This is a genomic window from Acinetobacter sp. RF14B (genome assembly GCF_006864105.1).
In the GTDB taxonomy this organism is placed as follows: domain Bacteria; phylum Pseudomonadota; class Gammaproteobacteria; order Pseudomonadales; family Moraxellaceae; genus Acinetobacter; species Acinetobacter lwoffii_C.
Genome location: NZ_SMTB01000004.1, coordinates 1 through 57,671 on the forward strand (window position 1 = coordinate 1; position 57,671 = coordinate 57,671).

At 42.4% G+C, this 57,671-nt stretch carries 55 protein-coding genes and 2 pseudogenes (1 of these 57 running past the window's edge); 25 read left to right on the forward strand and 32 right to left on the reverse strand.

Annotated features, from left to right (window positions below):
* From E2K52_RS01355 to E2K52_RS01385, 7 genes and pseudogenes are all read left to right on the forward strand, one after another.
* Positions 1-105 (forward strand): annotated as a pseudogene (locus E2K52_RS01355) (IS982 family transposase); the annotation flags it as partial.
* A 618-nt stretch (positions 106-723) separates the two neighbouring features.
* Complete coding sequence (locus E2K52_RS01360) at positions 724-1,782, forward strand: porin (protein WP_151203212.1); 1,059 nt, start codon at positions 724-726, stop codon at positions 1,780-1,782.
* Between the two features lie 489 nt (positions 1,783-2,271).
* Positions 2,272-2,463, forward strand: coding sequence for a cytochrome oxidase putative small subunit CydP (cydP, locus tag E2K52_RS01365; protein WP_151203213.1), 192 nt, complete (start codon positions 2,272-2,274; stop codon positions 2,461-2,463).
* Positions 2,463-4,049 carry a cytochrome ubiquinol oxidase subunit I gene (locus tag E2K52_RS01370; protein WP_151203214.1) on the forward strand — a complete coding sequence of 529 codons (1,587 nt, stop codon included), beginning with the start codon at positions 2,463-2,465 and terminating at the stop codon, positions 4,047-4,049. The genes cydP and E2K52_RS01370 overlap by 1 nt, the downstream gene beginning before the upstream one ends.
* A complete protein-coding gene (gene cydB, locus E2K52_RS01375) occupies positions 4,046-5,191 on the forward strand; it encodes a cytochrome d ubiquinol oxidase subunit II (RefSeq protein ID WP_151203215.1) in 1,146 nt (381 codons plus the stop codon). The genes E2K52_RS01370 and cydB overlap by 4 nt, the downstream gene beginning before the upstream one ends.
* A 25-nt stretch (positions 5,192-5,216) precedes the next feature.
* Positions 5,217-5,318, forward strand: a complete 102-nt coding sequence (cydX, locus tag E2K52_RS01380) for a cytochrome bd-I oxidase subunit CydX (protein WP_002120988.1) — start codon at positions 5,217-5,219, stop codon at positions 5,316-5,318.
* 3 nt (positions 5,319-5,321) lie between these two features.
* Positions 5,322-5,621 carry a cyd operon YbgE family protein gene (locus E2K52_RS01385; RefSeq protein ID WP_151203216.1) on the forward strand — a complete coding sequence of 100 codons (300 nt, stop codon included), beginning with the start codon at positions 5,322-5,324 and terminating at the stop codon, positions 5,619-5,621.
* Between the two features lie 95 nt (positions 5,622-5,716).
* Here the strand turns inward: E2K52_RS01385 and rodA are convergent, their stop codons facing one another.
* The 6 genes from rodA to E2K52_RS01415 form a co-directional block, all read right to left on the reverse strand.
* Positions 5,717-6,856 carry a rod shape-determining protein RodA gene (gene rodA / locus E2K52_RS01390; RefSeq protein ID WP_151203217.1) on the reverse strand — a complete coding sequence of 380 codons (1,140 nt, stop codon included), beginning with the start codon at positions 6,854-6,856 and terminating at the stop codon, positions 5,717-5,719.
* A gap of 117 nt (positions 6,857-6,973) precedes the next feature.
* Entirely contained in the window at positions 6,974-7,684 is a 711-nt protein-coding gene (gene ispD, locus E2K52_RS01395; protein ID WP_151203218.1) for a 2-C-methyl-D-erythritol 4-phosphate cytidylyltransferase, read from the reverse strand.
* Positions 7,656-8,039, reverse strand: coding sequence for a septum formation initiator family protein (locus E2K52_RS01400; protein ID WP_151203219.1), 384 nt, complete (start codon positions 8,037-8,039; stop codon positions 7,656-7,658). Before E2K52_RS01400 ends, ispD begins: the two co-directional genes overlap by 29 nt.
* Positions 8,040-8,056: 17 nt before the next feature.
* Positions 8,057-9,346: a phosphopyruvate hydratase gene (eno, locus tag E2K52_RS01405; RefSeq protein ID WP_151203220.1), complete on the reverse strand. Its 1,290-nt coding sequence runs from the start codon at positions 9,344-9,346 to the stop codon at positions 8,057-8,059.
* A gap of 60 nt (positions 9,347-9,406) precedes the next feature.
* Positions 9,407-10,264 (reverse strand): 3-deoxy-8-phosphooctulonate synthase, encoded by an 858-nt coding sequence (kdsA, locus tag E2K52_RS01410; RefSeq protein WP_151203221.1) that lies wholly within the window; start codon positions 10,262-10,264, stop codon positions 9,407-9,409.
* A gap of 31 nt (positions 10,265-10,295) precedes the next feature.
* Positions 10,296-11,936 (reverse strand): CTP synthase, encoded by a 1,641-nt coding sequence (locus E2K52_RS01415; protein WP_151203222.1) that lies wholly within the window; start codon positions 11,934-11,936, stop codon positions 10,296-10,298.
* A 226-nt stretch (positions 11,937-12,162) separates the two neighbouring features.
* On the opposite strand from E2K52_RS01415, the gene E2K52_RS01420 reads away from it, so the two are divergent.
* A complete protein-coding gene (locus E2K52_RS01420) occupies positions 12,163-12,600 on the forward strand; it encodes a hypothetical protein (RefSeq protein WP_201798507.1) in 438 nt (145 codons plus the stop codon).
* Between the two features lie 60 nt (positions 12,601-12,660).
* Here the strand turns inward: E2K52_RS01420 and E2K52_RS01425 are convergent, their stop codons facing one another.
* From E2K52_RS01425 to E2K52_RS01435, 3 genes are all read right to left on the reverse strand, one after another.
* The gene (locus tag E2K52_RS01425; RefSeq protein ID WP_151203224.1) at positions 12,661-13,761 is read right to left on the reverse strand and encodes a YheT family hydrolase; all 1,101 of its coding nucleotides are present in this window, start codon (positions 13,759-13,761) and stop codon (positions 12,661-12,663) included.
* Between the two features lie 69 nt (positions 13,762-13,830).
* Positions 13,831-14,241 (reverse strand): nuclear transport factor 2 family protein, encoded by a 411-nt coding sequence (locus E2K52_RS01430; RefSeq protein WP_151203225.1) that lies wholly within the window; start codon positions 14,239-14,241, stop codon positions 13,831-13,833.
* 219 nt (positions 14,242-14,460) lie between these two features.
* Positions 14,461-16,485: an NADPH-dependent 2,4-dienoyl-CoA reductase gene (locus E2K52_RS01435; RefSeq protein ID WP_151203226.1), complete on the reverse strand. Its 2,025-nt coding sequence runs from the start codon at positions 16,483-16,485 to the stop codon at positions 14,461-14,463.
* Positions 16,486-16,649: 164 nt separating this feature from the next.
* Between E2K52_RS01435 and E2K52_RS01440 the strand changes: the two genes are divergently transcribed.
* The 4 genes from E2K52_RS01440 to E2K52_RS01455 all read left to right on the forward strand — a co-directional run bounded on the left by E2K52_RS01440 (position 16,650) and on the right by E2K52_RS01455 (position 20,735).
* Complete coding sequence (locus E2K52_RS01440; protein ID WP_151203227.1) at positions 16,650-17,183, forward strand: PadR family transcriptional regulator; 534 nt, start codon at positions 16,650-16,652, stop codon at positions 17,181-17,183.
* Between the two features lie 35 nt (positions 17,184-17,218).
* Entirely contained in the window at positions 17,219-18,169 is a 951-nt protein-coding gene (locus tag E2K52_RS01445) for an alpha/beta fold hydrolase (protein ID WP_151203228.1), read from the forward strand.
* A 15-nt stretch (positions 18,170-18,184) separates the two neighbouring features.
* Positions 18,185-18,883: an SIR2 family NAD-dependent protein deacylase gene (locus tag E2K52_RS01450; protein WP_151203229.1), complete on the forward strand. Its 699-nt coding sequence runs from the start codon at positions 18,185-18,187 to the stop codon at positions 18,881-18,883.
* A gap of 955 nt (positions 18,884-19,838) precedes the next feature.
* Positions 19,839-20,735, forward strand: coding sequence for a LysR substrate-binding domain-containing protein (locus E2K52_RS01455; RefSeq protein ID WP_151203266.1), 897 nt, complete (start codon positions 19,839-19,841; stop codon positions 20,733-20,735).
* Between the two features lie 265 nt (positions 20,736-21,000).
* Here the strand turns inward: E2K52_RS01455 and map are convergent, their stop codons facing one another.
* A complete protein-coding gene (gene map, locus E2K52_RS01460) occupies positions 21,001-21,795 on the reverse strand; it encodes a type I methionyl aminopeptidase (RefSeq protein ID WP_151203230.1) in 795 nt (264 codons plus the stop codon).
* Between the two features lie 346 nt (positions 21,796-22,141).
* On the opposite strand from map, the gene brnQ reads away from it, so the two are divergent.
* Together brnQ and E2K52_RS01470 are read left to right on the forward strand one after the other, a co-directional pair.
* A complete protein-coding gene (gene brnQ / locus E2K52_RS01465) occupies positions 22,142-23,428 on the forward strand; it encodes a branched-chain amino acid transport system II carrier protein (RefSeq protein WP_151203231.1) in 1,287 nt (428 codons plus the stop codon).
* Between the two features lie 597 nt (positions 23,429-24,025).
* Positions 24,026-24,241 (forward strand): hypothetical protein, encoded by a 216-nt coding sequence (locus E2K52_RS01470; protein WP_151203232.1) that lies wholly within the window; start codon positions 24,026-24,028, stop codon positions 24,239-24,241.
* A gap of 102 nt (positions 24,242-24,343) precedes the next feature.
* Here E2K52_RS01470 and E2K52_RS01475 read toward each other — a convergent pair whose 3' ends face one another.
* The gene (locus tag E2K52_RS01475) at positions 24,344-24,802 is read right to left on the reverse strand and encodes a hypothetical protein (RefSeq protein WP_151203233.1); all 459 of its coding nucleotides are present in this window, start codon (positions 24,800-24,802) and stop codon (positions 24,344-24,346) included.
* Positions 24,803-24,917: 115 nt separating this feature from the next.
* On the opposite strand from E2K52_RS01475, the gene E2K52_RS01480 reads away from it, so the two are divergent.
* Together E2K52_RS01480 and E2K52_RS01485 are read left to right on the forward strand one after the other, a co-directional pair.
* Positions 24,918-25,784, forward strand: a complete 867-nt coding sequence (locus E2K52_RS01480; protein WP_151203234.1) for an alpha/beta fold hydrolase — start codon at positions 24,918-24,920, stop codon at positions 25,782-25,784.
* Between the two features lie 383 nt (positions 25,785-26,167).
* Positions 26,168-26,653, forward strand: a complete 486-nt coding sequence (locus E2K52_RS01485) for an Lrp/AsnC family transcriptional regulator (RefSeq protein WP_151203235.1) — start codon at positions 26,168-26,170, stop codon at positions 26,651-26,653.
* Between the two features lie 149 nt (positions 26,654-26,802).
* Here the strand turns inward: E2K52_RS01485 and E2K52_RS01490 are convergent, their stop codons facing one another.
* The 8 genes from E2K52_RS01490 to E2K52_RS01525 form a co-directional block, all read right to left on the reverse strand.
* Positions 26,803-27,006 (reverse strand): hypothetical protein, encoded by a 204-nt coding sequence (locus tag E2K52_RS01490; RefSeq protein ID WP_151203236.1) that lies wholly within the window; start codon positions 27,004-27,006, stop codon positions 26,803-26,805.
* A 134-nt stretch (positions 27,007-27,140) separates the two neighbouring features.
* A complete protein-coding gene (locus E2K52_RS01495) occupies positions 27,141-28,193 on the reverse strand; it encodes a hypothetical protein (protein WP_151203237.1) in 1,053 nt (350 codons plus the stop codon).
* Positions 28,194-28,254: 61 nt separating this feature from the next.
* On the reverse strand, positions 28,255-30,894 hold the full coding sequence (locus E2K52_RS01500) for a bifunctional aconitate hydratase 2/2-methylisocitrate dehydratase (RefSeq protein ID WP_151203238.1): 2,640 nt from the start codon (positions 30,892-30,894) through the stop codon (positions 28,255-28,257).
* Positions 30,895-31,190: 296 nt separating this feature from the next.
* Positions 31,191-31,460, reverse strand: coding sequence for a hypothetical protein (locus E2K52_RS01505; protein WP_151203239.1), 270 nt, complete (start codon positions 31,458-31,460; stop codon positions 31,191-31,193).
* Between the two features lie 200 nt (positions 31,461-31,660).
* Entirely contained in the window at positions 31,661-32,020 is a 360-nt protein-coding gene (locus E2K52_RS01510; protein ID WP_151203240.1) for a hypothetical protein, read from the reverse strand.
* A gap of 122 nt (positions 32,021-32,142) precedes the next feature.
* Positions 32,143-32,589, reverse strand: coding sequence for an I78 family peptidase inhibitor (locus E2K52_RS01515; protein ID WP_151203241.1), 447 nt, complete (start codon positions 32,587-32,589; stop codon positions 32,143-32,145).
* 222 nt (positions 32,590-32,811) lie between these two features.
* Positions 32,812-33,906, reverse strand: a complete 1,095-nt coding sequence (locus E2K52_RS01520) for a fatty acid desaturase family protein (protein WP_151203242.1) — start codon at positions 33,904-33,906, stop codon at positions 32,812-32,814.
* 14 nt (positions 33,907-33,920) lie between these two features.
* Positions 33,921-34,985, reverse strand: a complete 1,065-nt coding sequence (locus E2K52_RS01525; protein WP_151203243.1) for a flavin reductase family protein — start codon at positions 34,983-34,985, stop codon at positions 33,921-33,923.
* 153 nt (positions 34,986-35,138) lie between these two features.
* Here E2K52_RS01525 and fabR point away from each other — a divergent pair, with 153 nt between their 5' ends.
* Positions 35,139-35,816, forward strand: a complete 678-nt coding sequence (gene fabR / locus E2K52_RS01530; protein WP_151203244.1) for an HTH-type transcriptional repressor FabR — start codon at positions 35,139-35,141, stop codon at positions 35,814-35,816.
* A 53-nt stretch (positions 35,817-35,869) separates the two neighbouring features.
* On the opposite strand, the gene E2K52_RS01535 is transcribed toward fabR, so the two are convergent.
* The 7 genes from E2K52_RS01535 to arsC form a co-directional block, all read right to left on the reverse strand.
* Positions 35,870-36,667: an alpha/beta fold hydrolase gene (locus E2K52_RS01535; RefSeq protein WP_151203245.1), complete on the reverse strand. Its 798-nt coding sequence runs from the start codon at positions 36,665-36,667 to the stop codon at positions 35,870-35,872.
* 137 nt (positions 36,668-36,804) lie between these two features.
* Positions 36,805-37,071, reverse strand: a complete 267-nt coding sequence (locus tag E2K52_RS01540; RefSeq protein WP_151203246.1) for a PAAR domain-containing protein — start codon at positions 37,069-37,071, stop codon at positions 36,805-36,807.
* Between the two features lie 156 nt (positions 37,072-37,227).
* Complete coding sequence (gene rapA / locus E2K52_RS01545) at positions 37,228-40,065, reverse strand: RNA polymerase-associated protein RapA (RefSeq protein WP_151203267.1); 2,838 nt, start codon at positions 40,063-40,065, stop codon at positions 37,228-37,230.
* Positions 40,066-40,208: 143 nt separating this feature from the next.
* A complete protein-coding gene (locus tag E2K52_RS01550) occupies positions 40,209-40,853 on the reverse strand; it encodes an RluA family pseudouridine synthase (RefSeq protein WP_151203247.1) in 645 nt (214 codons plus the stop codon).
* Positions 40,854-40,983: 130 nt separating this feature from the next.
* Positions 40,984-41,694 (reverse strand): phosphopantetheine-binding protein, encoded by a 711-nt coding sequence (locus E2K52_RS01555; protein ID WP_151203248.1) that lies wholly within the window; start codon positions 41,692-41,694, stop codon positions 40,984-40,986.
* A gap of 338 nt (positions 41,695-42,032) precedes the next feature.
* A complete protein-coding gene (locus tag E2K52_RS01560) occupies positions 42,033-42,941 on the reverse strand; it encodes a polysaccharide deacetylase family protein (protein ID WP_151203249.1) in 909 nt (302 codons plus the stop codon).
* Between the two features lie 168 nt (positions 42,942-43,109).
* Positions 43,110-43,538: an arsenate reductase (glutaredoxin) gene (gene arsC, locus E2K52_RS01565; protein ID WP_151203250.1), complete on the reverse strand. Its 429-nt coding sequence runs from the start codon at positions 43,536-43,538 to the stop codon at positions 43,110-43,112.
* Between the two features lie 82 nt (positions 43,539-43,620).
* Between arsC and E2K52_RS01570 the strand changes: the two genes are divergently transcribed.
* The 3 genes and pseudogenes from E2K52_RS01570 (at position 43,621) to arsH (ending at position 45,697) form a co-directional block, all read left to right on the forward strand.
* Complete coding sequence (locus E2K52_RS01570) at positions 43,621-43,935, forward strand: ArsR/SmtB family transcription factor (RefSeq protein ID WP_151203251.1); 315 nt, start codon at positions 43,621-43,623, stop codon at positions 43,933-43,935.
* A gap of 4 nt (positions 43,936-43,939) precedes the next feature.
* The gene (gene arsB / locus E2K52_RS01575; protein ID WP_151203252.1) at positions 43,940-44,980 is read left to right on the forward strand and encodes an ACR3 family arsenite efflux transporter; all 1,041 of its coding nucleotides are present in this window, start codon (positions 43,940-43,942) and stop codon (positions 44,978-44,980) included.
* A 5-nt stretch (positions 44,981-44,985) separates the two neighbouring features.
* Positions 44,986-45,697, forward strand: a pseudogene (gene arsH, locus E2K52_RS01580) (arsenical resistance protein ArsH).
* Between the two features lie 100 nt (positions 45,698-45,797).
* Here arsH and E2K52_RS01585 read toward each other — a convergent pair.
* The 3 genes from E2K52_RS01585 to E2K52_RS01595 form a co-directional block, all read right to left on the reverse strand.
* Positions 45,798-47,057, reverse strand: coding sequence for a serine hydrolase domain-containing protein (locus E2K52_RS01585; RefSeq protein WP_151203253.1), 1,260 nt, complete (start codon positions 47,055-47,057; stop codon positions 45,798-45,800).
* 56 nt (positions 47,058-47,113) lie between these two features.
* Positions 47,114-47,968, reverse strand: a complete 855-nt coding sequence (locus E2K52_RS01590; RefSeq protein WP_151203254.1) for a MaoC family dehydratase — start codon at positions 47,966-47,968, stop codon at positions 47,114-47,116.
* Positions 47,969-48,119: 151 nt separating this feature from the next.
* A complete protein-coding gene (locus E2K52_RS01595) occupies positions 48,120-49,511 on the reverse strand; it encodes a 3-oxoacyl-ACP reductase (protein WP_151203255.1) in 1,392 nt (463 codons plus the stop codon).
* Between the two features lie 246 nt (positions 49,512-49,757).
* On the opposite strand from E2K52_RS01595, the gene E2K52_RS01600 reads away from it, so the two are divergent.
* Entirely contained in the window at positions 49,758-51,275 is a 1,518-nt protein-coding gene (locus E2K52_RS01600; protein ID WP_151203256.1) for an acetyl-CoA C-acetyltransferase, read from the forward strand.
* A gap of 63 nt (positions 51,276-51,338) precedes the next feature.
* Here the strand turns inward: E2K52_RS01600 and E2K52_RS01605 are convergent, their stop codons facing one another.
* A complete protein-coding gene (locus E2K52_RS01605; RefSeq protein ID WP_151203257.1) occupies positions 51,339-52,442 on the reverse strand; it encodes an OmpW/AlkL family protein in 1,104 nt (367 codons plus the stop codon).
* 203 nt (positions 52,443-52,645) lie between these two features.
* Positions 52,646-53,071, reverse strand: a complete 426-nt coding sequence (aceI, locus tag E2K52_RS01610; protein WP_151203268.1) for a chlorhexidine efflux PACE transporter AceI — start codon at positions 53,069-53,071, stop codon at positions 52,646-52,648.
* A gap of 100 nt (positions 53,072-53,171) precedes the next feature.
* Between aceI and E2K52_RS01615 the strand changes: the two genes are divergently transcribed.
* The 4 genes from E2K52_RS01615 (at position 53,172) to E2K52_RS01630 (ending at position 57,153) form a co-directional block, all read left to right on the forward strand.
* The gene (locus E2K52_RS01615) at positions 53,172-54,065 is read left to right on the forward strand and encodes a LysR family transcriptional regulator (RefSeq protein WP_151203258.1); all 894 of its coding nucleotides are present in this window, start codon (positions 53,172-53,174) and stop codon (positions 54,063-54,065) included.
* An 86-nt stretch (positions 54,066-54,151) separates the two neighbouring features.
* Positions 54,152-55,129 (forward strand): transaldolase, encoded by a 978-nt coding sequence (tal, locus tag E2K52_RS01620; RefSeq protein ID WP_151203259.1) that lies wholly within the window; start codon positions 54,152-54,154, stop codon positions 55,127-55,129.
* Positions 55,130-55,200: 71 nt separating this feature from the next.
* Positions 55,201-55,860, forward strand: coding sequence for a leucine efflux protein LeuE (leuE, locus tag E2K52_RS01625; protein ID WP_151203260.1), 660 nt, complete (start codon positions 55,201-55,203; stop codon positions 55,858-55,860).
* 117 nt (positions 55,861-55,977) lie between these two features.
* Entirely contained in the window at positions 55,978-57,153 is a 1,176-nt protein-coding gene (locus E2K52_RS01630; RefSeq protein WP_151203261.1) for a benzoate/H(+) symporter BenE family transporter, read from the forward strand.
* Between the two features lie 90 nt (positions 57,154-57,243).
* Here E2K52_RS01630 and E2K52_RS01635 read toward each other — a convergent pair whose 3' ends face one another.
* Positions 57,244-57,671 carry the 3' portion of an alpha/beta hydrolase gene (locus tag E2K52_RS01635; RefSeq protein ID WP_413772979.1) on the reverse strand. The gene runs 571 nt beyond the window's last position, so only the last 428 of its 999 coding nucleotides appear in the window; its start codon lies beyond the right edge, outside the window; its stop codon occupies positions 57,244-57,246.

Here is a 57,671-nt window from a genome sequence, read left to right on the forward strand (position 1 = left end):
AGTAGAGTACGTAGTGTTTGTGGATTTCTAGGAGGGATTTATGCTTCATTGTGCGCATATCAATTGAGCCACAGAAATAAGCCAACCATTCGAGTAATCGAATAGTTGGCTTAAACAGGATTCAGGTAAAGATAATAAAAAGTTGATCATGGCTGCCAGTATGTAAATAGCACCGTTCTGAATCTGCAGGCAAAGAATGGCAACTTTCTTACTTTTTTCCATTTGTATTGATCATTCGATTAATGCTCAGATTTGAATGCTTTAACCATCTTCCCCTTCTAAAAGTTACAGCCGATCAGACACTATGTAAGCTTCTTGTTCTAAAATAAATGCCTAGCCGAATAAAAACCGTTATTAAAGACAGTTTCTCAATGATCAACGATGTATCTTTCAATGAAATTCTATAGTTCAAACTAATGTATCTCATAACCAGGTTTTTTTGTTTCTTTTGTGGACTTTTAATAAAAAACCCCTGTCTCATCCAAAAAACCTGCTTATAAACAATTCATTTTTAATAGATTAAAATAAACAAAGAGATTATTTTTCCAAGATATGTCAATAAAAATAAGTGGCTGATTGGCTTTCATATTTCTGCAATATTTCCTTAATCATACTGACTTATTTGTAATGAATACTTAGCACCAATACAGGACGGTAGCAAAAATTAACAAAGCTACTACAACCACCTTGTTAAGACACCAAAAAGTCTTATTGGAGCTATATATGAAAAAAACACTTTGCGCATTAGCAATTGGGGCAACTATTTTTACTCCTATCATGGCAGCCGCTGCTGATGTTAAGGTGTATGGCCGTGCACATGTTTCTTTAGACTACCTAGATGACGGCAAAGATTATAATGAAGTGGGGCTCTCTTCTAACTCTTCTCGCTTAGGCTTTAAAGCTGAACAAAAATTAGAAAATGGCATGACTGTTTTCGGTCAAATTGAACAGGAAATCAACTTCGCCAGCGGTGCAGCTAACGACGATGTTGAGTTTGCTACACGTGATACTTTTGTCGGTTTAAAAGGTGATTTTGGTCAGGTACGTGCAGGTCGTTTTGACAGTCCATTTAAAGTCGCTCGTGGTCCAGTTAACTTCTTTGGTGACATGGTTGGTGACATCCGTAACTTAACACGCGCTGGTGAACTTCGTTTCGATGAGCGTAATGCCAATACCATTGAATATAAATCCCCAAAACTTGGTGGTGGTTTCAATGTACTGGGCGCACTTTCCCTGCATGAAGCGAACAGCCCAGATACCGAAAAAGATGGCAAGAATAAAGACAAAGCTTATGATCTGGCTTTGACTTATAAAGAAGGTCCGGTAGATTTCGCTGCTGCTTATGAGCATTATGAAGAAGATGCTAGCAAAGGCGAACGTGATGGCTTCCGTGTAGCTGCTGCTTATAAAATTACACCTGAATTTAACTTGGGCGCACTTTATCAATACCTCACCCATGATCTAGAAGGTACCGCGGATAAATATGCAGATGCACAAGTACTGGGTGTAGCAGCAGACTATAAAATTGCGCCAAAAACTTCTGTACGCGGTCAAGTGTTCCACCGTGATGTAGATGCTGATGATGCAAATGCCACTTTATTAGCCTTGGGTGTTGAACACCGCCTGGACAAAACGGTACGTATTTACGCTAACCTGGCAACAGTACTAAATGATGATAACTCAAGTCTGACGCCTTGGTCTCAAGCTCGCACCAATAACATTGGCGGTGTAAAAGGTAAAGATGCAACTGGCTTATCTTTGGGCTTCCGTTACGACTTCTAAGCCCTTCTATAAAGTTATTCGAAAAACACGCTTAGGCGTGTTTTTTTTATTTGTGAACATGCGCTTTAAAGCTCTTTTCGCTCAAGACTGCACCCGACTGATGCCAATAGCGCAATAAAAGGTTTTTTATCAGCTAAACCAATGAATATACTGAAAATTCATAAAATTCTGGCAAAATTTCATATTATTTTATAAATACAAAACCAAGCATTTTAATCTGCTTTAACTCATTATTTAAGAAACTCTAAACCAAGTAAAATAATATACTTTAAAAAAATAAATATAAGCATTTTAGTCGGGTTTAAAAAATAGCTTAAATTACACAAAATAATCAAAAAAATTTAGAATACCGTGCAATCCACTGTTTTTATATTACATTAAAAAACAATAACTTGTAAAACATATATTTATTAAAACTGTTTGGACTATTTATTTTTCACTTACAATGTATTAATAATATACCTTAAGTTTTATAACGGGCTTGTGCGCATGAGCTTAGTTCCTAAAAATCTCAACCAGAAAACAGTAAGAGAGCTTTCTTTTATTTTAATTATCAAAATTATTTTATTAATGATAATTAAAAATATCTGGTTTGATGCACCTACTATTCCCAAAGATTTTGACAATCAAGTCGCCGAGCGTATTGCCGGCAATCCTTCCCAAATCAAGGAGACACGTTGATGATATCTGAAAGCGTGGTCGATCTTTCGCGGTTCCAGTTCGCTATGACCGCGATGTATCACTTTATTTTTGTTCCACTTACCTTAGGCTTGGCTTTTCTTCTTGCCATCATGGAAACCACATATGTGATTTCTGGCAAAGAAATCTATAAGGACATGACTAAATTTTGGGGAAAACTGTTTGGTATTAACTTTGCCCTAGGGGTAACCACCGGTCTGACAATGGAGTTCCAGTTCGGGACCAACTGGGCTTACTATTCGCACTATGTAGGTGATATTTTTGGTGCTCCACTGGCCATTGAAGGACTAATGGCATTCTTCCTCGAATCAACCTTTATCGGTTTATTCTTCTTTGGCTGGGATCGACTTTCCAAAATCCAGCACTTATGCGTCACCTGGCTGGTTGCCTTAGGCTCGAATATGTCAGCCTTGTGGATTCTGGTGGCCAATGGATGGATGCAAAACCCGGTCGGTTCTACATTCAATTACGAAACCATGCGTATGGAGCTGATTGATTTTAGCGCACTGATTTTTAACCCGGTCGCTCAGGTTAAATTTGTCCATACTGTTTCCGCAGGTTATGTAACCGGGGCAATCTTTGTCCTCGCGATTTCAAGTTATTACATGCTGAAAAAACGCGACCTGCCATTTGCACGCCGTTCTTTTGCCATTGCAGCTATTTTCGGCCTGGCCTCTACGCTTTCAGTAATCTTACTGGGGGATGAATCGGGTTATGAACTGGGTGATGTGCAAAAAACCAAACTTGCAGCGATTGAAGCAGAATGGGATACCCACCCTGCGCCTGCCGCATTTACCCTGTTTGGTATTCCAAACAAAGAAACCATGACTACCGATTATGCGGTAAAAATCCCGTATGTCATGGGCCTGATTGCAACACGCTCAACCACTGAACAGGTGACCGGTATTAAAGACCTGCTGGTACAGCATGAAGAGCGTATCCGTAATGGTATGGTAGCTTATTCACAGCTTGAAAAATTACGTGCGGGTGACCAGTCTCCAGAATTAAAAGCTGCATTTGCCGAGTCTAAAAAAGACTTGGGCTATGGTCTGCTTCTGAAGAAATACACCCCGAATGTCGTAGATGCTTCTGATGAGCAAATCAAGGCTGCTGCCAAAGATACGATTCCACATGTACCAAGCCTGTTCTGGGCATTCCGTGCCATGGTCGGTTCTGGCTTCCTCATGCTGATTCTGTTTGCACTGGCCACTTTTGCTGTAGCAAAACGTAATGCTGAAAATAAACCTTGGTTATTGAAGTTCGCTTTATTTGCACTACCACTCCCATGGATTGCCGCCCAAACTGGCTGGTACGTGGCAGAAGTTGGTCGTCAGCCTTGGACGATTGGTGAAGTTCTCCCTACCCACCTGTCAACCTCCAGCTTAAGTACAGGCGATGTATGGGGTTCTATCCTAGCTCTGGCTGCGTTCTACACTGTACTGCTGATTATTGAAATGTACCTGATGATCAAATTCTCCCGTCTTGGTCCAAGTTCTTTGCATACAGGTAAATATCATTTCGAGAAACTTGAAGCAGCAAAAAAGTCAAATGAGGAGACTCAAGCATGATCGAATATGAATTACTGAAAATTATCTGGTGGGTTCTAGTCGGTGTGTTATTGATCGGCTTCGCCCTGACGGATGGTTTCGATATGGGTTCGATGGCGATCATGCCATTCGTGGGTAAAAACGATGATGAACGCCGTGCGGCCATTAATACGATTGCTCCGCACTGGGACGGTAACCAGGTCTGGTTCATCACCGCAGGTGGTGCACTATTTGCAGCTTGGCCAATGGTCTATGCTACTGCCTTCTCAGGCATGTACTGGGCGCTCCTTCTGGTGCTGTTTGCCCTGTTCCTGCGTCCTGTCGGTTTTGACTATCGCTCCAAACTAGAGAATACCAAATGGCGTACTTCTTGGGACTGGGGTCTGGCCATCGGCGGCGCAGTACCAGCATTGGTATTTGGTGTGGCTTTCGGCAACATGTTCCTAGGTGTACCATTCACCTTGGATGAAACTGTACGTTCAACCTACACTGGCAGTTTCTTTGCCCTGTTGAACCCATTTGCGTTGGTGTGTGGTCTGGTCAGCTTATCCATGCTATGTGCCCATGGGGGTGCCTGGTTAATGCTACGTACCGATGGCGATTTGCGTACTCGCTCTGCCAAAGCCACTCAAATTATGGGGGTCGTATTCTTAATATGCTTCCTGGGTGCAGGTGCGTGGTTATACTTCGGCGACATTCAGGGCTATACACTGGTTGAACCATTTGATACTAACGGTGTTGCCAACCCCCTTGCCAAAGAAGTTCTTACCAATGCCAACCCTGGCTGGATGAACAACTACTCAACCTATCCAATCACCATGGCTGCTCCAATTGCCGGCATTCTGGGTGGTCTGATCATCGTGCTTGCAGCAGGTAAAAATAAAGCAGGTTTAAGCTTTCTGGGCTCAAGTCTAGCCGTAATAGGTGCAATCTTGACTGCCGGTTTTGCCTTATTCCCATTCCTGATGCCTTCGAGCATTAATCCGATGGTCAGCCTGACCATGTGGGATGCTGTTTCCAGTCAAAATACCTTAACTGTCATGACTGTGGCAGCATGTATCTTCGTTCCATTGATCCTGCTTTACACCACCTGGTGTTATTACAAGATGTGGGGCGTGGTAACCAGCAAACATATTCAAGAGAATTCACACAGCCTGTACTAAGGCTGTGTCTTAAGGAGACGAAATTATGTGGTACTTTGCATGGATTCTCGGTATTTTGATGGCATGTTTCGCTGGTGTACTCAGTGCACTTTATATCGAACATCATCAAGATCTGGATGAGGAATAAAACATGACTCAAACTGCGATAGAAAATCAGGTAGACAAGAAACCGAACAAGTTTGCGATGATGATTTCCTGCCTATTGGCCTTTCCTCTCGCAGCGGTCCTACTGGTGCATCCTGCAGCAATGCTGGATGCCAATGGTGAATATAGCCACAGTGCCATGATGTACATCATGATTGGCATTTCAGGCGGCTTTGTTCATGGTGTGGGTTTTATGCCCCGCCACTGGTTCTGGAAATGGCTATTTAGCCCGTTTCTGGCCTGGCCTTTAATGATCTGGGGTTATTACACCTGGTTCCTGAGTTAAATGTTTAACTGCAAATACAAAGCCCTCAATTGAGGGCTTTTCTCTTTTTAGAGTTCTACACGCGCTTAAAGCTGCTTGCTGTCTAATTTTAACAGTTAACGATGGGTATGAATCGACATGACAATACCCATCCCGGCCAGCAAAGAAATTACAGCGGTTCCGCCATAACTCATGAGCGGTAGAGGGTCACCCGTTACAGGTAAGATTCCGCTGACCATGCCCGAGTTTAAAAATACAAAAAAGAAAAAAGTCAGCCCTGTTGCACCCGCATAAAGCCGGCCAAAATTATGAAAACTTTGCAGACCGATCATCAAACAGCGAATAATAATAGCGCTAAAGAGACTAAATAATAAAAATACCCCAATAAAACCAAATTCCTCGGCATAAGTCGACATGATGAAATCGGTGTGATGTTCCGGCAGATAACCCAAGTGTGACTGTGTGCCTTCAGAATAACCCTTGCCGGTCATCCCTCCAGACCCGATGGCAATTTTGGACTGGATAATATTCCAGCCCGCGCCCAGTGCATCAGATTCTGGATCAAATAAAGTCAGCACACGTTTCTTTTGATATTCCTGTAAAAAGAACATCCACAGTAATGGCGCTACGACCGCCAATGCAGCGAATGCCGCAAAAATCAAGCGCCAGGATATCCCACTTAAAAACAGCACAAAAATGCCCGGAATAATCAGCCCGATGTTTAAATCCGGCTGCAATGCCACCAGCACAAACGGAATCATCAGCAAAATCAAGGCACCGATGATATGTACCAGTTTCGGTGGGAACGGCCGCAAAGAGAAGTACCAGGCCATCATCAAAGGCATGGCAAATTTCATCAGCTCACTGGGCTGCATACTGCCAACACCAGGTAAGCTAATCCAACGTGTTGCCCCTAAACGTTTTTCACCAATCACCAAAACCAGCAATAGCATAAAAATCCCAAAGACATAAAAATAGGGACTGGCCGCCTGATAGACTTTTGGAGGAATCTGCGCACAAATAAAGAGCAGCACAAAACCAATCCCGAAACTGATCGCCTGACGTACCACCATTCCTGAATCTTGGGCGGTCGCGCTATACACCACCATCAAACCCAAAATGGCATTTAAGACCAGGAAGCTCAGCAACCAGGGATCAAGATGCAGTTTTGCCCATCGAGAGGAATTGTGCTTATTTATGCTGCGTCCATCGCGTAAAGCATGACGCAAAAACCGATACTGCTGGGAAGGTATCATTGGCCTAAAAACAGAAAATAAAGGATGGCAAAATTATAAGTTAAAGCAGCCCAGAATAAAGCCTCATAACCGGAATTATTCAGCTTTTCTGAGAATATATTTTAATGACAGAGTATTTTAGCTTTGTGCCGCCAAAATCAGTTTAGCCAGCTCCAGATCATCTGGATAGGTAATTTTGAGATTATCTGAGCGCCCTTGCACCACACATACTGGCTCACCTACATGCTCCAGCGCACTGGCTTCATCTGTAATAGCAGCACCATCTTTCAAAGTCTGCTGAATGGCTCGCTTTAAGCTGCCCAGTCTGGCCATTTGCGGGGTCTGTGCCTGCCACAGCATAAAACGGTCAACGGTATGTTCAATCGCCTGATCTTTGGCCACACGTTTTAGAGTATCCCTTACTGGAATGGCCAGAATGGCCGCCTGATCTTTTTCTATAGCGGTATGAACCAGCGTTTCCAGAGACCCCAGGCTGACACATGGGCGTGCTGCATCATGCACCAAGACCCAATCATGCTCAGAGGCAATAGCAGATAAATAATCCAGTGCATTAAGCACCGAATGCACCCGCTCGGCACCCCCCAGACAAAAGTGGGCTCTGTCCCGATGGGCCAGTGGCAACGTTTTGGCCACATCATCATTGGTGCCAATCGCCAGTACATAGCCAGCCAATGGTAAATGGTTCAGACGCGCGACCGTATGCTCAAGCACCGTCTGCCCGTGAATCATTTGATATTGTTTCAGTTCTGTTTTGGAAAAACGGCTACCTGAACCTGCAGCTGGAAGAATAACCCACAATTTATGGTGTGACTGTATCAGCTGACTCATTGGTTTTCAGGTCTACCTTAGTATTTGGATGTAAATAAATCGGTTGATATTGAGTACTGATCGTACTCATTTGTATAAATGTTTCATGCGGCTTGATCAAGCCCAAATCTAGTCGTGCATGTTCCTCGATGGCTTCAATACCATTCTTCAAATCATACACTTCTGCTGCAAGAACACGATTACGTTCTTTCAGGTCTTCATTCAATTCCATTTGTTGCTGGATTTTTTGAGTAAGCTGCTGGTGATCTTTATAACCACCCTCACCAAACCAGTATAAATACTGAAACCCTGCGATCAAAATGATCGCAAGGCCCAATAATATTTTACTCATCGTAGAGTCGAATACATTTAACATAAATAGCATTCAATCGCTTAGTTCAAACCTTTGAACTCAGCTTTACCGCGGTACGCAGCATTTGTCAATTCTTCAATACGAAGCAATTGGTTATACTTCGCTACACGGTCAGAGCGGCAAAGTGAACCGGTCTTGATTTGACCTGCTGCTGTACCCACCGCTAGATCCGCAATGGTTGAGTCTTCAGTTTCACCCGAACGGTGTGAAATTACCGTTGTGTAACCATTTTCTTTTGCAAGATAGATCGCATCTAAAGTTTCAGTCAAGGTACCAATCTGGTTATATTTAATCAGAATTGAGTTACCCACTTTTTCATTGATACCACGTTGCAAGATTTTAGGGTTGGTCACAAACAAGTCATCACCGACCAATTGAATTTTGTCACCCAGAATAGAAGTCAGGTAAGACCAGCCTTCCCAGTCCGATTCATCCAGACCATCTTCAATTGAGATGATTGGGTATTGGTTGACAAGACCTGCTAAATAGTCAGAGAATTGATTGCTGGTAAATGCTTTATTGCCTTCACCTGCAAGAATGTACTGACCATTTTTGTAGAATTCTGAAGATGCACAGTCTAGCGCAAGCATAATGTCAGAACCTGCTTTATAGCCAGTTTGACCAATTGCTTCAAGAATCACAGTGATTGCTTCTTCGTTAGAACGTAAGTTCGGCGCAAAACCACCCTCATCACCTACAGCAGTGTTTAAACCTTTTTTGTTTAATACTGATTTGAGGGAATGGAAGATTTCAGCACCTGCACGTAATGCTTCAGAGAATGAAGTGAAGCCTACAGGCTCAATCATAAACTCTTGAATATCAACGTTATTATCCGCATGAGAACCACCATTGATGATGTTCATCATTGGTACAGGCATGGTTAAAGTGGTTTGACCACGTAAATCCGCGATATATTGGAAAAGAGGAATTTTCTTTTCATCGGCAGCAGCACGCGCAGCAGCAAGAGAAACGGCAAGTGTCGCGTTAGCACCTAATTTTTCTTTGTTTTCAGTACCATCAAGCGCAATCATCGTGTTATCGATATCTTTTTGCTCGAATACTGATTTACCAACCAAAGCATCACGGATTACGGTGTTGACATTATTAACCGCAGTTTTAACACCTTTGCCCAAATAACGTGCTTTGTCGCCATCACGAAGTTCTAAAGCTTCACGAGAACCAGTTGAAGCACCAGAAGGTGCACATGCACGGCCAACTACGCCAGATGCTAAGATTACGTCTGCTTCGATGGTTGGATTACCACGAGAGTCCAAAATTTCACGTGCACGGATGTCAACGATTTGACTCATGAACAATTCCTCAGTTGATTAATAACGAGATGCTTTAGATGGCATCAATAAGTCTATAATTTAATGTGTATCTAGTTTTTGGAAGCCTTTGACCAAGGTATCCAGTTCTTTCAGCTGCGCTAGGAACGGCTCAAGTTGAGACATACGCAATGCGCACGGACCATCACACTTGGCTTTTTCCGGATCTGGATGTGCTTCCAGAAATAAGCCCGCCAAGCCAGTGGCCATACCCGCACGCGCCAAGGTACTAATTTGAGCACGACGGCCACCAGCAGAGTCTGCACGACCACCCGGAGTTTGCAACGCATGAGTGACATCGAAGAATACCGGAACATTCATTTCCTTCATGATGTCAAAGCCCAGCATATCTACAACCAGGTTGTTATAGCCAAATGCTGAACCACGCTCACACAGAATCAGCTTGTCATTCCCGGCCTCCAGACACTTATGCAGAATATGACGCATTTCATGAGGTGCCAGGAATTGTGCTTTTTTGATATTAATAATGGCATCTGTTTTTGCCATCGCTTCAACCAGATCGGTCTGACGACTTAAGAATGCAGGCAACTGGATAATGTCAGCAACTTCCGCCACTGGCTCAGCCTGATACGGCTCATGTACGTCGGTAATAATGGGCACATTGAAATGTTTTTTAATGTCCGCTAACCACTCGATACCTTTTTCCAGACCTGGACCACGAAACGAGTTCAGGCTAGAACGGTTGGCTTTGTCAAAGCTGGCTTTAAATACGTAAGGAATATCCAGACGTTTACAGATATCGACATAAGTCTCTGCAATTTCAAAAGCCAAATCTTTTGACTCAAGTACGTTCATTCCGCCGAATAGTACAAATGGCAAATGGTTTGCCATTTGTATATCGCCTAAACGTACAATTTCTTGTGGTTTTAATGATGACATTTAAACTTCCTAGTGCCCTGTCCTGCAATTATTATTGGCTTTTTTGGTGCTGTTTTTTCGCAGCATCAATAAAGCTAGCAAATAATGGGTGACCATCACGTGGTGAACTTGTAAATTCCGGGTGGAATTGTACTGCAATAAACCAAGGATGTGCAGGAATTTCAACAGTTTCCACCAAGCGCTGTATCGGAGAATAACCTGAAACCTTCAGGCCTTTTTCTTCAAGCACCGGGATATAACGGTTATTCATTTCATAACGGTGACGATGACGTTCGATAATTTCTTCCGAACCATACACTTCACATGTCTTTGTGCCTGCAACCAGTTCAGACTTTTGAGCACCAAGTCGCATCGTACCACCCAGATCAGAATCGGCATTACGCTGCTGAACTTCACCGCGCTCATCCAACCATTCAGTGATCAAGCCAATCAATGGAGATTTAGTCGAGCGGTTAAATTCCGTAGACGTGGCATCTTTAATACCCGCAACATTCCGCGCGTATTCAATCACAGCCAGTTGCATACCCAAACAAATACCCAAGAATGGAATGCCATTTTCACGTGCGAACTGAATCGCTTGCATTTTCCCTTCTGTACCGCGCTCACCAAAACCACCTGGAACCAGAACTGCATCTGTATCTTTCAATACGACATTGACGTCCTGACTTTCCAGTTCTTCAGCATTGACATAGTCAATCTGGACTTTTACGCGATTTTGAATGCCAGCATGTAACAGTGCTTCGTTCACAGACTTATAAGCATCTGGAAGTTCAACATATTTACCAACCATCGCAACACGGACAACGTATTCAGGATTCAGTAAAGTTTCTACCACATTGTCCCAGTCAGTGAGATCTGCCTCTGGAAGATCGGTGTAGCCAAAACGTTCACAGATCAAATCATCAACGTCTTGTTCATAAAAAGTACGCGGAATTTCATAAATCGTACGGGCGTCTTTACACACCACAACTGCACGTGCTTCCACATTGGTGAACAAGGCGATTTTGCGTTTGGTATCTGCATCGACATCATGTTCTGTACGGCAAATCAGGATATCCGGCTGAATACCGATGGACAGAAGTTCTTTAACTGAGTGCTGGGTTGGTTTAGTTTTTAGTTCAGCTGCAGACTTAATGTATGGGAGTAACGTTAAGTGCATCAGCATCGTACGCTTGTGACCAAGTTCAACCATTAACTGACGTACGGATTCCATGAATGGGAGAGATTCAATGTCACCGACTGTACCGCCGATCTCTACGATCGCAACATCATAACCCTCGCCTGCGCGAAGGACACGTTCTTTAATATTGTCAGTAATGTGTGGAATAACTTGTACTGTACCGCCCAAGTAATCACCACGGCGTTCTTTATTCAGAACATCCTGGTAAACACGGCCTGAGGTGAAGTTATTCAGTTTGGTCATTTTCGCACGACGCAAGAAACGTTCGTAGTAACCCAAGTCTAAATCTGTTTCAGCACCATCTTCTGTAACAAAAACCTCACCATGCTGGAATGGGCTCATTGTCCCTGGATCGACATTAATGTATGGATCCATTTTTACCATGGTCACTTTTAAACCACGAGCTTCTAAAAGTGCAGCAACAGAAGCAGCTGAAATACCTTTACCTAGTGATGATACAACACCACCAGTCACGAAAATAAAATGGGTCATTGGGTTTCTCGTACAATCGAGCCTAAATCGGCCTGCAATGTTGCGCAATTTTACTTTACTCTGTACCAATAAAGCAAAGTCAATCCGCATCAATTCATAGAACAATAAACAATTGATTATTTTAACAGCAATTCAAATAAAAAATTACCGTAAGTTCATATGATTTTTATCTGGTATTTTGCTGCTATAATAGTGCAATTCTCTCCACCCTTTTCTGTTTGATGTAATGATGATGAAGAAACTTTTAATCTGTACCGCAATCCTGACAGGTCTTACATTGACCGCCTGTGTAAAAAAAGAAGCTCCGAAAGAAGAAGAACAAGTTGAAGTTACTCCAGCATCAGAAGTTACAACCTCTGAGCCGGCTCAGTTTGAACCACTTGAGCCTGTGGTAGAAGAACCCGCAGTTGAAGAAATTCCACCAGCTGTTGAAGTTCACCGTGAGGAAACTGAAAATACAACCACCGAAATCCGTCGTGAGATCAAACAGCCTGCGCCTGTTGAACCTGCTCCCGCTGCACCTGCAGAGAAACAAGCAGAACCGGCTCCAGCTCCAGAGCGCGCTCCTGTGGCAACACCAAAGTCTGGCTCAGAGACCAGCAAGTCTGAAGATGATGCGGTAGCAGATGCGATTGCTGCGGCAATGCCAGCACTTGAAAATTAATCGGGATTGACCGATTTTAAAAAAACCCAGTGAAAACTGGGTTTTTTTATGGTTTAAGCATCAGGCGGGTGCTTTAGATAATTGCAGCAGATAATCCGCCATTAAACGGGTTGCCCAAGAGTCGGTCTGCATTAAGCCTTGATAAAACCCGCAATGACTGCCTTTACGTGTGGTGACCACCACAATATTTGGCATTGCCTGAATGACTTCTTTATAAGGTTCCAGATTCTGGATATGACAGACCGGATCATCTTCAGCATTCAAAATCATTAAGGGAATTTTAATATTTTCAAAAACATAAATTGGATTTGTGGCTTTGCTATAACTTTCATAATCCTCAAATCCAGCCAGACGATAATACATTTTTTCAAATTCAGACAGGTCTTTTACCTCAAGCAGTTGCTTCCAGGTCGGATATACCTGCCAGATTTCCTGATAAGGTTGAATAAAGCGCTTAATCAGTTTTTTCGCCATCACTTTACTATAAAACGGATGTACATACGCAAATCCGGTTTCAGTGTTATAGCCCGGGCACAGAGCAAACGCAGCTTTGAGTGGCGTTTGCTCTCCTTCTTCTCCCAGATAACGCACCAATAAGCCGGTACCTGCCGAAGAGCCAACACCATACAGCTCAGATTTCGGAAATTTATCCTGAATATAAAGCAACTGTTCACGTAAATCCTGAGTAGAACCAAACAGGTTCATTTTAGGCACTGGCATCGGCAAGTCCGCATGCCCGCGACGTAAACACAGCGCCACGCGCCAGCCGGTATATTGATGCAGGTCACGTACCAGCTCCCGCATGGACTCAGGAGAGCCTGTAATGGTGTGGAGCAGAACAATAGTGGGCGTTGTTGGCGGCAATTTGAGTCCATACCAGGCAATGCCCGTAATGCCACCATCTGACATGGTCAACTGCTCAAGCACATCATATTGCAGCTTGATAGTTCGTTTTTTAATCAGGTCTAAATATAAAATATGCGCATGTGCATTGGATAACCAGGGTGTCGGACGGTATTTTTGTTTCAATAAGGGTAAGCGTTCAACAACACCCGAGAACACCCCATTGGGGTTATAATACAAGGTAGGAAGATCTGCGCCGCTAAAACGATCCAAATATTCACTTGAAAGCTGGCCCAGTTTTTTAAGCAACATTTTCATCTGTCTTCCCCTTCTAGTTTTACTATCAGTTGCTACAAACTTTATGTCGACTTGAGTCAATGCCAGAAATTAAGTATTAGCCTGAAAAGCCAGAATCCGCTGGCCCATCTCTAAGGCTAAAGCTTCAAGTCCAGATTTTGGTCGGATCATCACTTCAAAATCAATAATCTTCCCTTCATCATTGAACTGAATCATGTCGATTCCTTTAAGTTTTTTATCGCCGACATTGGCTGAAAACTCAAGTACAACATTGTTACCATCCTCACTGAGAAACTCTCGATGATAGCGAAAGTTTTCAAAGACCTGTATGACGTTGGTCAAAATAAAAAACACCACCTGCTTGCCGGAATAAGGTGTAAATGCCACAGGTGAGCGAAATACCACCTCCTCTGCAAGCAGTTCATTCAAGATTGACATATCGCGGCTTTCTAACATTTCATGCCAACGCGTAATAGATTTTTTTATATATTCGGTGCCCATTTTGGCTTCCTTTTTTGTTATTGAAAAATTAGGCTTCCTCTACCTGAAGGAAAAAGAGCTCATACTTCCTTCTATCCAGTGCCTCTTTCCTTTCAAGAGAGGATTCAGGGAGAGAATTGTTTCCAGCCCCATCCCTGAATATTAGCTAAGGCCCCCTCCCAACTGCTTATTGGTAAAAGGGGGGGATTTCTTGCCCTTTAAAAGAGGGCTGGAAGGCAATTAAATCGCCGCAGCCAGTTCGGCACCCTGACGGATAGCACGCTTGGCATCCAGTTCACCAGCCTCTTTGGCTCCTCCAATCAGATGCACATTTTTGCCTGCAGCTTTCAGTTCATCAAACATAGCGGTATATGATTCCTGACCTGCACAAATTACCACATGATCCACTTCCAGCAGCATAGGTTTGTCATTGACCGTGATATGCAGTCCCTGATCATCAATCTGGTTATAGCTGGCGCCCGCGATCATTTTTACATCACGATGTTTTAAGCCGGTGCGGTGAATCCAGCCGGTAGTTTTACCCAGACCTGCACCAACTGAAACGGCTTTACGCTGTAATAAATAAATATCACGATTTGATTTTTCCAGTTCTGGCGCTTTCAGGCCGCCTACCTGGTTATATTCGGTATCAATCCCCCATTCATCATAGAATTTTTGCGGGTTAACACTGCCGCTTTCACCTTCGTGACTCAAGTATTCTGCGGTATCGAAGCCAATTCCTCCGGCACCGATAATCGCGACCCGCTGACCTACCGGCTTACGCTCTTTCAGCACGTCCAGATAAGACAGTACTTTAGGATGGTCAATACCCGGAATTGACAACTGGCGTGGTGTTACTCCAGTTGCCACTACAATGTCATCAAAACTTGAGCTGACAAGCTCTTCAAAACTGGCGGTATGATTCAGCTTTAATTTAATACGCGGCTGAAGTTCAATCTGACGTTTGAAATAACGTAAGGTTTCATAGAATTCTTCCTTGCCCGGAATGGTTTTGGCTATATTAAACTGTCCACCAATCTGCGCCGCCGCCTCAAATATGGTCACGTTATGCCCACGATTGGCAGCATAGACTGCGAAACTCAGACCGGCCGGGCCAGCGCCAATTACGGCAATATTTTTTGCATCATTGACTTCTTTAAAAATTAATTCAGTTTCATAGCAAGCTCGCGGATTGACCAGACAGGTGGCAACCTTCATCGAGAAAATATGGTCCAGACAAGCCTGATTACAGCCGATACAGGTATTAATTTCATCACTGCGCCCCTGCTCAGCCTTGAGGACAAACTCAGAGTCAGCCAGCATCGGACGTGCCATAGAAATCATGTCGGCATCACCCGAGGCCAGTACATATTCAGCCATTTCAGGCGTATTGATCCGGTTAGAGGTGATCAGCGGAATATTAACCAGACCTTTCAGCTTGCGCGTTACCCAAGTAAAGGCTGCTCTTGGCACTTTGGTGGCAATCGTCGGGATACGTGCTTCATGCCAGCCAATTCCGGTATTGATAATCGTTGCACCAGCTTTTTCAATTTCTTTTGCCAGCTGAACCACTTCTTCCAGCGTTGAGCCACCCTCGACCAGGTCCAGCATAGAAAGACGATAAATAATAATAAAGTTCTCACCGACCTTTTCACGGGTACGGCGAACAATCTCGATCGGGAAACGAATGCGGTTTTCATAGCTCCCCCCCCACTCATCATCACGGTGATTGGTACGTGCCGCAATAAACTCATTGATCAGATAGCCTTCTGAACCCATGATTTCTACGCCATCATAACCGGCATACTGAGCCAGTCCGGCGCAGTTAGTAAAATCATCAATGGTTTGCTGCACTTCTGCAGAAGTTAAAGCATGCGGTTTTACCGGATTAATAGGGGCCTGAATAGGTGACGGTGCTACATTTTCAGCCTGGTAGGAATAACGCCCGGTATGCAGAATCTGCATGGCAATCTTACCTCCCGCCTCATGGACGGCCCGGGTAATGACTTTATGCTTTTCTGCTTCTTCAATTGTGTCGAGCTTTGAGCCACCTTGAAAGGTCACACCATGATCATTGGGGGAAATCCCGCCTGTAACGATTAAAGCCACACCACCTTTGGCACGCTCCGCATAAAAGGCTGCCATCCGCTCATAGCCACCTGGTACTTCTTCAAGACCTACGTGCATTGACCCCATCAATACCCGGTTTTTTAAAGTGGTAAAGCCCAAATCCAGTGGGGCAAGTAAGTTGGGATATTTAGACATTTCTACTCCTGAGCGTGCGTTTATGCTGGCTATTGTTTTACAAGCTGACCATTTTCTCCCTCAACCATCAGCTTTAATGCAACTTGTTGCACTATTTTATATGTCAGAATTGATTTTTATGCAACATGTTGCATAATAATCCTGAGTCATTTTTTGAGACGTCTATGTCTTTAGCCCACGTTCTGCTGACCAGCCTGATTGAAAAACCCAGTACCGGTATTGAACTGGCACGCCGTTTTGACCGTTCCATGGGATTTTTCTGGAATGCGACCCATCAGCAAATTTATCGTGAATTAAATGCCATGTTAGGCAAAGGCTGGATTTCCACCCTGAAAGAAGAAAATGCCCAGTCACGTAAAAAAACCTATCAGGTCGAGCGTCTGGGCCGTGAAGAGCTGACCAGCTGGATGCTTGAGCAAAGTCCGCCAGCACAATTGCGTGAAGAATTAATGGTACGTTTACGGGCCGAAGCGCAGCTTGGAGGCAATAGCACCTTGCCTGAACTGGAACGCCACCTGGAATTGCATAAAGAAAAATTAAAGACCTATCAGCAGATTTTTGCCAAGGATTTTGCCCAAGCCGATGAAAATGACCGTACCTTGTATATTCACAAAATGATTCTGCAACTGGGTATTGATCAGGAAACGGGCTGGATTCACTGGTTAGAACAGCTCATTCCGCGTCTCAAACAATTTTAAGGTAATTACAATAAAATACACCCTGGAGTATAGCCATGCCTTTTTATACCATGCCCGATGCTGAACAACTGTTTGTCCGCGAATACGGTCAGGGACAACCGGTGCTGGTATTATCCGGTCTGGGCATGCTGAGCTGGCAATGGGCTGCTTTTCTCTATCCGCATCGAAAAAATTTCCGTTTTATTATTCCTGAATGGCGTGGCTTTGGCGCATCCGGCAACTGCAAAATCCCGTCCGATCTGGATGCCATTTCCAGTCACTGGCAAGATGTACGTTCGGTTCTAGCCCAGTTAAATCTGGACAAACTCATGGTAATTGCTTACTCCATGGGTGCCACGACGGCGATGCATGGCCTGCATTATGATCACTTTGCCCAACATATTTCCGCCTATTTACATATTGATCAGTCCCCTAAAATATCGGTAGACGAGGCTTGGGCATTTGGACTTTTTGGTTCGCGCCATCAAGAATTTATCGGGATTTTGCAGGAGATTTCCCTGCTTCTGGCTCAGCATGTCCATCTTGGCTCCATCCGGAAGCTGGAAAGCTCAGTACGTGCAGCGCTGGCTGCTCTATGGCTGCGCTTTATACAACTGCAAAATGGACATAAGCTCAGCTTAAAATCCTGTGAATTCATTCTGAATCAGCCGCGTTTGCAGGGTCTACTACTTCCCACTCAGCGCATAGACTATATGCTGTGGTATATCAACAACTATCTATATCACCGGGAAGACTACCGCGCAGCTCTTAGCCAACTCTCTTGTCCGGTGACCTTCTTTAGCGGCGTTCAGTCCAGACTCTATCCCTTTGAAGGTCAACGTTTGATTGCAGAAAGCCTGCCACAGGCCAAACAGGTACTATTTAACAAATCTGGTCATGCTCCTTTATTGACTGAACCGGTCAAATTTGCCAAAGAGCTGGCCAGATTTCTGAAAGAACATCACCCAGCACCCTCGACAGTAAACTCGTTCAGAACAGCAATTTAACCCAGGAGAATGGCGATGAAAAGACTGGTGGTCTTTTCCGGTGCAGGCATAAGCGCCGAAAGTGGAATCAATACTTTTCGTGACAGTGATGGGCTTTGGGAACAATATCGCATTGAAGAGGTCGCCACTCCTGAGGCCTGGGCTAAAAACCCAGAGTTGGTACAACGTTTTTATAATGCACGGCGCAAAAACATTCTGGAGGCACAGCCCAATATTGCCCACCAGCACATTGCGCGCTTAGAAAAAAATTATGATGTCTACGTCATCACCCAGAATATTGATGACTTACATGAACGTGCGGGCAGCTCCAAAGTCATCCATTTACATGGCAACATCCGGCTGGCCAAAAGCTCTGGTCCGGACGCAGAAAATACCCGGGAATTCTATTCCGTGGAAGGCGCCGAGCTGGATCTGAACAAGCATTTTTGCAGGCAAGGTTATCCATTACGCCCGCATGTGGTCTGGTTTGGCGAAGCGGTGCCGGCTTATACAGATGCCCAGCTGTGTGTCGCAGATGCAGATATTTTTATCGTGATTGGTACCAGCTTACAGGTCTACCCAGTGGCCGGGTTAATTCATGACATTCCTGCCAGTTGCACTGCCTACTATATTGATCCCAAAGCAGAGCAACAGCATCTTCCTGCCCAGTTTCAGAAAATTGCCAAGACGGCAACCGAAGGCCTGTCGATTTTAGTGAAGCAGTTGCAGTCCTGAATATCAAACGGTACATAGTTGGTTATTGATATAATCATCAAAACAGTCTCTTGGTTTTTAACCCGCCGTTATTAGCTTATATTCCGACCCAACTTATGGCATTTTTGGATAAATATTTTTTAGATGCAGGTTCGATAACAAGCTCTTTTTATATAGCAAACAATATGTTAAACAATTAATTATTTAAAAAATTTTAGTTATATTCTGCTACACCCAACTACATTTATAAGCATCAATAAGGATAAATGTATCATCCCGTTTTTATGATACATGTGGCTTATCTAAGAGTGATAAATGAAAAATTAGTGGTAGTTGCTTATACGGAACGGTTAAATTCTTCATCAATAAAAACAGTTATATGAGGTATCTCTGTCATTGCAGCTGATGTCGTAAAGAGGGGTACTGGAGCAGATTCATCTACTTTGCTGAATGAAAGATTATTTGATTGGATTTCTGGTATAGATTCTATTGGAATATTTAGACAAGACTCAGGTTTTACTTCTTGCTTTTGTACAAGCTATGGTTCTCCAATTCCTAAAAAGTTAGAAATAACTCGTTCATATGGATTCCACTTGGATGATTAAAAGAAATGCCAGTAATTAAGAAAAGATGGGCCTTCTGTCTTCATTTAAAGAGTAATTAGTCATCTGGAATACAGTTAGATCAGACCTCCTTAGAGTGACCCAGTTGGAATGGGCTAGCAGTTTATTTTGATTAATCTAATTTAATAGTTTCTAAAATGAACCCAATACCCTCTATAAAAGCCCTTTAAGAACAAGAGGATTAATATTTTCAAAAAACCTATTCATGCCGAATGGGCTTTTCCTATGAGCAACGATGAATCGCGTCATGTTGAATAATTGCCTTTGTCCAAATTTTTTAATCAGCTGCAATTGACACTATGCAACAATCAGACTTTAATCAGCATATTGTTGCATATATGGAATCAAAGAAAATGCTGACGGATCTGGATGACTTTTATTGCTTTGCCCAAGTGGTCGAATATGGCGGCTTCAGTGCTGCTGAACGTGCTACGAATATTCCCAAGTCCAAACTAAGTCGACGCGTTTATAATCTGGAAGAACGTTTGGGCGTCCGTCTGATTCAACGTAGTTCACGCCATTTTGCCGTGACCGACATCGGCATGAATATCTACCGGCATGCCCAGGTCATGCTAAATGCCGCTCAGGCTGCGCACGACCTGGTGGATCATTTAAGTACCGAACCACGTGGCGTAATTAAAGTCAGTCTGCCAGTTTCAATGGCTCAAAATGAAATGGCTAAAATCCTTCCAGACTTTCTTAAAAAATATCCAGAAATCAAGATTCAGATGCTGGTGACCAATCGTCGTGTCGATATTATCAATGAAGGATTTGATCTGGCCTTAAGGGTTCGATCCAGTCTGAATGATGATCCAAATCTGGTGATTCGCCAGCTTGCTAAACTGGAGCAGCATCTGTTTGCAAGTCAAGGCTATCTAAATCAATTCGGTGATCTTAAAAGCCCTGAGCAACTGGCCGACCACAAAATTCTCAGTATGGTTGAAGAACACAGTGAGCAATTTCTGGTCTTGCAAAATGGCCAGCAGCAAAAGAAAATCCAGGTTAGCCCAACCGTATGTGGTTCAGATCTGAACATATTGACCCAACTGGCCGCCTCGGGATGTGGCGTGGCCTTATTGCCGGATCACGTCGTCGAACACTACCTACAACGTGGTGAGCTGGTACAGATCTTACCTGAATGGAAAGCAGCCCACGGGATTTCCCATGTGGTTTATCCATCACGTCGCGGCCTGTTGCCTGCAGTACGGGTATTTATTGACTATCTGGTAGAGCAACTACAACAGGATTAAAGTTGAGATAAAGAGACTTTGAAAGAATTTTCGCTCACATAAAAAAAGCTCATTTTCATTAGAAAATGAGCTGGAAACTACAGGACAGCACTTGAGTGAAAAGAGGAAACATCTAGGCTAAACAAGATGAATATAAGCTCTGTCAAAGCTCGAAACCACTTCTTGCTGTAGTCTTTTGTAGGCTTTCGTCCACAGAATACCGGCTAATGTAAGTTATGTGAGCCGGTGTAATGGGTTACTGTATTTTCATTGGCTATAGCAGAATTTAAATTTCCGGATATTCCCCAGTGCCTTCAGGCCATGGCGATAACAGTTCAAAGCCTGTTTCAGTCACAGCAACCATATGTTCCCATTGCGCAGACCAGGATTTGTCTGCGGTGACTACCGTCCAGCCATCTTTAAGTTCTTTGACTCGTGCTTTGCCCATATTCACCATCGGCTCAATCGTAAAGACCATACCCGGCACCAGCTTAATGCCCTGCCCCGGTTGTCCATAATGGAGAATATTCGGCTGTTCATGATACACCTTGCCAATTCCATGACCACAATATTCTCTGACGATGCTATACCCCTCCCGTGTTGCCACAGTCTGAATGGCATAGCCAATATCGCCCAGTGTTGCCCCCGGTTTCACGGCATGAATACCGGCCACCATCGCCTCATAAGTCGTATTAACCAGACGCTTCGCTTCAGCTGATGGCGTACCGACATAATACATACGGCTGGTATCACCAAAATAACCATCTTTAATAATAGCGACATCAATATTAATAATATCGCCGTCTTGCAAGATGGTTTTGGCAGAAGGAATACCATGACACACCACTTCATTTGGAGAAATACAGGTGGTTTTGGTATAGCCATAATAGCCAATATTGGCAGGTGTCACTTTCAAAGTATTGACAATAAAATCATGGCACAGATCATCCAGATATTCAGTGCTCACCCCTGCTTTCACGTGCGCTCCAATCATCGCCAGAACCTGCGCGGCCAAGCGCCCGGATATGCGCAGTTTTTCAATATCCTGCTCGGTTTTAAGACTAATGGCTGGCGCTCGCATCAATTTATCCTCAATCTGAATCACCCAATTATAGTCCTTTTTAGCTGAGAATGCCGAGGTTCTTGGGCTAGACAGGCATTTAACGCTAGGCAAAACAATTTTTTAATGCTGACTATTTATACAAACAATAAAGTTTTCAATTTATTGTAAATTCTGAATAATTTGTCAGAAAAATATAGATTTTACTTTTCTTTAAAAATATCAATAACATATCTCCACCAAATTTAGAATATCTGTTGACTCACTTAGCAAGAGCAATACGATCAGCGCCTTTCCAGCTAAAATAAACTCCAAAAACCCGTACAGATATTCTAAAATCTATTTTTCATTTTACTACTCTCCCTTTATGACAAGTCTCCGTACTCGGGATATTGTTGCCTTGGGTTTTATGACCTTTGCACTATTTATTGGTGCAGGTAACATTATCTTTCCACCGATTGTGGCGCAACAGGCCGGTGAACACGTATGGTTAGCTGCTTTCGGTTTTCTGATTACTGCTGTCGGCTTACCAGTTATCACTATTGTTGCATTATCTCGTGTTGAAGGTTCTATCCAGATTTTAAGCTCGCCTTTGGGCAAAGCCGCCAGTATTTTGCTGACTGTGATCTGTTATCTGGCCGTCGGTCCTTTATTTGCAACTCCGCGTACCGCCACCGTTTCTTATGAAATCGGGTTTTCTTCCTATTTCGGCAATGAATCCAGTAGCCTGCTAATTTATAGCAGTATCTATTTTGCGGTCGTGATGCTCGTTTCCCTGTATCCGAACAAGATTCTGGATACTGTCGGCTATTTTCTCTCTCCGCTTAAGATTATCTCCCTGATTATCTTAGGAGTGGCCGCTGTCATGATTCCGGCCCAGGCACCACCTGCACCGATCAACAGCTATATTGACAGCCCGGTTTCTGAAGGGATTGTGAATGGTTATCTGACCATGGACACCTTGGGTGCTCTGGTTTTCGGTATTGTGATTGTAAAAGCAATTACATCGCGTGGCGTAACGGACAAGAAGCTGATTACCAAATATGCAGTGAATGCTGCGATTATTTCGGGGATCGGTTTAACTCTGGTTTATCTGAGCCTGTTTAAACTGGGTCTGGGTAGTCATGAAGTTGCTCCGAATGCGGCCAATGGGGCGGTTATTCTGCATGCATATGTGCAATATGCCTTTGGTGACATGGGCGCGTACTTCCTGTCCGGCATGATTTTTATTGCCTGTATGGTGACTGCAATCGGCCTGACCTGTGCCTGTGCAGAGTACTTCTCCAGCCTGACCAAAATTCCGTATAAAGTTCTTGTCCTGATCCTGATTGGTTTTTCGCTGCTGATATCTAACCTCGGTTTAACCAAACTGATTGCAGTTTCAGTCCCGGTATTAAGTGCGATCTATCCACCCGCCATTACAGTTATTATGCTGAGCTTCTTGACAGGCTTCTTTAAGAAACCATCGCATGTCATTGCTCCAGTGACCTTGGTTGCCTTGATCTTTGGTATCTTTGATGGCTTAAAAGTTGCCGGTTTCAGTTTACCTGCTAGCTTAGAGAGCTTGCCACTTTCTGAACAAAATATGGCCTGGTTTATCCCCTCCATGATTGTTCTACTGATTGCAGCTGTGATTGACCGTATTAAAAACTAATCCTTCTAGCATGTTGAGGTCATAAAAAAACGAATTTTTACCCAAAATCCGTTTTTTAGCGTGATCAATAATTGTCAGGTTTTACCCAAACGGACATTTATTGTTTACACCCTGCAAAGTCCTGTTAGCGCACATAAGTCAAAAATTTGATATAAAAATAGCAAAAAACGAATTTTTTACTGGATAGCTTGGCACAATAAGATTTATAATCTGGCTCAAATAAAAATATATTTATGCATTCTAAATACTTAAGGTTTTTGACTTAAACCAAAAGCACCTTCTACTCATACAAACACTTACACAAAATTGATTATTTCTCCATCATTTCAGCGTAAAATTTTTCTCTTTCACCTAAGATGAATCTAAAAAGTTGCAAACTTTTGCAATTGACCGTTCTGGCCTTTGGCATGCAACTATAATTCATTTTAAATCAATTGTTTATGCAGATACTTGACTAAAGTCAAGCTTTTTCACTGTGAAAGCTTTCTGGAACAGTTGCAAAAGCTGAAATTAAACAGTACAACTGTATATTCAATTCTGACTAAGTTACTCTATTTTAGTCATTTAATAAGACCAATAACTATAGGAGAAATGGAGATGTTATCAGTACATTTCAACAAGCAAGTCTTCATTGATGCTCTTAAAACCAATACCGACTTGGTGACCTTTTTAAGCACTAGCATCGCGCTCATGCTGACTTTATTTGTTCATTGTTTAATTCAAGGCAATTTAAAACTTGAATATTTCGGTTATGCGATGATTGTCTCGATGGTCTTTTTCCTCTGGGCCCTCGTTGACCAGAAATACCGCTAATCACTTCCTCAATTTTTAGATTGCCCCAGATGGATGAGCTGACCCCTCATCCATCTGGACAGAAAAAAGTAATAATGCATTCAAAATAATAAAAGATAGAACCTAAAACAACCCTAAAACTGCACCATACAGCAAGATTCCTGTCCCTCCTACTTCTGCAATAATTAGTCCTAGCATCGCACCTGTCATCAAAATTCCAGGGAAATTCCACCTGCCCAATTGATGCGGTGTCTTAAACTGATTCGTGGTATCTCTCAAATAGCCGTGCAGAATATAGGCCCCGATTGAAAAGCTGAAAAAGACTATATTCACGATGACACAGATCAAGTTAAGCGCTGCGGAAAATGCCGATACATGAGCGAGTACCGCCAAAATCAAGGATGCAGGTGCATAGAGCAAACTACTGCGATGTGCAATATCGACATAATAATGCGCCCGAGATTGTGCAGAGTTCCGGATCTGCCAATATTTCCACACGCCGGTCAGCATGCCCACCCATAAGAAAATTCCACTAAAAATAATGGCAATTTTGACTGCCAGATCAAGTGCTGCTACTTCCATAGTTTTATTCCCTGTCGTCATTCTACTGACTTTTTAGTCATTATTTGAGCGAGTTTCTTTTTAGAACTGGTGTACATTAAATCAATCATTCTGATTTAAAAATATAGTGTAGCTTATGTCTAAATTTGAAACATTGACCCTAAACTGCCAAGATGGCTACCAATTAAGCGCATGTTTTTATGAAGCATCTGCATCTAAACAACAACCCTATCCCATTTTAATCTGTCCGGCGACGGGAATTACCAAACAGTTTTATCATCGTTTTAGCTGCTGGCTACAGGCGCAAGGCTATGCCGTCTTGGTCTTTGACTTTCGGGGAATTGGTCAGTCTCTATATGGACCTTTAAAACAGTCGACAGCCAGCATCGTGCAATGGGGACAGCAGGATATTCCTGCGGCAATTGATGCTCTTTTAGATAAAACTAAGGCTGAACAGCTCATCTTGCTGGGTCATAGTGCAGGTGGACAGCTACTCGGCCTTGTGCCAAACCATGCAAAAGTGGCTAAGGTAATTGCCATTTCTGGCTCCACCGGCCATATCAAAGGCTTAAAAGGGCGAACCAAATTACTGGCACCTCTCATGTTTGATGTGATTTTTCCCTTATCACGCTTCACTCTTGGCTATGGACCAACCCGTGCCATTGGGATGGGAGAAAACCTGCCCAAAGATGTAGCACGTGAATGGGCACAATTTTGCAGCAAGCCAGGTTATGTAATCAATGCCATCGGTAAAACCGTGACCCGACAGCAGGATTATCATGTGCAAATTGAGTGTCCTATTACGGCCATCTGGTCTACAGATGATGAAATTGCCACTGAAGCCAATGTCAAAGACCTGTTACGCCTGTATCCAAATGCTGCAACAAAAGCCATTGAGTTGAATCCTTCCACTCTAGGACACAAGGCGATTGGGCATATGTCAATGTTCAAATCTTCACATGAAAACTTATGGCCTATTATTGAAAAAGAAATTGCAGCTTAGGCTATTTTTAGCTCAACAATTCAAGTAAGCCTCGGCCCTTTAATAGAAGCTCGACTTTAAACTGTTCGAAAGGTCTACTACAAAGCCAAAACTTTAAAGTAGACCCTCTTTTTTATATCCTGCTATTTTAGGCAAGCACTGTTTGAGAGAATCACTGCAAGATTAACCATGACATCCGATTTGTTAAATAAGATAAAAGCTGCATTTACTATTGCTGTCACTAAGCCTTAATGCAAAGTGGTATTTTTCAATTTTTTGGTATGATCTTTTTTTAAGCTTGACTACTTTTAGTGCAAGCGCACACTGATATACACAATGTATGTTCACTTCCTGGTTATCAATGGTATAACTTATTTATATGTTTTAATTTGCTTTCTTTCAACATGACTGATAATGACTACGTATTGGATCGCATTGATCGCAAAATTCTTCGAGAACTTCGCAAGGATGGTCGCCTAAGTGTGACCGAACTGGCGGAGAAAGTAAGCCTGTCCACATCTCCCTGCTGGACGCGCTTAAAACGCCTGGAAAATAATAATATTATTGAGGGTTATACTGCCAATATTAATGCCAAAGCCTTAGGGATTAATGAGCTATTCTTTATTGAAATCACGCTTGAACGTCATGATGATGAAATTTTAAATGAGTTCAGTGAAGCCTTGGCCAATATGCCTGAAGTGGTGGAAGCTCATCTGGTCACGGGTGATTATGATTATCTGGTCAAAGTCGCAGTGAAAAACTCTGAACACTACGAACGTTTTTTGCGTAAAAACCTATATTCCATGAAGGGAATTCGTCACACCCGTTCGATTTTTGCCCTGCGTCCTTTAAAGCTGGCCAATAATACGGATTTGTTGATGATTGAATAATCTGAAAAGAAGGATCAGTTATCTCACACAAGCGGATCTATTTATGTTTTAATACGCTCAGTATGAGATGAGCCTTATATGAGTATAACGTGAGTTATACGACTAGCCCCTAACCATGGGGCTTTTTATTGTCTGTCATTTAAGAAGAATCACTTAGACTCAATATCATATACCCAGTTTTTCGCTTGTTGGTCTGTGATAGTTTCACAAACATAATACTCATGATCCCAAGCATCTTGATGGAAGATTTCTTTTTTATGGTAAGTTACTTGTTTACCATTTTCTACGCAGACGAAACTGTCACCTTGCTCTTTGACTTGAGTTCCGTTAAGGAAGCGGGATTGTTTGGGCATTGCTATAACAACTTTTAAACCATTTTTCAATATGAGAATTAAACGATTTATTAAAATGACTGTAAAGCTTGTTCTTCAACATACCTATAGAAAAAAAATTAGCCTAATGACATTCATTATAACAACATAAGTATCTATTCATCATTACGCAATTCAGCACATTCAAAAATATTGAAATTTTGCCAAAATAATTCGAATCGAACACCCATCTTATTTATTTTTTTACACCACTCAATTTCTAAATCGCTTGGTTTTCTATTTAGCACGATATTTAAATAATTAAATTTTTTTCTATTAGGATAATAATTATACTCTAATAGCTGACCTAAAGCCTCCCTAATACTATGTCTCACATAAGGTGTATTAACTACTTTTAATTCAAACATATAGGTACTATCATCTCGTTTTGCGGTCAAGTCAATAGCATTTTTTTCTTGTTCAATATCAATAAAACCCTTATCCAAAAGGTATTTTTTTAAATCATTAGATAATTTGTTATGTAATGGTTTAATTAATTTTTCATCATTATTAGCACTTCTAATATATGATATTTCATTAAGATTTCTATCATCGTCTAAAGCTAAATTAGCTAGACTTAAATCATCAAAAATACTACTTAATTTTTTTAATTTATTTTTTCCTGTTATATTTTCAGCAGTTGTATAATGATAATTCAAGCGTTCTTTAACCAACTTACTCATCAAAATTGGTTTATCCAGCAAAATTATTTTTTGTGGACAGATTGATATATTCAAAGGAAAGATAAATTTTTCCTCTTTTGTTTCTCCTAAAATATAATTATTAACCAATCTTTTATTTATGCCTAAATTTATCAGCTCTTGTTTTCTTCTAATAAATATCTCGGATTTTTTAAATTTTTTTTCTAAAGTTACACGCTGCTTTTCACTTAAAAATTTCGCCTCCTTATAAAGTCCAATCAACCAATCTCTTCCATCATTATCTTTACTGAAAAAAAAGATATTAAATTTTTTACCTTCAAAATTCTTCGGTGTTTGATACATATATCCATAGCAAAGACCCTCTATTAAATCATTAGTATTAAAATTCCATTCTTCATATCCAAAGCCATGTGTTCCTGCAAATCCTTTATCTACATCTATTGTTTTTCCTGCTGGATATTGATAACCATTCGAATTCCAGCATAACCTTTGCAATAAGTATTCCATTTTATTCTCAAAAAATAAGGGCTGATTACTCAGCCCTTATTTTAAACTACTTTTTGATCAATTAAGCCAATTGAGCAGCAGCAATTTTTTTAGTGTCTACGTTTTTCGCAGCATCTGTATACTCGCTCATCTTGTCGAAGTTCAAGTATTGATAGATGTCAGCAGACATGCTGTCAATTTGAGCTGCGTACTGTTGGTATTCTTCTGGAGAAGGTAATTTACCCAATACAGCAGCAACAGCAGCAAGTTCAGCAGAAGCCAAGTAAACGTTCGCACCTTGACCTAAACGGTTCGGGAAGTTACGGGTAGAAGTCGACACACAAGTGGTGTTCGGCGCTACACGTGCCTGGTTACCCATACACAGTGAACAACCTGGCATTTCTGTACGAGCGCCAGCTTTACCATAAGTGTTATAGAAACCTTCTTCCATCAACTGGTGTTCATCCATACGAGTTGGAGGAGCTAACCATAGACGAGTAGACAAAGAACCACCTGGTACTTTTTCTAGAAGCTTACCAGCTGCACGGAAGTGACCGATGTTTGTCATACAAGAACCGATGAACACTTCATCAATTTTGTCGCCTTGAACGTCAGAAAGAAGTTTTGCATCATCTGGATCGTTCGGGCAGCAAAGGATAGGTTCTTTGATGTCAGCAAGGTCGATTTCATACACTTTCGTGTATTCAGCATCAGCGTCAGCTTTAAGAAGTGATGGGTTCGCCAACCATTTTTCCATGTTCTCAACACGACGAGCCATAGTACGCGCATCGCCATAACCTTGAGAAATCATCCACTTCAGCATAGTGATGTTTGAGCGCAGGTATTCAGCAACTTTCTCTTCAGAAAGAGTGATAGAACAGCCCGCTGCTGAACGTTCAGCAGAAGCATCAGAAAGTTCGAATGCCTGCTCAACAGTCAGGTCAGTTTCCATTTCTGTTAGGTCGATCTCAAGGATACGGCCAGAGAAGATGTTCTTCTTACCTTTCTTCTCTACAGTCAGGTCACCTTCTTTAATTGCATAGTAAGGAATTGCATGTACCAGGTCACGTAGCGTGATACCAGGTTGCATTTTACCTTTGAATTTCACCAGTACAGATTCAGGCATATCTAGTGGCATAACACCAGTTGCAGCAGCAAACGCTACAAGACCAGAACCTGCCGGGAATGAAATACCGATTGGGAAACGAGTATGCGAGTCACCACCAGTACCTACTGTATCTGGAAGAAGCATACGGTTTAACCACGAGTGGATAATACCATCGCCTGGACGTAAAGATACACCACCACGATTCATGATGAAATCAGGAAGCGTGTGTTGCATTTGAACGTCAACTGGTTTCGGATATGCAGCTGTGTGACAGAAAGATTGCATTACCAGGTCAGCAGAGAAACCTAAGCAAGCCAAGTCTTTCAATTCATCACGAGTCATCGGACCTGTAGTATCTTGCGAACCAACAGTTGTCATACGTGGTTCACAGTAAGTACCTGGACGAACACCCTGACCTTCAGGAAGACCACAAGCGCGACCTACCATTTTTTGAGCTTGAGTGAAGCCTTTACCTGTATTCTCAGGCTGAACTGGAGTACGGAATAAAGTAGATGGAGCAAGACCTAACTCTTCACGTGCTTTAGTCGTTAAACCACGACCAATAATCAGGTTAATACGACCACCAGCACGTACTTCATCTAGAAGTACTGGAGTTTTCAGTTCAGCTTCAGCGATTTGTGCGCCATCTTTGAACGCTGTTACTTTTGCAGCAGCATGATCAATTTTCAGAGTGATTTCATCACCCATGTTCATGTTAGAAACATCGATCTCAACTGGTAATGCACCCGCATCTTCCATCGTGTTGAAGAAAATCGGAGCAATTTTACCACCTAAGCAGTAACCACCGTCTTTTTTGTTCGGGATATGAGCAATCTCGTCACCGAAGAACCAAAGAACCGAGTTCGTTGCAGATTTACGAGATGAACCTGTACCAACAACGTCACCCACGTAAGCAACTTGGTTGCCTTTCGCGATAAGTTCTTTAATTTGACTTAATGGACCAACTTCACCAGGTTTTTCAGGGTTGATGCCATCACGTTCGTTTTTCAGCATTGCATTTGCGTGCAATGGAATGTCTGGACGGCTCCAAGCATCTTGAGCTGGAGACAGGTCATCCGTGTTGGTTTCGCCAGTTACTTTGAAAACGGTTAGTTTAATTTCTTCAGGAACGTCTTTACGGCTAGTGAACCATTCAGCGTCAGCCCAAGATTGAAGAACTGCTTTCGCGTTTGCATTGCCCGCTTTTGCTTTGTCAGCAACGTCATGGAACGCATCAAATACTAGCAGCGTTTTTTTCAGCGCTTCAGCAGCAAGTTCACCTAGAGCAGCGTCATCTAAAAGTTCAACTAAAGGAGCAACGTTATAACCACCAAGCATAGTGCCCAGTAAGTAAACCGCACGTTCTTTAGAAACCAGTGGAGAAGTTGCTTCGCCTTTAGCCACAGCAGCTAAAAATGCAGCTTTAACATAAGCAGCTTGGTCAACACCCGCTGGAACACGGTTTTCAAGCAAATCAACTAAGAATGCTTCTTCGCCAGCTGGTGGATTTTTGAATAATTCAACTAATGCAGCAGTTTGAGTATCATCAAGTGGCTTCGGTGGGACTCCGAGTGCGGCACGTTCTGCAACGTGTTGGCGGTAAGCTTCTAGCACGGTGTTATTCCTCTTTTTTAAAAAATTATTTATGATTTCCTGCTTATATAAAGCTTCATAAATAATATGGACTCCAAAATTTTACTAAACTTCCAGTTAAAAGTTAATGCAAGTAAAGTGTTTCTTTGTGATGCTCGTTATTTTATAAATAAATGATGCCCATAATGATCATTCAATAATCAAGGGCCATCTGCTTGCATAAATTAACGACGGTTATGAACCCTTTTAACTGAATTTGATGCATAAAAAAGGCAACACTGATGTTGCCTGATTTATATAAAAAAAGATACTCCACCTTAGTGGACTGTGGTTGAGTTTAAATATTGCTGGAATGAATCTCGACAGCCTTCAAACTTAAGAAACCATTGATCTTCACAGGTAGTGCTATGGTTGCTGCTGGCAAAGGAAATGTCCACCTGATACAACTGCTTATCCTGTTCTATAATTCTTTTAAAAACCACCCGGTCACCCACACTCAATACATAGTGACCACCACTAATTATTGCAAAACCATGTTCATCTTCTAACAGCAAATCACAGTGATGCAAATACTTAACGACTTTCATCTTATGTTGCTCCTGAAGTTCTGGAGTTAAATTTATTATTCAATATTCAGATAAGCTTTTCTATATTTTAGATTTAGCAATTGTCACAAATTATATATTTACTTAGGCTATTTAATAGCCATTAAAAACAGGTGGCTGAATTAAGGTTTTACAATTTTATGAGAGCAAACTGACTTCATCAGGAATAAAAAAACCGTTTCTTAGAACGGTTTATAATCTGGCATTTCATCATGCGGTGTAGCAATACACTTTTGCGTAAACTCAGCCCGCACTTTTTCACGTGCCGCAGCTACATCCTGATTAATTTCTTCTTTTGGAAGTGCATAAATTTCATCAATGATGCCCAGGATAAATGTCCGAGTTGTATCATCATCAATCTTGTTAGCATGTTCAATTGCCTTGTCTTTTTCAATCGCGTTCTGACGGTCCAGCATAATGGTACGCGCGGCATTCCCCACACTACGGCAGTAACCTTGCCATTGCTCTTCCGGGGTTAAAGGTTTCTTCTCGGCACAACCCACCAGCGCCACCATAAACGATAAGACCAATAATTTTTTCATGAACTTCTCCTTCCACAAGGCAATATAAAAGATCAGGCAGGATTTGTCATTTAAAATGCAAATCCTGTGCCTTAAGTAGAAGAGTCTAATCCGGTCTTTAACAGGCGAAGCTTCGGAAGAAATTAACCGCAATTCGCCTGTAAAACTTTTTTGCTGGTTGCATCTACAGTTACAGTGATACGTGCGTCATTATAATCCATGGTAACGACATCCCCCGGATGAATAACCCTTACCAGCTGGGCTTGGGTTTTTTGCTTGATCTGTGCTTCGGTCAAATCTGCCTGTCCAACCAAGGCCACAGCCTGTTCAGGTACACATTTGGGCTGACTCATATTGTAATATTCCCATTCTTCAATGACCTGTTGATTTTTTAGATGACAGTAACCAACTTGCCCCTGCGCTTCGGTACGTAATTCCAGTTTTCCACCTTGGTTGACACAATATTGACTTGCCGGATTGACCATGCCTAATACGGGCTTGTGGTCATGATTCTGCGTAACGCTGGTACAGCCGGCGAGCAAAAGGGTGGCCAACATGCCAGATAAACCAGATAAGATTATTTTTTGCATATTCAGCATTCTTCTGAAGTTATTGACGCTTAATTTAGCATATTCACTTCACAGCTCCAGCGATATGCTGAGTCTGATCCTTATATTTATGTACAAGCTGTAGTCTTATCTTTTTTTAAATAACTTTTCTGATTTTAAATAGGTCTTCTATTAAATGTTTTAATCTACTAGACTAGCATTAAAAAAACCGCTTGATTTAAAAGCGGTTTTTTTCAAGACAATCTACTTTTTAAATGGAAAAGCATATTTCACAATACGTTTAAGTACACTGCCATATTGTTTCACCAGACTGGCATTGTTGTAGTGCAAGCCATATTTTTTACATACCGCTTCCACTTTTGGCGCCATCTGACGATAACGGCGTGCAGGGATATCCGGATATAAGTGATGCTCAATCTGATGGCTTAAATGTCCGGTCAGAATATGAAAGGCCTCTGAACCTGTCAGATTAGAAGATCCACGTATCTGACGCATGTACCAGTGACCACGACTTTCATTTTGCATGACGGATTTCGGGAATACTTCTACGTCTTTGGTAAAGTGACCACAGAAAATCACACTAAAGGTCCAGATATTACGAATGCCATTGGCCACCAGATTCCCCGTAAATACCGGCAGTGCCGCCGGACCAGCAATGACCGGAAAGAAAACATAATCCTTAAACAACTGCTTGCCAATTTTGCGCTGCATCGGTGCCCACTCTTCTTGCATTTTCTGCTTGGTTTTGCGGCCCTTCAAGTATTTGCCCAGCTCAAGATTTTGAATTGCGACGCCCCACTGGAACAGCAAACAGAATGGCACGGCATAAATCGGTTGTAATAAAAAGCCCGGCTTCCAGCGCTGCTCGGGGAACAGGCGCAGCAGGCCATAACCGATATCATCATCCATTCCTTTGATATTGGTATAGGTATGGTGTTTAAAGTTATGCGTCTGACGCCAGTTATCAGAAGTACCGACAATATCCCACTCATAAGTTTGACCCTTCAGCTTAGGATCATTCATCCAGTCATACTGGCCATGCATAACATTATGACCCAATTCCATATTTTCCATGATTTTGGCAAAGCTTAATAGACCTGTCCCCAAAACCCAGGCTGGCGGAAACCAGCCTGCAAACAACAAGGCACGACCTGCAATTGAGGAATATCGAATTGCAGAATACACCTTGTGGATATACTTGGCATCTTTTTCGCCCAGATCATTCAGCACTTCCTGCTTGATTGCATCCAGCTCAGCTGCGAGCTCATCCAGCTCAAACTGGCTCAATTCACGGTTTTTAGGATTTTTAAAATATTCTACTTTGACTGGCATATTCATAAGATAAGACTCGCTTATAGGTCAATGACTAGATCGGTCTGTGCCGAGTTAACACAAATTTTCAAGGCATTACCGGGTTCGGTACTTTGTGCGCCATTGACCAGACTTTTGGTTGCACCTTCAACTTTATTACAGACACATTTATTGCAAATTCCCATACGGCAGCCATGTGCAGGTTTAATATTTTGATGTTCCAGACTCACCAGAATTGACTGGCCTTTAGGAATACTGACGGTCTTTTTTGACCGGGTCAGTGTGATATTCACAAAACCAGTATCAGACATATCGCATAAGCTCATACTAAAGGCTTCACTTTTGAACAGTTTGACCGAACCAAACAGCGGTTCTGCAGTCGATACAAAGCCGGAAGGCCCACAGGCATATACCACGCTTTGCTCAAGGTTTTGTAACTGTGTCAGATAGCTTGCATCTAAACGCGGCGCAGCCTGCTGTTCCTGAGTGGCAAATACCTGATAACTGAAGTTAGGATATTTACGTGCTAATGCTTCAAAGCGTGTAATAAAAGCAGCCTCCTGATTGTGCTTGACCCAATACCATAGAGTCACAGGCACGGAAAACTCAGTTTTCTGATCCAAGGCTTCCAGTATGCTGAGCATCGGTGTAATACCACTTCCTGCGGCCAGCAGAATCATCGGATGTGCTTGTTCAGGCAAGGTCATATCACCAAAAGGCTGGCCAAACTCAATAATGTCGCCGACTTTGGCCTGTTCAGCCAACCAGTTACTCACCTTGCCGGCATTGACTTGCTTTACGGTAAGTAAAACATGCTGCTGATCCAGACGTGTCAGGCTATAGCTGCGTTCATAGCGAATTCCCTTGATCACTACAAATACAGAGTGATGCTGGCCTGCTTCACCAAATTTGAATAAACGATTGACCCGAATTTTGAAACTCAGCATATCCCGTGCAGCAGTTTCTATATGCACAATTTCGCCTAAAGCCTGATTGAATGACCATAAAGGATTCAGTTTTTGCGCCCAGAAGTTGATCGCATGCTGGTCGATTACACTCTCGCCGAGCGTAGTTAAAGGCATTTTAAGTTTTTCGAGTACCTGCATCGTAAAGACACCACCGTGGATTTTCAATTATTATACATCTGTATATATATTTGTATATACAAGTGTATTGTTTCTAATTATTTCACAAGCCGATTCCCCTTGGTTATAATGTAATAATGCTTTAATTAACCCCTTCTCCTGAAAGAGCTTTCAATGAAAATGAGCAGTGACGCCTCCTTACAATCAAACAACATTGATGAGCCAATTGTGGTACGTAGTGTGGGCCGTAAAGCGACTATTACCAAAGAAGAGCTTTTTCAGGCAGCCTTAAATCTGATTGGGCCAGAAAAGAGTATCTCGTCCTTAAGTTTGCGTGAAGTTGCACGTGAAGCTGGCATTGCACCAAACAGTTTTTATCGCCATTTTAAGGATATTGATGAACTGGCAATCGAGCTGATTGATCGTGCTGGGATTGTATTGCGTCAGATTTTGCATGAAGCACGCCTGCAGGCATCACGCCAGAGCAGCATCATTCGCAGCTCGGTAGAAGTATTTATTGCCCAGCTCGATGCAGATGAAGGCAATCTGAGCCTGTTATTACGTGAAGGCTATACCGGCTCCAAGTCTTATAAGCAGGCCGTAGAGCGTCAGCTGAATTATTTCCAGCAGGAGTTGCAGGAAGATTTGATCCGCTTCGAGCGCCTGAATAATAAAAAATTATTTCATCCGGATATTGTATCTAAGGCGATTACGCAATTGGTATTTAATATGGGGGCCAATGTAATTGATATACCAGCTGCAGAACGTCAGGAAATCGCAGAACAAACGATGATTATGATTCGAATGATTCTGGAAGGTGCCCGTCATCTGGAACAATCCCAACTGAATTAACTGAAAGTTAAATCAATACAAGGAGGCTCAAATCAAGCCTCTTGCTTTATAGTTTAAAGCAACTGCAGCTGGGCATTGACATGATTGGCTGTTGTTTCAGGATGTTCAAGCGGAAACATATGACCGCCCTGCACCACCGAATATTTTATCTGGTAAAACTTCTGTATTCCTTGTGGTAGTCCTTGCTGATAAAACTGGCTATGTTCAGCAGTAACCAGATGCACTGGGACTTGCGGTGGTTTACGCGGCGTTCTCCACCACCAAGCCGGCACTGTCCGAAAAATTTCAGCTTCAATCTGTTTTGGGATACGCAATGTGACTCCACCCTGTGGATTGGCCACTAGTCCACTTGCAATATAATCATCAAAACACTGCTCATCAAAATGTTTAAACAGGCGATTCATCCTGAGCGCTTCAGCCGCGGCCTGGCGCGATGGCCAGTAATCTTTACGCTTTAAGGTAATACCTGCCGGGGTAAAACGGTCAATACTTTTCAGGTTCAGTTTTTTTACCAGCTCAAAAAGTGCACTTTTTCTTCCGATAACAAACGGCGGGTCCATAATCACCAGTCTGGAAAAAAGTTCTGGCCGGCGATATGCCGCCATAAGCGTAATTAAGCCGCCAAAAGAGTGCCCTACCCCCACCACTTTCTGGCCCGGTGCCTGCTGCTGAATATCATCGATGACTTCATCCACCAGATAACGCCAGTCTTTGGTGATCGGGTAGTGTGGATTCATTCCAATCAACGGAATGGATTTGACCGTATATTCATCCTGAAAATGATCTAAAAACTTTCGATAGCTCGCAGAGGGAATACCATTCGCATGCGTAAAATATAATACGGGTTTCATTTTTATCTTTGCTTATCTTCTGAGATATTGCCTCAGCTTAATCATTCAAACTTGAATGCTATAGGGCAGAAATCATCAATCTATGACTTTAAAGTCACAGGCCTTTGATAACAGGAACTTTATAACTGGACTCAGCATTATTTTTGTGCAACCACCAGACTTTGCATCGGTAGAAAAATTGCTCCACAGGTGGTTTTATCTCCGGCCAGAACCACTGCCCGGCCGTGAACCTGAAAAGACGGATCAGCAGCAATCGCCATGACGACAAGCTGGCATTTTGGACAATAATGTTTCATTGCATGTAAATGAACTGCAACGCCATTGACCAGAAAAGAAGCTTCTTCTTCAACGACCACCCCACCATGTGAAGTTTTGGCTCCGATGGTAACTAAGGCTTTAGACATATTGTTTTTCTTTATAATTTTAAGGAAGCCGAAATTCTAACCAAAAATAGCCCCATACACAAAATAGCCCGATTAAAGGGCTGGCTTGCTAAAAGTTTAAAAATAAAAGCAGCCCGAAGACTGCTTTTAAGAAATATCTTTTTGCTCAATGAGCGTTTATGGTTTTACCACCACCATTACCTGAATACCTTCAGGCGTCACCGATAATCCATCCAGCAGACTTAGTCCTTCTTTTTGCAACTTCTGTAAACGCACAATTTCATCTTCACGGATACTTGGGTTGAACTGCTTCAGATAAGTCAGACGGTCAATTTCATATTGCCATTTATTACCATACACTTCTTTAGCCTGCTGCTTGAAATTTGGCAAATTCGCACGTGCCAGTTCAAGAGCTTGCTGGTAACGTGCCTCAATAATATCACGACGGGCTTTGACCACCTGACGGCAGCTATTACCATCTAGATGATGTAAATACGGTTTCAGGATTTCTGGGGCAATCTTCTGTGACAGATCCTGACCTTTTTCACTCAGCAAGACGCGAATCAATTGCTGTGGCAAGCTAGATGGCAGGTTCAGCGCTTTAGGTGCAATAACATCAACTTTAAACCAGACTTCCAGCAATACAGAACCTTGCGGTAAAGCGGCTGACTTTAACACAGCAACGTTGGTACTGCCAAAACCTTGAGTATTAATCATTTCCATCACACTTTCGGTAAATGGATGCTCAAGGGTCAGGTACTGTGCATCTTCCCTGATTTGCGCCTGATCACGGTAGAACGTTGCTGTCATACCATCTTCGTCCAGCGTCAAACCTTGTACCTGCATCTGATCTGTGGGCTTGATGATTACGGTTCCATTGCTTTGCTCATCAAAATCAATGTTGGTCGATGCCATAAAGCGTTTCATAAACACAGGCAGATTTGTGTTGTCATCATAGTCTTCGAGTGCCTTGACAATTTCCTGCGCCACAACAGGACGACAAGAATTATACTCAAGCAGTCGGTCACGGCCAGCCTGCAACTCGGCTTCCAGTGCTTCACGTTGTACGCTGACTTCTTCCAGCAGATCTTCAAATTCCTGGCCTTTGTCCGCCAGCAGGCAATCTTTTAATGCCACAATGAAGTTTTCTTGCAAAGTTTGCGCTGTAGGAGAAATATTACTAAAAATATTCAGGGCTTCGTTATACCAGCGGAACATCCGCTCTTGCGCTGTACCCACTAAATAAGGCACATGAATCTGAATACGGTTTTCCTGGCCGATCCGGTCCAGACGGCCAATACGCTGTTCCAGCACATCAGGATTCGCCGGCAAGTCAAACAGAATCAGATCAGAAGCAAACTGGAAGTTACGCCCTTCAGAACCAATTTCTGAACAGAGCAGAATCTGTGCACCATAAGAGTCTTCAGCAAAATAAGCCGCTGCCTGGTCACGTTCCAGCAGGCTCATCCCCTCATGGAACATCGCGGTACGGATACCGGCATGTAAGCGAAGTACATTTTCTAGCGCTTCTACCACCGGACCGCTGCGTGCAATCAGCAATACCTTCTTGTGTTTCAGATCGGTACGCAATTTTTCCATCAGCCACATGACACGTGGATCAGTCTCCATCCATGAGCCATCGAGCTGGGCTTCTTCCGGCCACATCTGTTCACGTAGCTTGCCATCTTTAGACCAGTTTTCTGGTGCTGGCAGTGGTACAGGCTGACAGTCACGGCCCGGGAAGCCCTGAATGGCTTCACGCGTGTTACGAAACAGAATACGACCTGTACCATGACGGTCCAGCAGTTCATGAATCGCACGGAAGCGTTGTTCTGCTGTATCTTCAATCGCATGACCTAACAAGTCTTCAATTGCAGTCAGATGTTCGGCTTCAAGTGGCATATCTGACATCAAGGCTTCAGCAATTTTAGCAGTATGCTGATATTGTTCTTCTTCATCCAGGAAACGGTCCAGTGAGCTAAAACGCTGCGGATCAAGTAAGCGCAGACGCGCAAAGTGACTTTCTACGCCCAGCTGTTCTGGTGTTGCGGTAAGCAGTAAAACGCCTGCTGTGTGCTCTGCCAGCTCTTCAACCAGGTCATAACGGTCATTACCGCCTTCTTCTTCGCTCCACATTAAATGGTGCGCTTCGTCGACCACCAGCAAATCGAAACCTGCTTCTAAAGCCTGTTCACGTAAATCTTCATGGTCAATCATCAAATCGACAGATGCAATGATGCGCTGCTCGGTCAGGAACGGGTTAAGATCCGGATCATGTTCCTTGATCGAAGCGGTACGGGTCAGATCAAACAGGGAGAATTCCAGATTGAAACGGCGGCGCATTTCAATCATCCACTGATATTGTAATGAATCTGGAACCAGAATCAGGATACGTTCAGAACGTCCTGTTTTAAGTTGCTGGTGCATGATCAGGCCGGCTTCAATGGTTTTACCCAAGCCAACTTCATCGGCCAGTAATACACGCGGCGCAAAACGCTGACCAACTTCATGGGCAATATACAGCTGATGGGGAATCAGACCAACACGTGAACCAATCAGGCCGCGTAAGGGGCTGCTTTGCATATTGGCTTGCATCAGCAAGGCTTCAATACGCAGGTCATACCATTCTTTATAATCAATCTGGCTGGCCAGCAAACGATCCAGCGGCTTGGATAGCTGAATACTTGCACCCACACGGGTTTCATTGAGGGCTTTATGCTCTTCGCTGCCATCTTCAAGCGTGCGTACTACGTGGTAACGGACCACGCCATGACGGTCTTCGACCGATTCCACGGTCCAGTAAATACCTTCCTGATCTTGCAGCTCGTCATTGGCATTAAAAATGATGCGGGACAAAGGTGCATTGCTACGTGCATAGACACGCGTTTCATCGCTTTTTGGGAATAAAATGCTGACCGATCGTTCATCAACATCAATGAGAACTCCTAAGCCGAGTTCTGTTTCAGTATCTGATAACCAACGTTGACCAATAGCAAATTGCTGCAATTTTTCCACCTTTATCTTAAGTACAAGATTATGAATATCAGGCTCCATCACGAAATGTCATTGGAGCAAAACTTCACACCTTCAAGCAATGTATTTTGACATAAAGCCCACTAAAAAGTGAGTATAATTCACGCCGATTAAAAAACTCACCCCTAGAATGGCGCCGGACAATAAAATTCAACCGGTTGTTGTGTGTGAGGATGAGAGAAACTTAAACGTTCGGCATGCAAACATAAGCGTACGCTCAGCTGTTGCTGCTCAGGTGTAGCATACAAGGTATCTCCAATAATAGGATGTCCAAGATACTGCATATGCACACGCAGCTGATGTGAACGCCCCGTAATCGGGGTCAATTTTACACGGGTGACAGCTTGTCCCTGAATTTCAAAATGTTCAATGGCCTGCCAATGGGTGAGTGCAGGCTTATTATGATTTGGTTCTGCAATATGTAATGGCGGATGGTCCGGATCATAAATCACGGGAACATCCACCATTCCTTCGCCGTCCAGAGTTCCCGCCACAATTGCCTGATAGGTTTTATCCGTCTGGCGTTCCTGAAATTGGCGAGAAATAGATTTTTGCCCTTCCCGGCTCAAGGCAAACACTAAAATGCCGGAGGTGTCCCGATCCAGACGATGGATGAGCAAGGTTTTGGGCTCTATTTTCATGAGACGGCTAATGAGACAGTCTTGTAAATCTTCTGTCTTCCCTGGAACTGTAAGCAAACCAGCCGCTTTATGGATGACCATAAAATCCTTATCACGATGTATCAGATGTTCGGTTAGAAAATTACTCAAAGTTCAATCCCAGGCTGATCGCGAAAAATAAGGCGGCCATAATAGAAAGCTTGGCGAATAATTACAATGCGCTTTTATATAAATGCCGAAGAAATTTCCGATTATGTGGAGTAAATTACTCAATCACTCTCTAGCGGCGTACAGATTGCAGCACAAAACTTACCAATTCATGCAAGGAAGCATGTTCAAGCACATCTTCATAACGCAGCTCTGCACCATGTGCGCGCCATACTCCAACCAGGCTGACCATTGCTACAGAGTCCAGTCCATACTGTTTTAAATCAATATAAGGATCAATTTCCAGAGCATCCATATCCAGCTGTTCAGCCACAGCTAACATGATGCCTTTGATCGACAGTACATAGTTTGACGGCGCACTTAAACTCCATAAACGTGTCAGGCTATAACTGCTCATGTGATGTAAACCCTGCTGGGAGATATTTTCAATCCACTGGATATGCTGCTCCTGATTGGCCAGAAAAACTGCATCATCCACCACACAGATGTGCTCTGTCACGCTTTGCAGATGCGGTAAAATCTGTTTCAGCATCGGCGTCACCTGTCCTGCAAAAATCAGTTGGGGATGGGTTGAGGCATATTCACCGAGTTGTTGCATGCCCTGCATCAGGTCATCGCCATATAAATCAACAATCGGAATATCCAGTGCTTTGGCTTTATTGCTAATCTGAATAAGATTTTTCATGAGTTCCGTGTCTTGGATTCCAGTCTGCATGCGCAGGTTATGTAATCCCACCAAGACCAAAACCGATTCATTGGCAGCAAGTTGCCATTTAGCTGGCGATGGAGTGAATTGGATTTTTTTAGGCATGGGATATAGCATGAGAAACTCTAAAGCGACATTTGCCAGATATTTTAGCGCAGATGGGTTTTTAAATTGGGTTTAAATCGAAATAAGCCCATAAGAGCTGCAAGTTAAGTAGGTGTCAAAAAATCTGATAAACAAGCTATTATGATTCAATAAGTGATTAAAAATCATAAGGTAGTTTATATAGACAGGGTTGTCGGCATTTATTTACTTGGTTGTAAATATTGTGGGCAAGTGGAACATGGGATGGGTCTGAGTCTATCAAAGGATGGAAAATTATTTTTTCTTAAATGTAGAAGATAGTTGACATGAAGAATAGCTTAAAGCAATGGCTTTTATGTTAAATGAAGGATTTACTTTTCAACTTCCAAACCATGGTTTGCCAAATTTAGATATTCATATGGAGCATCTTCTGCTGGATAACGTAAATTATTCACACCATAAATTTGCGCAATATTCCAGATGATACTTTCACCAGCAGGCAATAAATTTGGCTGAATTTTATAAATAGCGTCTTGATAGGCGGTATCACTATCAATAAATTTCCAGCCTTCCCTCTTGAAGGAAGTAATTATGTCTTCTAGCCAAGCGGCATTAATAGCTCTTATATGCAGTAAAAGTACATGGTTTGGAGATCGTCCTAATGTTTGTACGGCTAAATCATCATAATATTTCGCTCGGTCAAGTAAATGGACAATATAAGCTTGTTTTAATTTAGCCAGGCTTGTTTGATCTTTTTCTTGATGATATTTCAGAAACAATTGATTGTAATACCAATCACTCGCATCGATGCTAACAGCGCCAGATTTATAGCTATGGCTACTCAGCCATTTGCGCACATTATCCCTTTTTTCTAGAGTATTTCCTTCTTTAAGAAATGGAAAGCGGTAACGTGGTATAAATCCCGCTAATGAGGAAAACATTTCATGACCTTGTTGCATATCTTGTAAATAAGTGGATAAATTTACTTCATCTTTATTAAGATTTAGATGTAAATTTCCATGATTACCAATACGATGTCCTTGTTTGCCCCAATTAGAAATTATATTTAATCCGTTTGTTCCTCCAATTTTACTTATACTCGGATAAACGATTGCCTGGATTTTATTTTGTTTTAATGTACTTAAAATATCTTCATTGATGTGTTGAGCATCTGCATTAATTGATGGGTCTAAACCATCATCAAAACTCAAAGCTACGCTTTTTGCGATAGCTACATTAGATAAACCCAAGCAAAGACTTAGGATAATTTTTTTAAGCATCGAGTGACTCTATTATTTGAAATTACTGATAGTAAAATACAAGCTTAACATTTTATTTTATAGTAAAAATTCCCTAAAATTAATATAATACAGATTAGACGCAGCCCCAATCTTAGATTGGGGCTTTTTAATGTTCGGATAACCACCTCTATATTAAATGCAGTGGATTTACTTAATCCGTTCACCATTTTCATCAATAATCATTTCACCATCCTCTTTGGTAAAAGCTCCCAATTGAGGCGCAGACAAAATATCTAAAACGAGTTCAGAGGGTCTACAAAGTTTTACACCGACCTCTGTCACCACAAATGGACGATTAATTAAAATTGGATACTCAAGCATAAAATGAATGAGCTGTTCATCTGTCCAGTGTTGCTGATCTAATTGAAGAGTTGCAAAAGGTTCTACATTTTTACGAATAGCTTCACGTACAGAAAGGCCTGATTTTTCAATTAGATTCATGAGTTCGTTCTTGCTTGGAGGGTTAAGAAGATACTCAATAATTTCAGGTTCTACGCCTGCATTTCGAATTAGCGCCAGTGTATTTCTGGATGTTCCACAAGCAGGGTTATGATAGATCTTAACTTTTGATGACATTGGATTTACTCAGGCATTCATAATATTGCATTTATATATGGATATACGTATATTCGCAATAGCATATATGTGAGTATCGATTATGGATCAAGCAGATTTCTTTAAGTGCCTATCTGACCCGACACGTCTAGATATTTTAAAAATTATTTTAGAAAGACAAAATGTATGTGTATGTGAAATCACAGAGATATTACAACTGAGCCAACCCAAGATTTCTCGTCACTTGGCTTTACTTCGCAACCTATCAATTTTGCTAGATGAGCGCAAAGGACAATGGGTGTACTACCGATTAAATCCCGATTTACCAGAATGGATAAATGCAGTTCTCAATGTGTTAAGTAATGAAGTAGTGAATACAGCTGCGAGCAATCTATCTATCTCTATGCAATGCGAGTAATTCAATGTCCGCCTCAAAGCTCTCCTTCTTAGACCGAAACCTCACCCTATGGATTTTTATTGCCATGGCATTAGGCGTAGGTATTGGGGTATTTTTCCCTCAAACATCTGTGGTACTCGATCAATTAAGCATTAACTCAGTAAATATCCCTATCGCAATAGGGCTTATTTTGATGATGTATCCACCACTTGCCAAGGTAGACTATGCGACCTTACCTAAAGTCTTTGAAGATAAGTGTACCCTTGCATTATCTCTCATTCAAAACTGGCTCATAGCACCTTGCTTAATGTTTGGTTTGGCAATCATTTTTTTGCACGCCTCTCCTGAATACATGACAGGTCTCATTCTGATTGGTTTAGCCCGATGTATTGCTATGGTCCTGGTGTGGAATGGCCTGGCATGTGGCGATAATCAGTATGTTGCAGCCTTAGTTGCATTTAACAGTATCTTCCAAATCTTGTTCTTTAGTACTTATGCCTGGTTATTCTTGACCTTCTTACCGCCCTTCTTTGGAGTAGAGGCACAAATCATTAATGTGAGCTTTTGGACGATTACCCATGCTGTTCTTGTTTATCTGGGCATCCCCTTCTTACTTGGCTTTTTAACCCGCTTGATCTTAGTCAAACAGAAAGGCTTAGATTGGTATCAAACCAGATTTATCCCAAAGATTAGCCCTATCAGCCTTATTGCGCTTTTATTTACGATTGTAGCCATGTTTAGTCTTAAAGGTGGTGAGGTGGTTAGCCTTCCTTTAGATGTGCTTAGAATTGCTATTCCTTTGACAATCTACTTTGTTGCAATGTTCTTCATCAGCTTCTTTATGAGTAAATGGATGGGTAACGACTATCCTAAAACCACTGCTATTTCCTTTACTGCGGCAGGCAACAATTTTGAATTAGCACTTGCTGTAGCCATTGCCACTTTTGGATTAGCCTCACCTGTAGCCTTCACAACCGTGATCGGACCACTTGTTGAAGTTCCTGTATTGATTGCCTTGGTGACAGTTTCGCTATGGCTTAGAAAAAAAGTGTTTAAAGAGGTATGAGTCGAATGAGCTTACCAAATATTGATCTTAGTCTTTTAGAAAAACCGACTTTAGAAAAAGTTCAGGCACAGCACCTTGATCATCCACCAAGAATATTGCTCCTGTATGGCTCAAATCGTGATAGATCATATAGCCGTTTAGCAGTTCAGGAAGCAGGTCGAATTTTGGAATACTTCGGTGCAGAAGTGAAAATTTTCCATCCTAAGGGTTTACCTCTTCCTGAAGATGGTGATATGCAACATCCAAAGGTAAAAGAACTGCATGAACTTTTAGCATGGTCAGAAGGCATGGTTTGGTGCTCTCCTGAGCGTCATGGTTCAATGAGTTCGATTTTAAAAGCGCAAATTGACTGGATTCCATTAGCTGCAGGTGCAATACGTGCAACGCAAGGTAAAACTTTAGCGGTAATGCAAGTATGTGGTGGCTCACAGTCCTTTAATGCGGTAAATCAATTGCGGATTTTAGGACGCTGGATGCGTATGATCACCATCCCGAATCAGTCCTCAGTGCCTAAAGCATTTCTTGAGTTTGAAGAAGATGGCCGTATGAAACCTTCTTCTTATTACCGGAGGATCGTAGATGTGATGGAAGAACTTTATAAATTTACGCTTTTAACCCGGGGTCAGTCTGCGTATCTGACTGACCGTTATTCTGAACGTGTAGCGTGTAGAAAGTGCGGAAGAACTTTCACAACGCGTAAATCAAAAGAATATTTAAGTTTTCCAACATTAAATAATACACATTATGCCAAGCTGAAAAATAGGAACTTAAAGTTCCTATTTTTATTTCAGCTCCCTGACCAAACCCAAAAATAGAATTACCACCAGCCTTTTCGACCTCTAAGCACTGCATCAGCACAGCGTAAAGCTTCCTGCGTCAATCCCCATAACCGGTAATCTCCTGTTAATGAACCTGTAGGAAAGTTATGTGTATACGCAAAACTTAAATTACGCTCCGGATCACACCAAGCTCCGGACCCATTAAACCCCATATGCCCAAATCCTTGAGAAGCTTTACCTAAGCTTAATATCCGGTGATAGCCTAAACGCCAATGCATTGGCAAAGGCATAATCCGGTCACGGCAGGTATATTGCACTTGGCTCAGACGCTGAAAATTTTCAGTTGAAATATAGGTTTCCCCCTGCCAAAGGCCATGATTGGCAAGCATGGCATAGATTTTTGCCAGACTCCGTGCAGTAAATACTCCATTGGCTGAAGGAATAACCGCCTGTAAACCTTGATTACTAAAGAAATTAAAATTCTTCATACCTTTAGGAATCATTCCGTCCTGAAAATCTTGTGGACTTTGACCACTCCATATCAATGCCCGCTCCATCAAATTAGGCTTTCGAGCTGCGGTTTTTTTAACTTTGACTTGTGAAGATGACTGGGTCGGAAAAATTGGTCGTGCAACTCGTGTTAGTTCTTGCGCTGGCACACCAAAATAGGCACCATCGAGCTCCAAAGGCTGCACCAGATACTGCTGCATCAATGATTGCAGACTCTGGCCGGTGGCTTTTTCCAGTGCGCCACCCACCTGCCAGCCAAAGGTCAAAGGCTGATAAGCAGCATCCGTTGCCACCTTAAAACGCGGTTTTGCTGCTGCTATTCGTTCCAGCATTTGAGGCCAGTTGGCCATTTCGGCTGCATCATCAATGATATTACGAATATCAAACAGTCCACTTTGATGACTGAGCATATGTGCTAATGTAATTTTATCTTTAGCCTGCTGGGCAAACTCAGGCCAATAGTCAGCAACTGGTCGATCGTAATCAATCAGGCCTTGACTTGCCAGAATATGCGCCAATGTCGCCAGCACTCCCTTACCAGTGGAATAGCACAGTGACATGGTATCTTCTTGCCAAGCTTCGTTTTCCGACTTTTTACCAGTGTAAATATCCAAGACTTTTTGTCCCTGAAAATAAATCACCAGCGCAGCCCCACCCTGTTCAGTACGGGCATGCTGCAAGCGGCTAAACTGCTCTGCCAGAGCTTTAAAACGTTCATCTACCACTCCCTGGTAGTTTTCTTTGTCAGCAAGCACATAGTCTTTTAAAGGCTGTAATATTCTGTCCATAGAATCTTGATCTCATAAAAATAAAAAGCCTAAATCGAGTTTAGGCTTTTTTTAAATTAAATTGCTTTTACGCTACCACTCACATGCGGTTTCTGATTTTTACTGTTTCGAATCAGGAAGTCGGTTTCATTGACGGCTTGTGCAGTCAGGAATTCCACTTTGGAAGGCAAATACACTGGCAACTTAAACCAGACATCTGCCTCATATGCATCAGGCAATGTTAAATTAGCCAAAGCTTTGGCTTTACTCCACATTCCGTGGGCAATCGCCTGTTTAAAACCAAATGCTTTTGCAGTGAGCGCATGAATATGAATCAGGTTAAAGTCCCCTGAAGTCATAGCATAACGGCGGCCAGTATTTTCAGAAACCTCCCATTCGCCATTCAGCTGATACGCGGGTGTCTTATTTTCTGCTACTTTGGCAGCAGCTTTAACACTATTCTTTTGACGGCATAAGTAAGTCGTCAACGCTTCAACTACAACCTGATCACCTACTTTCACCGTAGTAATGAAATCAAATTGCATACCTTTGTCATGCGGCTGCAATTCACCAAACTTGCAGGATAGCATGAGAGATTCATTGACCCCGATTTTACGATACTGCTTGACCTGATTACGAATATGCACCAGACCCAGAATCGGAAATGGAAATGCTTCCGAAGTCATCATGTGCATTTGCAGGCTTTGAGAAAGTACAGTCAAATAAATCGCTGGGATATAACCATTATTTTTAAAGCCACAAACTTCATTATAGATTTTCAGATGTTTCTGATCCACCTTAAATGAATCCACCACATATTCAACTTGCGGCAGAACTTTTTCAGCTTTTGGCTTTTTAAAAACCAAACCTTGAATCACTTTTGGATAAGCTAAATAAGGTTTTGGAAGTTGACTAAAATGGCGCGTATTCATACTAAACCTTTAAAATATTCTTTTCATTTATAAAGTGCTTTCTCCCTTGGGGAGGGTTAAGAGGGTTGATGAGGAGTATTTCCTTTCATTTTCCCTCTTCTAAATCTTCTCCTGAGCTTTAAATTAAAGCGCAGGAGAGGATTTGAATGCTTTAAGCCCCTAACAGGCTCTGGCCACATACACGAATCACGTTGCCATTTAAACCAGAAGATGCCGTCGATGCAAACATGGCAATGGCTTCTGCCACATCCACTGGGTGACCACCCTGACTCATAGAGTTCATACGGCGTCCTGCTTCACGAATCGCAAATGGAATTGCAGCAGTCATTTGCGTTTCAATGAAACCTGGTGCCACGGCATTAATAGTTATACCATTTTTTAATGTCGGTGCTGTGAATTTTACCACCCCGATCACGCCGGCTTTAGACGCTGCATAGTTGGTTTGACCCAGGTTACCTGCAATACCTGAAATAGAAGATACACAGATAATGCGGCCATTTGCATTCAGGCCATCATTGCAAAGCAGATAGTCATTCACACGTTCAATTGCAGACAGGTTGATATTAATCACCAGATCCCAAAGTTCAGGCTTCATATTGGCTAGTGTCTTGTCACGCGTAATGCCTGCATTATGCACAATAATATCCAGACCGCCCTGTGCTGCGGCAGCTGCCTTGATTTTCTCGCCTGCATCAGCTGCAGTAATGTCAAGTGCCAATGTAGAACCGCCAATTTCCCCTGCAACACGATCCAGATCAGCTTGCTGCTGCGGAACGTCCAGACAAATGACATGTGCGCCATCACGTGCCAGTATGTGTGCAATGGCTTCACCGATACCACGGCTTGCACCTGTCACCACAGCAGTTTTCCCTGCCAGCGGCTTCGCCCAGTCCACATCGACCTTTTCAGCTTTGGATACCCGAATCACCTGACCTGATACATAAGCTGAGCGCGGAGAAATCGCAAAACGTACAGCTGATTCAAGATTATCTTCAGCGCCGGTATCCACATAGATCAGGTTTGCCGCAATCCCTTTTTTAAACTCTTTAGCGACTGATTTGACAAAGCCTTCCAGTGCACGTTGAGCAATCGCCTGACTCACCGATGTTGCAGTTTCAGGGCTAGTACCAATGACCAGTACTCGGCCAGAGCTTTGAATTTGACGGGCAATCGGATTAAAAAACTCATAAAGCGATTTTAATTGCTCGGAGTTTTCAATTCCTGAGGCATCAAAAATTACCACTTTAAATTTAGATTCCTTATCGCCTGAATTAAAAGCACTCAAATTCAAACCTGACTGTGCCGCTGCATGCTGAAGTTCAGAATTATTACCCGCATAACTGTTGGCATGAATATTGGCAAGGACTTGTGCAACTGAGCCGGTTAAAGGACTTTTAGGCGCCGCACCAAATAAAACCGCCCCTTTGACTACCGGGGTTGCAGATTCAAAACGCTCTAAAGAAGTTGGGGATGGTAGCCCCAAATTTTTAATGACAAATTTACCAATAGGAGATTTTGCGAAAGTTTGATACTGATCAGTCATGCTTATTATCTCTCATAAAAATTAGTTTTTTGATCGGTCTAAAGTTATCCTTTTAACATCAATATGATGCCAAACACATCTATTTCAATAGATCTACCAGGTTTTGCCCAATAATACTTGAGATACCCAATAGATGACTTGACCTGAGCGCAGTCTGTAATGTCATTGCAGTCAATACAGCCTATGCTCATCTATGCTAATGTAAGCAGCATAAAGAAAGATGATCAATTTGCCTGGTAAAGCCTTATGAGCAAAACAACTCAAGAAAATCCAGCAGTCGAGAGTCCTGTAGAAAAAATTGTGTCAAAACCATCAACTCGTACTAAAGCGGCCAGCAAAAGTACGCACACAAATTCTGCTACAGAAAAAAATTCGACTAAAACCACGCGTACACGCCAAACGTCTACGCGTACTAAAAACTCGACTTCAACTAAAACCGCTTCCGTTTCAAAAACACAGCCTTCTGTTCAACAGGATAATAATATGAGCCAAAACACAGTTCGCCGCGTCGCTATTATTGGTGGTAACCGTATTCCATTTGCACGTTCTAATGGTGCTTATTTTACCGCGTCTAATACAGACATGTTTACTGCCGCACTGAATGGACTAGTTGAACGTTTTAATCTGCAAGGTCAACGTCTGGGTGAGGTCGTTGCAGGTGCAGTGCTGAAACATAGCCGTGATTTCAATATGACGCGTGAGTGTGTACTGAATACCGCACTTGCTCCTGAAACACCGGCGTATGACATACAGCAAGCTTGTGGTACCGGTTTACAGGCCGCTTTTCTGGTGGCAAACAAAATTGCCTTGGGTCAAATTGAAGTCGGTGTTGCCGGTGGTGTAGATACCACTTCTGATGCGCCAATTGCATTTGGTGATGGCTTACGCAAAGCCCTACTTGAGCTGAACATTGCCAAAACAGCCAAAGACCGTTTAAAGGCTCTAACAAAAATTAATGTCAAAGACCTGATGGACGCACCTAAAAATGGTGAGCCACGTACCGGCCTATCTATGGGTGATCATCAGGCTATCACTACTCTGGAATGGGGCATTTCACGCGAAGCACAAGATGAACTGGCTGCCTCCTCACACCAGAAAATGGCAGCAGCTTATGAAGAAGGTTTCTTTGATGACCTGATCACGCCATTCCTAGGTCTGGAGCGTGACAATAACCTGCGCCCCGACTCATCTGTCGAAAAACTGGCAAAATTAAAGCCTGCTTTTGGTAAGGGTGATGCGCGTACCATGACTGCAGGTAACTCGACTCCACTGACTGATGGTGCATCTTGTGTACTTTTGGCCTCTGAAGAATGGGCGAAAGCCAATGGTCATGAAGTCCTGGCTTACTTAACTTTCCAAGAAACAGCAGCAGTTGATTTTGTGGAGAAAAAAGAAGGCTTACTGATGGCACCTGCCTACGCAGTTCCACGCATGCTGGAACGTGCAGGCTTGAAACTTCAAGATTTCGACTATTATGAAATTCATGAAGCATTTGCATCACAAGTTCTGTCTACCCTAAAAGCTTGGGAAGATCCTACCTTCTGTAAAGAGCGCTTAGGTTTGGATGCGCCATTAGGTGCAATTGACCGTGCAAAACTGAATGTAAAAGGCTCTTCACTTGCTGCAGGCCATCCATTTGCTGCAACTGGTGGCCGTATTATTGCCACTGCTGCAAAACTGCTGAACCAGAAAGATTCAGGTCGTGTCCTGGTGTCAATCTGTGCTGCCGGTGGTCAGGGTGTAACTGCGATTATTGAAAAATAATTCAGTACGGGCCTAATAAAAAACCGCTCAAAAGAGCGGTTTTTTTATTACAGATGATTCCACTTAAAAACGATAACCTACCCCTAGATAGGTAATAATGGGATCTATATCAATCTTTGTGGTTGCGTGAATCAATTGCTCATCGCTGGTTTGATTAATCACGCTAATCTTGGTTTTGTTATTCAGTTTCGCATAAGAAACGGAAGCTGCTGTAAACCAGTTAGGGCTAAAGTCATAAGTAAAACCGGCGGTTACGATCGGTGCAATAGCATCGTCCGCATCAACATCCACACGCATCTCTCCAGAAGATACTTTGCCATCGAGTGCTGCACCCGCTTTATTATCCTTAATATTTTGAATCATATGACCCGCCGCCACCAGATCTGACTTAACGCCTTTATCTAATTCAATATCATTAAAATAAGCATACATCAAACCTGCTCCCACATAGGGTCTGAACTTATTCACCCCTGATTTTCCAAATTGGTACTGTACCTGTAATGCCGGGGTCCAAGCTCTTGCAGTAGCAGCTTTACTATATTTATCTAAGTCCGTAATCGGAACCGCATAATCCAAAGGCAATCCTTCTGGAAATAACAAGCCGGCTAAGCCTCCAGGTTGTGCATTACCTGTTAATGGAGCCGTAATCATGCCCTTTCCTTTAATATCAACTTTAGGGGGAATCCCTCCAATTACCTGTAAAGAAACATGATCATTAATATGATAGTTGACCATTAAACCCAAAGTGTCGACATCATCTGCTTCCAGCCCTGTTCCTTCTGCCGACCAGCTCTCCAACCCGTTTAAGGTCGCGTTACCGGCAATTGACTCTTTAATATTGCCCTGGCCATCCGTCATCATTCCATTAATCAAGCTATTTTCAAGTAAAGTCCCAAGATACTCTTGTAGATTTGCCGTATTAGCGCCATCTTGAATTGTTGCATTCGGATCAATGGCTTTTAAAAAGCCTTCTTCTGTAATTGTGCCTACTTTAGCAACCGTTCCATTTGCCACTGCAGTATTAATATTAAAAGGGTTAGCTTTTCCTTGTGGCATCACATGTAGCCAACCTGCAGAGACAGAAAAACGTTTAAAGTTTTGCTCAGCACTCGTTACTTGTGTCATCCCTAATAAAATTACAGGTGTAATTAATTTAATCAATTTCATCAACTAACTCCTTGTGTTGTTTGTTTTTTTCATCCTTAAGAAAAAATTATTATCGCTTTCATATTAAAACTTATGTAATAAGTATTGTTTTTTATACTTGTTTTATGTTTTAAAATTTTACTTTTTGTAAAAAAAACCTTTTTAGACAGCAAAAAAGGCCTGTATTTATCATTACAGGCCTTTTTGAGCTTTCGCATTGAAGTTTAACGATATTCTGGCTGATAACCTAAACGGGCTTCTATCTGATCAAAGCACCATTGGAAAATAAAAGTATAGACCAAAATACACATCGTCATACTGAAATCCAGTAGAATCGCCTGCCAGAGTGACATATTCATGGCATACGCCACCATCGGAATAGTCACCAGCAGCAGACCACCTTCAAAACCAATCGCATGTAAGATCCGTACACCGACTGTTCTTTTTAATTTTCTTTTGGCTTCAAATTTTTCAAAAAAATGATTAAAAATCATATTCCAAATTACAGAGGTCACCGCCATGGCTACACCCAAAGTACCTGTGACTTCCAGCGGAACTTCAAAAATAAAACTTAATGCTATCGCAATGATCACCAACAGGATGATTTCATAACTGAGCGCATGAACAATCCTTCTTTTGGAAATCAACATGTTTTCAATACTCTTCCAATTTACAATAGCAGGCATTCTATTTTCATAATATTGATTAATCGAGTTAGAATCTTTCAATATTATTGAAAGGTTGCAATCAATGAATATCAATCAAGAACAATTGATCATTTTTAAAACCGTCATTGAAACAGGGTCGTTTTCTGCTGCTGCAAGAAAACTGGGTAAAGTACCCTCGGCAGTGAGCATGTCTATTGCCAATTTAGAGATTGATCTCAATTTAACACTTTTTCTACGCAAAGGTCGCGAGCCTTTACCTACCGCCCAAGCACTTACACTCTATGAAAAAACCGAACAGCTGCTGATTGAAATAAATCAATGGAAACAGCAGGCGCACGCATTAAGCACAGGTTTGGAGTCAGCCTTAAATATTGTGGTAGTGTCCGAACTTCTCCATACCCGGTGGACCGATTATATTGCTTTACTTGAAGCTGAGTTTCCAAGCTTACAAATTAATGTATTCTCAGCCCCCCAAGAAGATGCCTTGAAAATGTTGATGAATCAAACTGCTCAACTCGCGCTGATGTTTGAACGTGAACAGCTCGAAAACCGTGAACAATTTGTGGAATTAAAACGAGAAACTTTAGTTCCGGTCGCCAACAAAGCCTTTGATTTAGCCCAATATCCACAGGTCAGTTTTGAACAAATCCTGCAAAGCCGCCAGATTGTTGTCGCCAGTCGGGATAAGAGCATCAAGCCGGAATTATTATATTCAAAACAATACTGGCGTACTGACAATCATCACTCGGCTTGCGCATTGATCATGCAAAATTTTGGCTGGGGTGTGCTGCCTTTAGAAATGCTCAATGAAAATCCGATCCTTAAAAAACACTTAAAAGTACTGGATCTGCTCGATTTCACGCCAAAATTTGAATATTTTGTAGATTTAGTCTGGAGCCGAGAAAATCAACTTGGCGCTGCTGCTCGTTTTTTGATTAATCACATCAGAAATCAGCGGAAAAAATCAGTTTCATGACGTGTTCCGCTGTATTTTCACTTGGGTTAAAACGACTTTGTGATATAACTAATTGTACAAGTAATAACTTCAAGAATTAGATATCAATGACTCAATCTGCGTTAAACCAATTAAAAAACTTAACTACTATTGTTGCTGACAGCAGTGATTTAACTGCTATTGAAAAATTTCGTCCATTCGATGCAACAACCAATCCTTCCCTTATTACTGCTGCAGCCAATCAGGCGGAGAATAAAAGCTTAATCGAAGCTGCTTTTCAGCAGGCACAGCAGGAAGGCTATTCAGAAGATGCATTAATTGAACGAAGTATTGACATTTTAACGGTCAAGTTTGGTGTAGAAATTTTAAAGCTCATTGAAGGACGTGTCTCGACTGAAGTCGATGCTGCCCTGTCTTATGATACTGAAGCGACCATTGCAAAAGCCAAAGAGTTGCTCGAACTGTATGCGCAATATGGTATTTCTTCGGATCGCCTGCTGATCAAGATTGCTTCGACCTGGGAAGGAATTCAGGCCGCCAAGGTACTGGAAGAAGAAGGGATTCACACCAACCTGACCTTGCTATTCGGCCAGCATCAGGCCCATGCCTGTGCAGATGCCAAAGTCACTCTCATTTCTCCTTTCGTGGGGCGTATTCTGGACTGGTACAAAAAGGCTGAAGCGGTGGATGCCTATCCGATTGAAAAAGATCCGGGCGTATTATCGGTTAAAAATATTTATACATTTTATAAAGCCCATAGAATTCAAACTGAAATCATGGGAGCCAGTTTCCGCAGTATTGATCAGGTGTTGGGACTCAGTGGCTGCGATTTACTGACAGTTGCACCTAATTTGCTGGCTGAGCTGGAAAATGACTTCCGTGAAGTACAGCCACAGCTTTCAGCCGCCGCAATTCATGTACAGGCTGATCTTCAGCCGATCAGCTATGCCGAGTTTCAGGAGCAGCTAGAACAAGATCAAATGGCCAGTGAATTGCTGCGAGGCGGGATTCAGGGCTTTATTAAAGCACGTGAACAACTGGCTGCCTTATTACGTGAAACCTTTCTAAGCCCGACTGAAATCTAAGGAATTTTATAAATCTCTTTAAGTCGATGGGGTTATAATACTACATCGGCTTTTTCTTTTGCGAGCTCTTCGTGTTTGGTATCACAGATCTGACGACCTATATTATCGGAACAATTTTAATTGTGATACTTCCTGGCCCGAACTCCCTGTATGTCATGTCAATTGCTTCCCGTTTTGGTATCAAAACCGGTTATATGGGAGCACTCGGTGTCTATACCGGCGATACAATCCTGATTCTGTGTACAGCCTTGGGAGCAGCCTCACTTTTACATGCCTTTCCTCTTTTGTTTATCGGCTTAAAGGTTGTTGGCGCAGTGTATTTAAGTTATTTAGGTATAAAACTGATTATCTCGGCTTATAAGACCTTTTTTCCACGAAAATCGGTTCAACTCCATTCAATTGATTCAACAGCCTCTAAAAGCCCGGAGACAATTCGGCCTTTTAGAACAGCCTTGACCATCAGTATTTTAAATCCCAAAGCGATTTTGTTTTATCTGTCATTTTTTGTGCAGTTCGTAGATCCAGCCTATTCTTATCCTGCACTCACCTTTATCTTGCTGGCCCTCATTCTACAAATTATCAGCATGAGCTATCTGTCTATCCTGATTTTTTCCGGGATTAAACTGGCTACTTATTTCAATGAAAACTATAAATTGACGGCTACTGCGGTCGCACTGGTAGGCTTATTATTCTGCGCCTTTGGTTTTAAACTGGCAACTTCAACCCTCTAAAATTGTTTATATGCAATCATTTTCAAGTGTGAAATGAGATAAAAAACTCCCTCATAGATTGTGTTTATAGATGAAAAGCGTATGATTTAGGCGCATTAAAAAATTGTATTATGAACGATGTCAAAACTATTACAAGATTTCTCCCTGCCGGCGGTCATGGCGGGTTTTATGACCTGCATGATTGGCATCAGTGTCTCTGCAGTACTGGTGATTGAAGCCGCTCAAAGTCTGGGAGCAAGTCCGGCACAAATCAGCTCCTGGTTATGGGCACTCGGGATTGGAATAGGCCTTTCAGGATTTTTACTGTCCTGGAAGTATAAATACCCCATTTCAACAGCCTGGTCGACGGCAGGACTGGCCCTGATTATTGCCTCTAATGGACATTATAGTCTGGCCGAAGCGATAGGCGCCTTTTTGGTCTGCGGGCTATTGGTGGCGGGTCTCGGATTTTTTGGAGTTTTTGAGCGAATTTTCCAGTTTATTCCACAAAGCTTGACGTCTGCCATGCTAGCGGGTGTCTTGCTTAAATTCGGAATTTCAGTTTTTGGCAGCCTGCAACAATCCTGGACATTTGTACTGAGTGTACTGGCCATTTATCTTATCTCTAAGAAGCTCAGCACACGCTATAGTATTGTTATCACAGTATTTGCAGCGATCTTTCTATGTCCTTTTTTTATTGAATTTCACCCGCCTGACTTGAACTGGGCTATCGCTCAACCGGTCTGGACCACGCCTGAGTTTAGCCTGTCTGCTATTTTGGGCTTGGCTTTACCTTTGCTGGTTATTAATCTGGCATCCCAATACCTGCCTGGACTGGCCGTGATTAAAAGCTATGGTTATCCGCCTAAAGTGAATCCGATTCTCGGCTGGACCGGTATGACCCAGGCAATTCTGGCACCTTTTGGCTGCTTTAGTGTCAATCTGGCCGCTATTAGTGCTGCCGTTAGCCTGGATGCCCAAGCACATCCAGATCCACAAAAACGCTATATTGCCGGTATGAGTGGCGGGCTTTGTTATATGCTGATGGGTCTTTTTGCAGCCACCCTGAGTAATTTGTTGATGGCTTTTCCCAGTATTCTGATCACTGTACTAGCCGGCATTGCCCTGTTTGGTACAATCGGTCATAACATTGCGCTGGCTTTTCAGGACAGTCATGAGCGTGAGGCTGCCCTAATGACTTTTTTATTCAGTGCCTCAAATATTCAGTTTTTAGGTATTGGGTCAGCATTCTGGGGACTGTTACTGGGTATCCTGGTGTATCTGTTATTCAAATCCAAACCGAAAACAGCCTGAATATTGGCTTAAGCACATTCGGCTTAAGCCCGTTCAGATAAATTTCCTGAATCAAAAAGAGGCTAAAATCAAATAAAAATGAATCAAAACTCACAAGGAATACTGATGTAAAAACTCAATGGTCTTGAAAAAAGTCTGCTGGCTTTCTTTCTTGGCCATAAAAAACTGATATTCATGAATCAGCCAAGCCTTGGATTCTGGATAAAAGACGGGCATCACAGGAATATTTTTGGCTTCAAGTGCGCGTACAAAGGGAATGGACTGGGTATCGGTCAAAAAGTCCTTATTTCCCCCACTAATAAAAACAGGTGGATACGTAGTCGAAAGCTGATGAATGGGGGAAATCTGTTGAAGAAATTGTGTATTCTCTTTTTGATCCCCGATATAGGCTTGTAACAGATTATCTACACCCCACTCCATGATTTTGAGTTCAGGTGCCTGATGAATAAAGCTTTCCAGATCATAGATCCCACAATGCAGAATCAGCCCTCTAAGCTGCTCCGGCTGAATACTCGGAC

Excerpts from the sequence above, each read along its gene's own strand:
- E2K52_RS01440 (WP_151203227.1), top strand. The coding sequence starts at position 16,650 with ATGTCTTTAGCCCACGTTCTGCTGACCAGCCTGATTGAAAAACCCAGT.
- arsB (WP_151203252.1), top strand. The coding sequence starts at position 43,940 with ATGTCCGCCTCAAAGCTCTCCTTCTTAGACCGAAACCTCACCCTATGG.
- aceI (WP_151203268.1), bottom strand. The coding sequence starts at position 53,071 with ATGTTGATTTCCAAAAGAAGGATTGTTCATGCGCTCAGTTATGAAATC.
- E2K52_RS01400 (WP_151203219.1), bottom strand. The coding sequence starts at position 8,039 with ATGTTAAATGTATTCGACTCTACGATGAGTAAAATATTATTGGGCCTT.
- E2K52_RS01520 (WP_151203242.1), bottom strand. The coding sequence starts at position 33,906 with ATGAATATGCCAGTCAAAGTAGAATATTTTAAAAATCCTAAAAACCGT.
- fabR (WP_151203244.1), top strand. The coding sequence starts at position 35,139 with ATGAAAATGAGCAGTGACGCCTCCTTACAATCAAACAACATTGATGAG.
- E2K52_RS01560 (WP_151203249.1), bottom strand. The coding sequence starts at position 42,941 with ATGCTTAAAAAAATTATCCTAAGTCTTTGCTTGGGTTTATCTAATGTA.
- E2K52_RS01515 (WP_151203241.1), bottom strand. The coding sequence starts at position 32,589 with ATGCAAAAAATAATCTTATCTGGTTTATCTGGCATGTTGGCCACCCTT.
- E2K52_RS01585 (WP_151203253.1), bottom strand. The coding sequence starts at position 47,057 with ATGGACAGAATATTACAGCCTTTAAAAGACTATGTGCTTGCTGACAAA.
- E2K52_RS01485 (WP_151203235.1), top strand. The coding sequence starts at position 26,168 with ATGACTGATAATGACTACGTATTGGATCGCATTGATCGCAAAATTCTT.
- tal (WP_151203259.1), top strand. The coding sequence starts at position 54,152 with ATGACTCAATCTGCGTTAAACCAATTAAAAAACTTAACTACTATTGTT.
- rodA (WP_151203217.1), bottom strand. The coding sequence starts at position 6,856 with ATGATACCTTCCCAGCAGTATCGGTTTTTGCGTCATGCTTTACGCGAT.
- E2K52_RS01570 (WP_151203251.1), top strand. The coding sequence starts at position 43,621 with ATGGATCAAGCAGATTTCTTTAAGTGCCTATCTGACCCGACACGTCTA.
- E2K52_RS01445 (WP_151203228.1), top strand. The coding sequence starts at position 17,219 with ATGCCTTTTTATACCATGCCCGATGCTGAACAACTGTTTGTCCGCGAA.
- map (WP_151203230.1), bottom strand. The coding sequence starts at position 21,795 with ATGCGAGCGCCAGCCATTAGTCTTAAAACCGAGCAGGATATTGAAAAA.
- E2K52_RS01540 (WP_151203246.1), bottom strand. The coding sequence starts at position 37,071 with ATGTCTAAAGCCTTAGTTACCATCGGAGCCAAAACTTCACATGGTGGG.
- E2K52_RS01495 (WP_151203237.1), bottom strand. The coding sequence starts at position 28,193 with ATGGAATACTTATTGCAAAGGTTATGCTGGAATTCGAATGGTTATCAA.
- E2K52_RS01430 (WP_151203225.1), bottom strand. The coding sequence starts at position 14,241 with ATGGGCACCGAATATATAAAAAAATCTATTACGCGTTGGCATGAAATG.
- E2K52_RS01630 (WP_151203261.1), top strand. The coding sequence starts at position 55,978 with ATGTCAAAACTATTACAAGATTTCTCCCTGCCGGCGGTCATGGCGGGT.
- E2K52_RS01600 (WP_151203256.1), top strand. The coding sequence starts at position 49,758 with ATGAGCAAAACAACTCAAGAAAATCCAGCAGTCGAGAGTCCTGTAGAA.
- eno (WP_151203220.1), bottom strand. The coding sequence starts at position 9,346 with ATGAGTCAAATCGTTGACATCCGTGCACGTGAAATTTTGGACTCTCGT.
- E2K52_RS01555 (WP_151203248.1), bottom strand. The coding sequence starts at position 41,694 with ATGCTATATCCCATGCCTAAAAAAATCCAATTCACTCCATCGCCAGCT.
- E2K52_RS01490 (WP_151203236.1), bottom strand. The coding sequence starts at position 27,006 with ATGCCCAAACAATCCCGCTTCCTTAACGGAACTCAAGTCAAAGAGCAA.
- E2K52_RS01415 (WP_151203222.1), bottom strand. The coding sequence starts at position 11,936 with ATGACCCATTTTATTTTCGTGACTGGTGGTGTTGTATCATCACTAGGT.
- E2K52_RS01605 (WP_151203257.1), bottom strand. The coding sequence starts at position 52,442 with ATGAAATTGATTAAATTAATTACACCTGTAATTTTATTAGGGATGACA.
- E2K52_RS01450 (WP_151203229.1), top strand. The coding sequence starts at position 18,185 with ATGAAAAGACTGGTGGTCTTTTCCGGTGCAGGCATAAGCGCCGAAAGT.
- E2K52_RS01370 (WP_151203214.1), top strand. The coding sequence starts at position 2,463 with ATGATATCTGAAAGCGTGGTCGATCTTTCGCGGTTCCAGTTCGCTATG.
- E2K52_RS01455 (WP_151203266.1), top strand. The coding sequence starts at position 19,839 with ATGCTGACGGATCTGGATGACTTTTATTGCTTTGCCCAAGTGGTCGAA.
- E2K52_RS01475 (WP_151203233.1), bottom strand. The coding sequence starts at position 24,802 with ATGGAAGTAGCAGCACTTGATCTGGCAGTCAAAATTGCCATTATTTTT.
- E2K52_RS01525 (WP_151203243.1), bottom strand. The coding sequence starts at position 34,985 with ATGCAGGTACTCGAAAAACTTAAAATGCCTTTAACTACGCTCGGCGAG.
- E2K52_RS01590 (WP_151203254.1), bottom strand. The coding sequence starts at position 47,968 with ATGAATACGCGCCATTTTAGTCAACTTCCAAAACCTTATTTAGCTTAT.
- E2K52_RS01505 (WP_151203239.1), bottom strand. The coding sequence starts at position 31,460 with ATGAAAGTCGTTAAGTATTTGCATCACTGTGATTTGCTGTTAGAAGAT.
- E2K52_RS01420 (WP_201798507.1), top strand. The coding sequence starts at position 12,163 with ATGATGATGAAGAAACTTTTAATCTGTACCGCAATCCTGACAGGTCTT.
- cydB (WP_151203215.1), top strand. The coding sequence starts at position 4,046 with ATGATCGAATATGAATTACTGAAAATTATCTGGTGGGTTCTAGTCGGT.
- E2K52_RS01435 (WP_151203226.1), bottom strand. The coding sequence starts at position 16,485 with ATGTCTAAATATCCCAACTTACTTGCCCCACTGGATTTGGGCTTTACC.
- E2K52_RS01480 (WP_151203234.1), top strand. The coding sequence starts at position 24,918 with ATGTCTAAATTTGAAACATTGACCCTAAACTGCCAAGATGGCTACCAA.
- E2K52_RS01535 (WP_151203245.1), bottom strand. The coding sequence starts at position 36,667 with ATGAAACCCGTATTATATTTTACGCATGCGAATGGTATTCCCTCTGCG.
- brnQ (WP_151203231.1), top strand. The coding sequence starts at position 22,142 with ATGACAAGTCTCCGTACTCGGGATATTGTTGCCTTGGGTTTTATGACC.
- E2K52_RS01470 (WP_151203232.1), top strand. The coding sequence starts at position 24,026 with ATGTTATCAGTACATTTCAACAAGCAAGTCTTCATTGATGCTCTTAAA.
- kdsA (WP_151203221.1), bottom strand. The coding sequence starts at position 10,264 with ATGTCATCATTAAAACCACAAGAAATTGTACGTTTAGGCGATATACAA.
- arsC (WP_151203250.1), bottom strand. The coding sequence starts at position 43,538 with ATGTCATCAAAAGTTAAGATCTATCATAACCCTGCTTGTGGAACATCC.
- E2K52_RS01615 (WP_151203258.1), top strand. The coding sequence starts at position 53,172 with ATGAATATCAATCAAGAACAATTGATCATTTTTAAAACCGTCATTGAA.
- E2K52_RS01595 (WP_151203255.1), bottom strand. The coding sequence starts at position 49,511 with ATGACTGATCAGTATCAAACTTTCGCAAAATCTCCTATTGGTAAATTT.
- cydP (WP_151203213.1), top strand. The coding sequence starts at position 2,272 with ATGAGCTTAGTTCCTAAAAATCTCAACCAGAAAACAGTAAGAGAGCTT.
- E2K52_RS01510 (WP_151203240.1), bottom strand. The coding sequence starts at position 32,020 with ATGAAAAAATTATTGGTCTTATCGTTTATGGTGGCGCTGGTGGGTTGT.
- E2K52_RS01425 (WP_151203224.1), bottom strand. The coding sequence starts at position 13,761 with ATGAAAATGTTGCTTAAAAAACTGGGCCAGCTTTCAAGTGAATATTTG.
- cydX (WP_002120988.1), top strand. The coding sequence starts at position 5,217 with ATGTGGTACTTTGCATGGATTCTCGGTATTTTGATGGCATGTTTCGCT.
- ispD (WP_151203218.1), bottom strand. The coding sequence starts at position 7,684 with ATGAGTCAGCTGATACAGTCACACCATAAATTGTGGGTTATTCTTCCA.
- E2K52_RS01385 (WP_151203216.1), top strand. The coding sequence starts at position 5,322 with ATGACTCAAACTGCGATAGAAAATCAGGTAGACAAGAAACCGAACAAG.
- E2K52_RS01360 (WP_151203212.1), top strand. The coding sequence starts at position 724 with ATGAAAAAAACACTTTGCGCATTAGCAATTGGGGCAACTATTTTTACT.